Raw genomic sequence first — 57,671 nt, 5'->3', positions numbered from 1 at the left:
ACTGGTGTTGGTGCACCATAGTAATCAACTTGTACCTTATCTAATACAGACGAGCTTGCACGACCAGCGCGAACTGTTGCTAATTCACGAGAATAAGCAGCAACTGCTTTTTCCATTTTTTCATTTGAAGACTTCAATACTTGTTGTCCCATATTTATTTCCCCCTTACAACTGTTCCAATATTTTCGCCTAAAACGGCACGTTTAATATTACCTTTTTCCATAACTGAGAATACAATTAATGGAATATCATTATCCATACATAGAGAAGAAGCTGTAGAATCCATTACACCTAAACCTTCTTTTAATACATCTAAGTAAGTAAGCGTTTCGTATTTCGTAGCTGTTGGGTCAATAGATGGATCTGCGCTATATACGCCATCCACATTATTTTTTGCCATTAAAATAACGTCTGCTTCGATTTCCGCTGCACGTAATGCTGCTGTTGTATCTGTAGAGAAGTATGGATTACCTGTACCTGCTGCAAAGATAACAACACGTTTTTTCTCTAAGTGACGAACTGCTTTACGGCGAATGTAAGGCTCTGCCACTTGACGCATCTCAATTGAAGTTTGTACACGAGTTTGGATTCCAATATTCTCCAAGCTATCTTGAAGAGCTAATGAATTCATAACTGTAGCTAACATGCCCATGTAATCTGCTCCTGCACGATCCATGCCCATTTCACTTCCAATTTTCCCACGCCAAATGTTACCGCCACCAACAACAACAGCAACCTCTACATCAAGTTCTGCAATTTCTTTTACTTGTTCTGCAACTGACTTAATAACAGTTGGATTAATTCCAAATCCTTGCTCTCCAGCTAAAGCTTCTCCACTTAGCTTTAAAACGACACGATTATATTTCGGTTTACTCATAATGAACCTCCAATTGCTTACATCTTTATTTTAAAAAAGGGAACACAATGTGTTCCCTAATCTGTATTAGTTACTACCTTTTACTTGGTTCATTACTTCTTCAGCAAAGTTGTCTTCGCGTTTTTCGATACCTTCACCAACAGCGTAGCGAACGAATCCTTTTAATGTTCCGCCTTTAGACTCAACGAACTGACGAACTTTCATATCAGGGTTTTTAACGAATGCTTGGTCAAGTAAGCAAATCTCTTCGAAGAATTTGCCTAGACGGCCTTCAACCATTTTTGCAACGATTTTTTCAGGCTTGCCTTCGTTTAATGCTTGTTGTGTTAATACTTGACGCTCATGCTCAACTTCTTCAGCTGTTACAGCATCGCGGTCGATGTATTTAGGGTTAACTGCAGCGATGTGCATTGCAACATCTTTAGCAGCAGCTTCATCAGTAGAACCTTCAAGAACTGTTAATACACCAATGCGTCCACCCATGTGTAGATAAGCGCCGAATGCATCTGCATCAGTTTTTGATACGATTTCGAAACGACGAAGTGTAAGTTTTTCACCAATTTTAGCGATTGCTTCGTTGATGTGCTCTTCAACGTTTTTACCGTTTTCCATTGTTTGAGCCATAGCTTCTTCAACGTTAGCTGGTTTGTTAGTTAATAAGTGAGCAGCTAATTCTTTAATTAGTGCTTGGAAACCTTCGTTTTTCGCAACGAAATCAGTTTCAGAGTTTAATTCTAAGATTAAAGCGTCGTTACCGTTTGTTTCGATGAAAGTTAAACCTTCAGCAGCAATGCGGTCTGCTTTTTTAGCAGCTTTCGCAATACCTTTTTCGCGTAAGAAGTCAATTGCCTTCTCCATGTCGCCGTTAGTTTCTGTTAAAGCTTTTTTGCAGTCCATCATACCTGCGCCAGTTTTTTCACGTAATTCTTTTACCATTTGAGCAGTGATTGCCATATTTTTCATCCTCCTAAAATATGTATTTATACCTTTTATAAAGGTGTTTATACCTTAAAAAAGGTGATAAAAGGCCGAACCCCTTATCACCTTTCCAACTTTGTTACGCAGTAACAGTTTCTTCACCTTGTTTTGCTTCAAGGATCGCGTCTGCCATTTTAGATGTAAGAAGTTTTACAGCACGAATTGCATCATCGTTTGCTGGGATAACGTGATCGATTTCGTCTGGATCACAGTTTGTATCAACGATACCGATGATTGGAATGTGTAATTTGCGTGCTTCAGCAACTGCAATACGCTCTTTACGAGGGTCTACTACGAATAATGCACTTGGAAGACCTTTCATATCTTTAATACCGCCTAAGAATTTCTCAAGACGCTCTAACTCTTTTTTAAGTTGAACAACTTCTTTCTTAGGAAGTACTTCGAAAGTACCATCTTCTTGCATTCTTTCGATGTCTTTAAGACGCTTGATACGCTTTTGGATTGTTTGGAAGTTTGTTAAAGTTCCACCTAACCAACGTTGGTTAACGAAGTACATACCAGCACGAGTTGCTTCTTCTTTAATAGCTTCTTGTGCTTGTTTTTTAGTACCTACGAATAAGATGTCTCCACCTTCAGCAGCGATGTCGCGCATCGTTCTGTAAGCTTCCTCAACTTTTTTCACAGTTTTTTGTAAGTCGATGATGTAGATACCGTTACGCTCTGTGAAAATGTAACGCTTCATTTTTGGGTTCCAACGACGAGTTTGATGTCCGAAATGAACACCAGCTTCAAGCAATTGCTTCATAGAAATTACTGACATAATATAGTTCCTCCTAAATGGTTTTTGATATCCTCCGTTTACTTCATCTCTAAGCGAAACTACAAACGTAGCACCAACACTTAAATCAGTAAACGTGTGTACTTTGTACTGACACCACTGCTTACTATATCATACTGAAATATTACAATCAAGTCGAAAATGCGAACAATGTAAAACTTTCTTTGTTCATACTCGAATTCTAGTATTACCAACCTTCATTTCTTTTAAGCAAAAAAGTAAAACACAATTAATAGTTTTCCCAGAAAACACGCTTATGGCACTTTTCACAAGCACCATCAATCCATTGCACAAAAAAACTCTCCTCGATCGAGGAGAGTTTTTTATAAATTAGTTTGTTTTTAATTTAGCAAGTTCCTGTAGAAACTTGTCGTTTAGCACTTTAATGTATGTTCCTTTCATACCTAAAGAGCGAGACTCAATTACACCAGCACTTTCTAATTTACGTAGTGCATTTACGATTACAGAACGAGTAATTCCTACACGATCAGCAATTTTACTTGCAACAAGTAAACCTTCTGTTCCATTTAATTCTTCGAAGATATGCTCAATTGCTTCTAACTCACTGTAAGATAATGAGCTGATTGCCATTTGAACAACAGCTTTACTACGTGCTTCCTCTTCGATTTCTTCTGCTTTTTCACGTAAGATTTCCATGCCTACAACAGTTGAGCTGTACTCAGCAAGGATTAAATCGTCATCTAAGAACTCTTGACCAAGACGAGCTAATACTAAAGTACCTAGACGCTCACCACCACCAACGATTGGTACGATTGTAGTTAAACCTTGACCAAATAATTCTCTGTTTTCTACCGGGAATGCTGTGTAAGCACTGTTCACATCTAAGTTTGAAGATGTTTCTGTAATGTTGAATAAGCTTTGTGTATATTCTTCTGGGAATTGACGTTCTGCAAGCATTTGCTTCATGCGTTCGTTTTCGATTTGTTGGTGAATTGCATAACCTAGTAATTTACCACGACGACTAACTACGAATACGTTTGCTTCGATTACTTCACACATTGTGTCAGACATTTCTCTAAAGTTTACAGGCTTCCCTGCTGCGCTCTGTAATAACGCATTTAATTTTCTTGTTTTTGCTAATAATTCCATTTCAAAAGTTCCTCCTACATGTTACTCACATATTTTTTCATCACTTGGAAACTAGGGCGAGTCACCTGATGACACTATTACAAAATAAACTGGCTCACATCTTTATTTTTAGCAATTGTTGCTAATTTCTCCTCAACGTATTGAGGAGTTATCGTTATTTTCTCTAACGTAATTTCAGATGCTTCAAACGATAAATCTTCAAGGAGCTTCTCCATAATCGTATGAAGTCTTCTTGCTCCAATATTATCTGTATCCTGATTAACTTGATAAGCAATCTCAGCAATCTTACGAATAGCTTCGTCTGAAAATTCAATTTCTATACCTTCAGTCGCTAATAATGCCATATATTGTTTAATTAACGCATTGTCAGGCTCGATTAATATTTTAACAAAATCGTCTGTCGATAATTTTGTTAATTCTACTCGAATCGGAAATCTCCCTTGCAATTCCGGAATTAAATCCGACGGTTTAGACATATGGAACGCTCCAGCTGCAACGAATAAAATATAATCCGTTTTTACTGATCCGTATTTTGTCGCAACATTCGACCCTTCTACAATTGGCAAAATGTCACGTTGCACACCTTCACGTGATACATCTACGCTATTCGACTGCTTACCAGCAATTTTGTCAATTTCATCGATAAAAATAATCCCGAGCTGTTCAGCACGATAAACAGCCTCTTGTGTAACTTCATCCATATCAATTAAGCGCTGTGCCTCTTCATTTGTCAAGAGTTTTCTTGCTTCTTTTACAGAAAGTTTACGTTTTTTTGTTTTTTTCGGCATAAAACTCCCTAACGCATCTTGGAAATTCATTCCCATTTGCTCCATGCCAGTTCCTTGTAACATATCAAACATTGACGACTGTTGCTCAGTCACTTCAATCGATACAATCTCTTCTTCAAGAAGCCCTGCAGCAAGCTTTCTCTCCACATCTTGACGTTTCTTTTCGATTTCACCATCTTCTTGTGTATCAGACGTTTGACTCGAATTTTGAGCGCCCCCAAAAAGCATCTCTAATGGATTTTTAAATCCAGATTGCTTCTCCGGACTCGGTACTAAAATTTCAACAAGACGTTGATTCGCTTGCTCTTCTGCTTTATCTTGAACTTTCACTACCATTTCTTCTTTTACGATACGAACCGATGTTTCCACAAGGTCACGTACCATCGACTCTACATCTCTACCCACATATCCAACTTCTGTGAATTTTGTAGCCTCAACCTTAATAAAAGGTGCTCCAACGAGTTTCGCCATTCGTCGTGCTACCTCTGTTTTCCCAACACCTGTCGGTCCAATCATCAAAATGTTTTTAGGTGCTATTTCATCACGTAAATTTTCAGCTAATTTACTGCGACGGTATCGATTTCTCAACGCTACAGCAACCGCTTTCTTTGCGTCTTTTTGACCGATGATATATTGATCTAATTTTTCCACAATTTGGCGCGGAGTAAAATGTAAATGCATATAAAATGCCTCCCTTACGATTCTACAATTCTTCAACAATTATGTTGTGATTCGTATAAACACAAATATCACCAGCAATCTCTAAACTCGCTTTCGCAATTTGTTTCGCTGTTAAGTGTTCACTTGCATATTGCTTTAAAGCACGACCTGCAGAAAGCGCATAATTTCCACCAGATCCAATTGCTAAAATACCATCATCCGGTTCAATCACTTCTCCTGTACCTGAAACAAGAAGCATAGTTGTTTTATCCATGACAATGAGCATCGCTTCTAGTTGACGTAACATTTTATCGCCACGCCATTGTTTTGCCATTTCAACAGCAGCACGCTGCAAGTTGCCATTATACTCTTCTAATTTTCCTTCAAACATTTCAAAAAGAGTAAATGCATCAGCAACTGAACCTGCAAAACCAGCTAAAACTTTACCTTGGAAAAGTCTGCGAACTTTACGAGCTGTATGTTTCATTACAACAGCATTTCCCATTGTCACCTGACCATCTCCAGCCATTGCACATTCTCCATTATGATGAACTGCAAATATCGTTGTAGCGTGGAAATTCCCCATAGAAAAAACTCCTTTATTTGTTTTTATAGCTTTTAAAGCAATTTATGCCCGCGGGTGATGCTTCATGTAAACAGAACGCAATCTTTCTTTAGAGACATGCGTATAAATTTGTGTAGTCGACAAATTCTCATGACCTAATAGCTCCTGTACAGTACGTAAATCCGCCCCTTCATCTAACATGTGTGTAGCAAATGTATGCCTTAACATATGGGGACTTATCCGCATTGTCAGTGACGCCTTTTTAATGAGTTCATTTAAAACATAACGTACTCCACGACTTGTTAGCGGTGTACCTTTCGCATTTAAAAATACCATACGAGAGTCTTCGTCAGTCTTATTAACTAACTGTTTTCTCCCATTCTCTATATAAGTAATTAAAGAATCTTGCGCATAGCTTCCGAACGGAATATACCTTTGTTTTTTTCCTTTTCCCATTACTAAAATTGTTCCCACCGCAAAGTCAATATCGGTAAGTTGTAAATTGACACATTCACTCACACGGATTCCAGTCGCATACATCAACTCTAATAAAGCTTGATTCCTTTGACCTAATGGTGTTCCCGTGTCAGAAACTTCAAATAATTCCTCTAACTCTTCAGCATATAAAAACTTTGGGATTGACAATTCTTTTTTGGGGAGTGACGCAAGTGCAAACGGATTATCTTTTCGATAACCTTCACGCATCAAAAAACGATATAAACTTCGTAAGCTTGATACTTTTCTTGCGACAGATTTACGGGCTAACTTTTCATCGTGCAACGTCGTTAAGTACAAACGAACATCCGCGTATGTAACGTCTAAAAAAGAGGATATGCCTTCTCGCTCCATAAATTGCACAAAATGTTCTAAATCATTTTGATAACTTGCAATTGTATATTTTGAATAATTTCTTTCAATTTGTAAATATCCAACGAATAATTGTAACAATTTCTTCACATTCACACAACTCACCTCAATAAAGGCTACTAAATCATATCACAACTTAGTAGCCTTTGCAAGAAATTTAACTAAATATTTACAAAATTTTGAATTGTTTCTAAAGCGCGTGTTGCGTATGCTTCATTTCGTTCCGCTTTCTTTTTGATCTTTTTCTCTAACGGTGCAAATAGACCGAAGTTCGCATTCATCGGTTGGAAGTTTTTAGCATTCGTTGCCGTAATGTAATTTGCCATGCTACCCATTGCAGTTACTGACGGTAATACAACTGGCTCTTCACCTTGCACAAGACGTGCAGCATTAATTCCCGCTAATAATCCTGATGCTGCTGATTCAACATATCCCTCTACTCCAGTCATTTGACCAGCGAAGAATAAATCATCACGTTGTTTATATTGATATGTTGGACGAAGCAAATTAGGTGAATTAATAAACGTATTACGATGCATTACACCATAACGTACAATCTCTGCATTTTCCAGTCCCGGAATTAACTGTAGCACTTCTTTTTGTGGTCCCCATTTTAAATGCGTTTGGAAACCTACGATATTGTATAAAGTTCCCGCTGCATCATCTTGACGCAACTGAACAACAGCATATGGCGTTTTTCCTGTTTTTGGATCTTCCAATCCAACAGGTTTCATAGGTCCAAATACTAGCGTCTGTCTCCCTCTACTTGCCATAACTTCTACTGGCATACAACCTTCAAAGAAAATTTCTTTTTCAAACTCTTTTAAAGGCACTGTCTCAGCAGCAATTAAAGCCTCATAAAAACGGTCAAACTCTTCTTCTGTCATTGGGCAATTTAAATATGCAGCTTCACCTTTGTCATAACGCGATTTTAAATATACTTTATTCATGTCAATGCTGTCTTTTTCTACGATTGGTGCTGCCGCATCGTAGAAATAGAAATAATCTTCACCTGTTAGTTCTTTTAATTGTGCAGCAAGATCAGGAGATGTAAGTGGACCTGTTGCAATAATTGTTGGTCCTTCTGGAATTTCAGTAAGCTCTTCGTTCACTACAGTTACATTCGGATGGTTTTTTACGTATTCTGTTACTTTAGCTGCGAACTCATGACGGTCTACAGCTAAAGCACCTCCAGCTGGTACAGAGCACTCGTCTGCCGCACGAATAATTACAGAATCCATTAAACGCATTTCCTCTTTAATAACTCCAACTGCATTTGTTAAAGTGTTTGCACGAAGTGAATTACTACATACTAATTCAGCAAATTTATCTGTGTGATGAGCTGGTGTTTGCCTTACCGGCCTCATTTCATATAATCTAACTTGGACACCACGTTTTGCAATTTGGTAAGCTGCTTCACTTCCTGCAAGACCTGCGCCAATGACGTTTACTACTTGTGTTGTCATTTATATCACCTTTCCTTTTCTTCCCGAAAAAAATGTGAGCAGTTACGCTCACATTTGTTGTTCTTCTTCATAATCGCACGAAATACATTGTACTTGCACGCCTTTTTTTAACTTTTTCTCTACAAGCATGCCTTCACACTTCGGACATTTACGACCAATTGGCTTATCCCAAGATACAAAGTCACACTCTGGATACGTACCGCATCCATAGAAAAGACGTTTCTTTTTGTTACTGCGACGCTCAATAATTTGTCCTTCTTCACATTTCGGACAAGTTACACCGATTTCTTTCACAATCGCTTTTGTATTACGACAATCAGGGAAATTCGAACAAGCCATAAACTTCCCGTATTTACCCATTTTAAAGACCATTGGATGTCCGCATAATTCACAGTCTTCCCCAGCTGGCTCATCTTTAATTTCCACTTCACGCATTTCTTTTTCCGCTTTTTCTAAGCGCGGTTCAAATCCTACGTAGAAATCATCAACAATTTTCACCCAATTGGCATTTCCTTCTTCTACTTCATCAAGGCTTTGCTCCATATTGGCAGTAAATTCAATGTTAATAATTTCTGGGAAAAACTCTAAAATAAGTTCAATTACTATTTCACCAAGTTCAGTCGGAACGAAGCGTTTATTATCCAAACCTACATATCCACGTTTTTGAATCGTTTCAAGTGTAGGTACATAAGTCGACGGTCTTCCAATTCCAAGTTCTTCAAGTGTTCTTACTAGACGGGCCTCTGTATAGCGCGGAGGAGGTTGTGTAAAATGTTGCTTCGGTTCTAAATCCTTTGAAAATACAGTTTCCCCTACTTCTAAAGGCGGCAACATCTTATCCTTTTCTTCCGCACCATCATCTTTCGACTCTACATACACTTTCATAAATCCTGGGAACTTTACAACCGATCCACTTGCACGGAACTGAACATTGTTATTAATGAGTCTCGCTGTCACAGTATCCATTATAGCAGACGCCATTTGACTTGCAACAAATCGCTCCCAAATCAATTTATATAATCGAAGTTGATCACGACTTAAGAAACTTTTCAGTTCCTCTGGCTTTCTCATTACCGAAGTAGGACGAATTGCCTCATGTGCATCTTGTGCATTTGACTTTTTCGATTCTTTCTTCTTTTCTGTTCCTATGTATTCCGTACCATACGCTTCAGTGATGTAAGTACGTGCCTCTGTTTGAGCTGTTTCTGAGATACGTGTTGAATCAGTTCTCATATACGTAATAAGACCTACAGTTCCTTGTTTTCCAAGATCTATCCCTTCATACAATTGCTGTGCAAGCATCATCGTTTTCTTTGCTCGCATATTTAACTTACGTGCTGCTTCTTGTTGCAAGGAAGATGTTGTAAACGGTAATGCAGGATTACGTTTTCGCTCTTTGCGCGTTACATTTTCAACTGAAAACGCATTGTCTTTCATCTGTTCAATTATTTCATTCACTTGCGTTTCATTCGTTAATTGAACTTTTTCACCATCTACACCGTAAAAACTTGCTTCAAATGTGTCTTTTCCTTTTACAAATTCTGTTTTAATTGTCCAGAATTCTTCAGGTTCAAAGCTTTGAATTTCCTTTTCACGTTCGATGATTAAACGAACTGCTACAGATTGTACACGCCCTGCACTTAATCCTTTTTTTACTTTCTTCCATAATAAAGGACTAATATTGTAACCAACAAGACGATCAAGTATGCGTCTTGCTTGTTGTGCATCTACTAAATCCATATTAATTGCGCGAGGATGTTTAAATGATTCTTTGATTGCATCTTTCGTAATCTCATTAAACACAACCCGACAATCTGATTCAACGTCCACATTTAACGTATTCGCTAAATGCCAAGCAATCGCTTCCCCTTCGCGGTCTGGATCGGCCGCGAGATAAACTTTCTTTGCTTTTTTCGCCGCTGATTTTAAATCCTTTAAGACGGGACCTTTACCACGAATGGTAATATACTTCGGGGTGAAGTTGTTCTTTACTTCTATCCCCATTTGACTTTTTGGCAAATCGCGTACATGTCCCATAGACGCGACAACTTTGTATTTTTTCCCTAAATATTTCTCAATGGTCTTCGCCTTAGAAGGCGACTCCACGATTACGAGGTAATCTGACATGCTAGTGCCTCCTTAAGAGGTGGATTCAAGTCTTCATTAATCTTATTGATTTCTCTTGTTTTTGTCAATCAAGAATGAATATACCATACAGTGCCAATCTACCATTTGTCAATAATTGTTTAATAAAAATTTAAAAATATAAGGTTAATTTAAAATCTCCTCCAAGATATCTTCTGCATTTCTTACTAATTTTGCTCCTTGTTGAATAAGATGATTCGTTCCCGATGCCCCCTCTATAAATATAGGTCCAGGAAGCGCAAACACCTCTCTATTTTGCTCTAACGCAAGGTCTGCAGTAATAAGTGTTCCACTTCTCGATTTGGCTTCTACAACTAAAACACCTTTACTTATACCACTAACAATCCGGTTCCTTTTTGGAAAATACCATTTTTTCGGTGCATAGTGTGGAGGATACTCTGTCAATAACAATATATATTCCTTCCACATTTCATATAAATGTCTATTTTCTTTCGGATACATAAACGACAATCCGTTCCCTAATATCGCAATAGTCGGGCAATGATGCCTTACTGTAATCTCATGAGACATTGTATCTATCCCTTTTGCAAACCCACTGACAATAAGCCACTCTCTTTCTAATAAAGGGTGTAAAATAAACTTCAAACTCTCATGACCATATAATGATGGTTCTCTCGTTCCAACAACTGCTAATTTATTTACTTTATTGAGAAAATCTTTCTCTCCTTTTCCATATAAAACGAAGGGAGGATCTTGTATTTCACGTAATAATTGCGGATAATTTTCATCCCATATCGTTATATAAAAAATACGATTTTTCTCTAAATAAGATATATATTGCGGAAGATTTGAACTTTGAAGAAATTTCACTAGTTCTGAAGATTTTTTCGAGGATATTCCAGTGTAGTATTCCATTTGTTTTTCGTTAAAAGTATATATGTTCTTTAATTCTGGATCGACATATAGTAGCCTCTCCATCGCTTTCCAATAATCTGCTAGCAAGTAATGAAGATGTAATAATCGCTCTCTTTTCATCTCAATTCTCCTTACCCATAATTTTTATTATGTAAACAGAAAAAGTGTAAAAAGACACCCTCAAGTAAGAGGGTGTCTTTCAACAGATTAATAGTTTTTGCAAGTCTCAAATAAACCTTTTTCTTTTAAAACAGAGATTAGCGTTTCTCCCATAACTGCTGGAGTTTCAGCTACTTTAATGCCACAAGCTTCCATTGTTTTAATCTTTTCAGCAGCAGTTCCTTTACCGCCAGAAATGATTGCACCAGCATGGCCCATACGTTTGCCAGCAGGCGCTGTTTGACCACCAATGAAGCCTACAACAGGTTTTGTCATATTAGCTTTTACCCATTCAGCTGCCTCTTCTTCTGCTGTACCGCCGATTTCACCAATCATAATTACAGCATGTGTTTCTTCATCTTCATTAAATGCTTTTAACGCATCAATAAAGTCTGTACCGTTAACAGGGTCCCCGCCGATACCTACAGCAGTAGATTGTCCAATACCCTCTTGTGTTAACTGGTGTACAGCTTCATACGTTAAAGTACCAGAGCGCGATACGATACCTACATGACCTTTTTTATGAATGTATCCTGGCATAATACCGATTTTACATTCATCAGGCGTGATAACACCTGGGCAGTTTGGTCCAAGTAAACGTGTATGTTTACCAGCCATATATCTCTTTACGTTTACCATATCTAATACAGGAATTCCTTCAGTAATACATACTACTAAATCGATTTCTGCATCAACTGCTTCCATAATTGCATCAGCCGCAAAAGCGGGTGGAACGTATACAACTGAAGCGTTTGCGCCTGTTGCTTTCACTGCATCTTCTACAGTATCAAATACTGGTACACCTTCAATATCAGAGCCACCTTTACCTGGCGTTACACCACCGACAATTTTCGTACCGTATTCAATCATTTGTTTTGTATGGAATAAACCTTGAGAACCTGTAATACCTTGAACAATAACTTTTGTATCTTTATTAACTAATACGCTCATTTTTCTCCCCCGCTTTCTATTAGCCCACTAGTGAAACAATTTTTTGTGCACCGTCTGCCATAGATTCTGCTGCAACAATATTTAAGCCAGACTCATTTAAAATTTTCTTACCTAGTTCTACGTTTGTACCTTCAAGACGTACAACTAAAGGTAACTCAAGACCTACCTGTTTCGTTGCTTCAATAACACCTTCTGCAATAACATCACACTTCATAATGCCACCAAAAATGTTAACGAAGATACCTTTTACATTTTTGGCAGAAAGGATAATTTTGAATGCTTCTGTAACTTTTTCAGCAGTTGCACCGCCACCAACATCTAAGAAGTTAGCTGGGTCACCGTGGTAATGTTTAATGATATCCATTGTAGCCATCGCTAAACCTGCACCATTAACCATACAACCGATATTTCCATCTAAAGGAATGTAGTTTAAGTCGTATTTTGAAGCTTCAATTTCTTTTGCATCTTCTTCGTCAAGATCACGAAGCTCTAAAATGTCTTTATGGCGATATAACGCATTAGAATCAAAGTTTAATTTTGCATCTAGTGCCATAACTTTACCTTCACCTGTTGTAACAAGTGGGTTAATCTCAGCGATAGAGCAATCTTTTTCAATAAACGCACGGTATAAGCCCATCATAAACTTCACAGCTTGTCCTACAAGCTCTTTTGGAATATTGATGTTAAATGCAATTCGGCGCGCTTGGAAACCTTGTAAGCCTACTGCTGGATCAATATATTCTTTAAAGATTTTTTCAGGTGTTTTTTCTGCTACTTCTTCAATTTCTGTTCCGCCTTCTTCAGAAGCCATTAAAACAACTTGAGAAGTTGCACGATCTAAAACTAGACCTACATAATATTCTTTTTTAATATCGCAACCTTCTTCGATAAGTAAGCGTTTTACTTCCTTACCTTCAGGACCTGTTTGATGTGTCACAAGTGTAGTTCCTAAAATGCTTTCTGCATATGTACGAACTTCATCTAAATTTTTTGCAACTTTTACTCCGCCAGCTTTGCCGCGTCCACCAGCGTGAATTTGTGCTTTCACTACACATACATCTGTTCCTAATTCTTTCGCTGCTTCTACAGCTTCTTCTACTGTAAATGCAACCTTCCCGTTCGGAACGCTAACCCCATAGCTTCTAAGGACTGCCTTACCTTGGTACTCATGGATATTCATGGTCCCATCCTCCCCTGTTTTCCTGTTTTACTCGAAAAGTTTTTTAATGTTTAAAAAACATTACATTGCCATTGTATAAGATGATTGGCACGCTGTCTACAATAAAGTGTCAGAAAACTGAAATCGCTTTATTCTTTTTCGGAAATAGTAATGTTTATATGCCAAAATAAAAAATAAGCTGTATATTTACAGCTTATTTTTGAATCATATCTTTAATTGGCGCGAATGACTTTCGGTGTTCCTCTAATACTCCATGCACTTCAATTGCCTCTAAATGTTGCTTTGTGCCATATCCCATATGTTGCTCAAATCCGTATTCAGGATACTTCTCTCCCAGTTCTTTCATCATACGATCTCTCGTTACTTTTGCGATAATGGATGCAGCTGAAATCGAAACACTTTTCGCATCACCTTTAATAATTGAAGTTTGCGGAATTGGTGTGGGAAGCTTCATCGCATCAATTAATAAATGTTGGGGTGTATAAGATAAATTTGCAACAGCATCTAACATCGCTTGTTTCGTTGCTTGGTAAATATTAATTTCATCAATAACTTGCGGTGATACAATTCCAACTCCAATTGCAATCGCTTGTACTTTTATTTCATCATAAAAACGCTCACGTTTCGCTTCACTCAGCTTTTTTGAGTCATTTAACCCTGGAATATAAAAATCCTCAGGAAGAACGACAGCTGCCGTCACAACAGGCCCAGCCAATGGCCCGCGCCCTACTTCATCAATACCTGCGATATATGTGACCCCTTTTTCACGCAAAGCATTTTCATACTTGGACATTTCAAAAAACTTCTCTTTTTCTTTCTGTTCTAACTCTTTTTGTTTATACCACTTCAAAACGAGCTTTTGAACGCCTTTTCGCTCATCTTTCATTAACAGTTGAAAGCGATCATCTTCTTCATTCATAATTTCTTTCAATACATTTTCCGCTTCTTTTATCGTCATTGTTTGCATTTATACAAGCTCCTTTTTAAACGTATCCAAAAAGAAAAGACGCACAAACGCACGTCTTATACTTCTTCTATTTTTTCCACATCTTCTACTTGCTCTGCAAACTCTTCCGGTGTCTCAAACGTCATTTTTCCAAGTTTGCCACCACGAAGCTCACGAAGTACAAGCTCAGATGTCTTATCATAATCAATCATTCCGCCGCCCATTAAGCAGCCTCTATTTTTTCCAATTGCATCGAATAATTCCACAATATCTTCTGGAATCTCATTTAAATTGTAGCGTTCTTTCAAGCGTTCTGGATAATGTTTCTCCATAAAACGTAATGCGTAAACAGCTACATCTTGTAAATTTAAAATTGAATCTTTAATTGCACCCGTCGTCGCTAAGCGAAGACCCACTAATTGATCTTCAAATTTAGGCCACAGAATACCTGGCGTATCTAACAATTCCATTTCCTTCCCAACTTTAATCCATTGTTGAGCTGTTGTCACACCTGGACGATCTCCTGTTTTAGCAATATTTTTCTTTGCCAATTTATTAATTAATGTAGATTTACCAACATTTGGTATACCTACAATTAATGCGCGAATCGCTCTCGGTCTAATACCTTTTGCAACCATTTTATCAAATTTTTCTTTAACAAGCACTTTACAAGCTGCTGCAATTTCTTTCATACCTTGTCCAGCTTGCGCATTAATCGAAATTGCCATATGGCCTTTTTCTTTAAAATATGCGATCCATTGTTTTGTTAAACGATCATCTGCCATATCCGCTTTATTTAAAACAACAAGCCTCGGCTTATGTGTAATGATTTCATCAATCATTGGGTTTCGAGATGATAATGGTAATCGAGCATCTACAAGCTCAATTACAACATCAATTAATTTTAATTTCTCCGTTACTTGGCGTCTAGCCTTCGCCATATGCCCTGGAAACCATTGAATTACCATGTTGCCACCTTCTTTTTCATTTATTTCACAATACGTGCGTCTTCTAACGGCCAATATAACATATTGGCTTTACCAATTACTTGATCCTTTGAAATCGTACCGATTGAACGGCTATCTTTACTAAAACGACGATTATCACCTAAAACAAATAATTGATCTTTTGGAACAGTTTTCTTGCCTGTCATTTCTTCAAGATTAAAATCATATGTAAGCGGTCCGTCAGCAATTTGCTTTTTCTGCTTGTCTAAATACGGCTCCTCATAAGCCTTTCCGTTAACATACAGTTTATCATTACGATACTCTATTTCATCGCCTGGCAGGCCTATAATGCGCTTAATGTAATCTTTATCTTCTGTTGCTCGAAATACGATAATATCAAAGCGTTTTGGATCTCCAATGTGATAACCAATTTTATTCACAATCATTCGATCACGATCATGTAAAGTAGGTGCCATCGATACCCCGTCTACGAGAATTGGAGCAAAGAAAAACTGTCTAATAACACCAGCTAATACAACAGCAATCAAAATTGCTTTAATCCATTCCCAAAGTGAACTCTTCTCTTTTTTCATGCATTTCCCCTCCACGGTTATGTAAGCTGTTCGTATTATACCAAAATTTCATATAGATTGGAAAAAGGGAGCTTGTGCATTTACAAGCTCCCATACATGTCTTATCGAATTTCTTTAATACGTGCTTTTTTACCGCGAAGGTTACGTAAGTAGTATAACTTAGCACGACGTACTTTACCACGGCGAAGTACTTCGATTTTCGCGATTCTTGGCGTGTGAACTGGGAATGTACGCTCAACACCTACACCGTAAGAAATCTTACGAACTGTGAATGTTTCACTAATTCCGCCACCACGCCGTTTAATTACAACACCTTCGAAAAGCTGAATTCTTTCACGAGTTCCCTCAACAACTTTTACGTGTACACGTAAAGTGTCACCAGGACGGAATGAAGGAAGGTCAGTTTTTAATTGGCCTTTTGTAATTTCTGCGATTAATTGTTGCATATTAAATTCTCTCCTTTAAACAGATGCTCTTATAAAGTCTTAATAAATTACAGCGGAACATCGTTAATACGGCTACTGATTTCAGTAGCACAAATGTTATAATAGCATATTACTAGGCCTGTTGCAATAGCAAATATATGAAGTTATTACTGCTCTCGCTTTATTTCCTCAAGCCATTTTTTCTCTTGTTTAGATAGATCTCTATCATCTAACAAATCAGGTCTACGCGTATACGTACGGCGCAAAGATTCCTTATGTCGCCATTCGTCAATATTTTTATGATTCCCTGACATTAATACATCCGGTACCTTCATACCACGAAAATCAGCCGGACGTGTATAATGAGGATGCTCTAATAAACCTGTACTAAACGAATCCTCCACTTGTGAAGCATGATTTCCTAGCACGCCTGGCAAGAGACGTACAACACTATCAGTAATAACCATAGAAGCTAATTCTCCGCCCGTTAATACATAGTCACCAATAGAAATCTCATCCGTTACGAGATGCTCACGAATTCGTTCGTCATACCCTTCATAATGCCCACATACAAAGATCAAATGTTCTTCCTCTGCAAGCTCTTCCGCTTTCTTCTGCGTAAATCTTTCGCCCTGCGGACACATTAAGACAACTCTCGGCTTACGCTCTGTCTCTTTCGTCAAATCTTCTACAGCATCAAAAATAGGCTGAGGAGTAAGCACCATACCAGCTCCTCCGCCGTAAGGATAATCGTCTACGCTATTATGCTTACTTGTTGTATAATCACGAAAGTTAACAACACGAAGGTTTACCGCTTCTTTTTCTTGCGCCTTCTTTAATATAGAAGATCCAAATACACCGGTAAACATGTCTGGGAACAACGTTAAAATATCAATTTTCATTATAGCAACCCTTCCATTACATGAATGGTTACTAATTTATTTTCAATATTAACTTGAAGTACAACGTCATCAATATAAGGAATTAAAAGATCTTGACCCTTCGGACGTTTAATCACCCAAACATCATTTGCACCAGGAGAGAGAATTTCTTTGATTGTCCCTAGCGCTTCTCCTTCTTCCGTTACAACGCTGCAACCAATAATTTCGTGATAGTAGTATTCACCTTCAGCAAGTTCGCCTAACTGCTCTTCTGGTACTTTTATTAAAGAACCTTTAAACTTCTCTACTTCATCTACATTGTTATATCCTTCAAATGTTAATAAATCGAATGTCTTATGTTGGCGATGAGAAGTTACCTTCACCGGAAGGTAGTCTGTGTCTTTCTCATTCGATATGTATAGTGTGTTTCCTACTTTATATCGCTCTTCTGGAAAATCAGTACGAGAAATAACACGGATTTCTCCTCTTACGCCATGAGTATTTACAATTTTCCCTACGTTAAACCATTTTGTCATAAATAGTATGTCACCCCTGGTTTCTATATAAATTAAGCATCTCCATTTCATAGATGGAACATGCAATCTCTATTTAAATGTTAAAAAAGGGAGAGGAATAACTCCTCGCCCTTTTTACGTTTATTGAATTTCCAGTGTTACTTTTTCATCATTATGATGTCCCACTGAATACAAGAGCATTCGAATCGCTTTCGCAACTCTCCCTTGCTTTCCAATGACTTTTCCAACATCCTCAGGATGTACAGTTAATCGATACTTTATCTCTCCGTTGTAAAGTTCCTGTGTAACTTTTACATCTTCAGGATGATCGACAAGAGGCTTGACAATCGTCTCGACTAACTTCTTCATAGTCATTGCCTCAATTACTTACCTTGTTTAGATAAGTGGAATTTCTCCATGATACCTTGGTTAGAGAATAAGTTACGAACTGTATCAGATGGTTTAGCACCATTTCCTAACCATTTTAATGCTGCTTCTTCGTTGATCTTAACTTCAGCTGGTTGAGCAACTGGATTGTAAGTTCCGATTTCCTCAATGAAACGTCCGTCACGAGGAGAACGAGAATCTGCAACAACTACACGATAGAAAGGAGTTTTTTTAGCTCCCATACGTTTTAAACGAATTTTAACTGCCATTTATAAAGCACCTCCGAATTTATTTCACACAGATAATTATATTAGCAAAAAGACTATTGCTTTGTAAAGTATTTTTTCTTAACAGAGCCATCTTTTTTTCCTTACATGAATGGAAACTTCAATCCACCTAGTCCTTTTTTCTTGCCTTTTTGCATTCCAGTCATCGTCTTCATCATTTTTTTCATGTCATCGAATTGTTTGATTAGACGATTGATTTCTTGTACAGTTGTACCGCTACCTTTGGCAATGCGCTTTTTGCGACTAGCATTGATTATTTCCGGTTGTTCTCGTTCTAATTTAGTCATAGAACGAATAATTGCCTCAATATGCCCAATTTGTTTTTCATCAACTTGCGCATTTTTCAGCCCTTTAATTTTATTTGCACCAGGAAGCATTCCTAACAATTCATCAAGCGGCCCAAGTTGACGCACTTGTCCAAGTTGTTCTAGGAAATCGTCAAGCGTAAACGAAAGCGTACGCATTTTTTGCTCAAGTTCTTTTGCTTTCTCTTCATCAACTGTAGCTTGCGCTTTTTCAATCAATGTTAAGACATCGCCCATCCCTAAAATACGGGATGCCATACGCTCTGGATGGAACGCTTCAATTGCATCTAGTTTTTCACCCATACCAGCAAATTTAATCGGTGTGTTTGTTACAGCCTTAATAGATAATGCAGCACCACCGCGCGTATCACCATCTAATTTCGTTAATACAACACCTGTTAAACCTAACTGTTCATGGAAACTTTGTGCAACATTTACCGCGTCTTGTCCCGTCATCGCATCGACAACAAGGAAAATTTCATCCGGTTTCGCAACTTCTTTAACTTTCGCTAATTCATCCATTAGTTCTTCATCAATATGCAGGCGACCCGCTGTATCGATTAAAACATAATCATGATGATCTTCTTTTGCTTTTGCAATCGCTTGTTTCGCAATTTCAACAGGACTTACTTGATCTCCTAAAGAAAATACAGGCATGTCCAATTGCTTCCCTAATGTTTCAAGCTGTTTAATTGCTGCTGGACGGTAAATATCAGCTGCAACAAGCATCGGTTTACGATTATGCTTTTTACGAAGCAAATTCGCAAGCTTACCTGTCGTCGTTGTTTTACCCGCACCTTGCAGACCAACCATCATAATAACAGTCGGTGGCTTATTAGCAACAGCAATTTTGCTTTGCTCTCCGCCCATAAGTTCTGTAAGTTCTTCCTGTACAACTTTAATTACTTGTTGTCCAGGTGTCAAACTTTTCATTACATCTTGTCCGACAGCACGTTCAGACACACGCTTCACAAAATCTTTTACTACTTTAAAGTTAACATCTGCTTCTAAAAGAGCTAGACGAACTTCTCTCATCATTTCTTTCACATCGGCTTCAGAAACTTTTCCTTTGCCGCGGATTTTTTGCATTGTCTGTTGAAGTCGGTCGGCTAATCCTTCAAATGCCATATTGCCGCCCTCCTAATCTAATTTTTCGATAGCTTCAACAACTTGTTTCATTTCTTCATTCACATGCTCTTCTTCGCTGATTAGCTGTTTTAGCTTTGCAACAAGTCGCTGTCGCTCTTGAAACTTTTGAAGTAATACTAATTTTTCTTCATATTCTTCAAGCATCGCTTCAGTCCGTTTAATGTTATCATACACGGCTTGGCGACTTACATCAAATTCTTCCGCAATTTCACCAAGAGATAAATCATCTAGATAATAAAGCGACATATAACTTCTTTGTTTTTGCGTTAACAACGATTGATAAAAATCAAATAAATAGTTCATTCTCGTTGTTTTTTCGAGCATGTTGGATCATCCTTTGTTAAGTGATTTCCCTTTACATGAATTAGTTTACATGGAGTCCAAAAGAGTGTCAAGTTTTTTTCTTAACATCATATATTTTTATAGAAAAAGAAGCGGAAATACCGCTTCTTTCGCTTATACTTCTTCTGTTTCTACTAAGTTCGCAAATAAACCATACACATATTGTTCTGGATCAAACTGCTGCAAATCATCCATTTGCTCTCCTAATCCAACAAACTTCACCGGTACATCCATTTCGTTACGAATCGCTAATACAATACCACCTTTAGCAGTTCCATCTAACTTCGTTAAAACAATACCAGTTACATTCGTTGCCTCCCGGAATGTTTTCGCTTGGCTTAAACCGTTTTGTCCTGTTGTTGCATCAATAACAAGCAATACTTCATGAGGAGCACCTGGTACTTCACGCTCAATTACACGCTTCACCTTCTCTAACTCTTTCATTAAGTTTACTTTATTTTGCAAGCGTCCTGCTGTGTCACATAGTAATACATCTACCTTACGTGCTTTCGCAGCTTGTACAGCGTCATACATAACCGCCGCTGGATCAGATCCAGATCCTTGTTTAATCACTTCTACACCAACACGATCGCCCCATACTTCTAATTGTTCAATCGCCCCAGCACGGAATGTGTCTCCTGCTGCCAATAGGACTGACTTACCTTCTGATTTAAACTTATGCGCCAGTTTACCAATTGTTGTCGTTTTTCCTACACCGTTAACACCAACAAATAAAACAACCGTTAATTGGTCCTCTTGCATATTAATTTCGTTACTAAAATCGCTGTCACCTTTGTAAATTCCCACTAGTTTTTCTGAAATAACAACTTGTACTTCTTTTGGATCTTGAATGTTACGACGTTGTACTTCTTCTTTCAATTGATCAATTAATTCCATTACCGTCGCAACGCCAACGTCTGCACCAATTAAGATTTCTTCTAACTCTTCGAAGAAATCTTCGTCCACTTTACGGTAACGATACACTAAATCATTCACTTTATCCGCAAATGAATTTCTAGTTTTTTCTAATCCGTGTTTAAATTTCTCTGTAACTGTATCCGTTTGTTTTGAAATTTTTTCTTTTAGTTTTTTAAAAAAACTCATACTTTCCCATCCTTCCTATTCACTTGCAATAAGTTCTTCTCCAGCATCTAAACGAACCGAAACAAGTTTAGATACCCCTGATTCTTGCATTGTTACACCGTACAACACATCAGACTCTTCCATTGTACCTTTTCTATGTGTAATTACAATAAACTGCGTCTCATCACTAAATTTCTTTAAATACTGTGCAAAACGAGCTACATTCGCTTCATCAAGGGCGGCCTCTACCTCATCTAGTACACAGAACGGTACTGGGCGCACTTTTAAAATACCAAATAAAAGCGCAATTGCCGTTAAAGCACGCTCTCCACCTGAAAGTAAACCTAAGTTCTGCAATTTCTTCCCTGGCGGTTGTGCTACAATATCAATACCCGTATTTAGTAAATCCTCTGGATTAGTCATTACTAAATCCGCTCTACCGCCTCCAAATAATTCAGAGAATACCGATTGAAATTCCATTCTAATGCCTTCAAACGTAGTAGAAAAGCGTTTTTTCATTTCTTCATCCATTTCGGTAATAAGCTGGTGCAATGTCGTTTTCGCTTCTTCTAGATCGTCTCTCTGCTCTAGTAAGAATGTATGACGCTCCGCTACACGTTCATATTCATCAATTGCCCCTAGGTTCACTGTACCTAACTCTTCTATGGATAATTTGATTAATTTTACTTTCTTACGCGCATCTTCTGCAGGCATTGTCATTGTATATTTTAGTTTCGCCGCTTCAAATGAAATCGTATATGTTTCACGTAAATGTTGTAATCTATTTTCCAACTCTACATCAAGTCGGTTTATTCTCACTTCTTGATCTTTCAACATTTCAAGAATATATTTATGTTTACCTGTCGTTTCTTTCAAATTGCGTTCTAAATGTTCTACTCTCTCTTGCAACGATACACGTTGTTCACGACGAGAGCGAATTAATTCTGAAGTTTGATTACGATCATACGCTTTCTTCTCAATCATATTCGTAATTTGCTCTTCACCACTTGAATTAGATGTCATTTCTTGTTTTAAGAATGCTAAATCCTCTTTCGTTTTTACAAGTGTCGCATCCGTTTCTTCTTTTTCCTTCGTCAATCGTTCAATTTTTTCTTTTTGATTAGATAAGCGTTGTTGCTTTTCAGCTGCCAGCACTTTTAATTCAGTCATTTCTTTTTGAACTTTTTCTTTCGAAGAATGTTGCTCACTTTTTTGTTTTGTTAAAGCTACAATTTTACTATCTAACTCAGTGATATCAGCTTGAAGATTCGCTAAAATCCCTTCTAACTCCTCTTTACGCCCTTGCATTTTTACTCGATCTTGTAAAAACCCTTCAATCTCTAAATCATAAATAGACAAGCGGTCATTAATACGATGTTCTTCTAATTCTAAACGATTAATCTCTTCTCTTAATTTCTGCTCTTCTACACGATCCACTTCTACAGTTTTCCTTAGTTCGCGTATTTTCACTTCTTTTTCTTGAATCTCTTGTTTTACTGCTTTAACAAAGTTTTCTAACTTCGTTGTTTTTTCTTCCATATCAGTTAACTTGCGAGTCCACTCTTCCAGTTCACGTTGGCGTCCTAATAAAGAAGATTTCGCTTGTTTTACCGCTCCACCAGTCATAGAACCGCCAGGATTCACTACGTCACCTTCAATTGTTACAATGCGATAACGGTATTGCAGTTGTTTCGCCAACTCATTTGCTCCGCGTAAATCTTTCGCAACAATAACAGTACCTAATAAATTTGAAACTACATTTTCATATTTATTGTTGTACTGCACAAGTTCTGCCGCCACACCTACAAACGATGGGTGTTGATTTACAATGCGTAATTGCTCAAATGATAACGATCTGCTTTTAATAACAGCTTGCGGTAAAAACGTTGCACGTCCATGTTTATTTTGCTTTAAAAATGCAATCGCATTACGAGCATGCTCCTCTGTTTGTACAACAATATGCTGCATCGCTGCACCTAGAGCGATTTCCATTGCAACTTCGTATTCTTTCGGAACCGTTAACAGTTCCGCAACAGCACCCTCGATACCTTGCAACCTATTTTCTCTAGCTTTCAATACTTCACGTACACCTTGATAGAAGCCAGAATAGTCTTCTTGCATCTCTTCAAGCATTTCTTTTCGAGAACGTGCCTGTTGCACAAATTGGTATGCTTGGTATAGTTTTGTTTCATTTTCACTATACTGCGTCTTACATTTCCCAAGTGCCGCCTCTGTCTTCTGTATGTTTGAGAGAATTCCAGCTACTTTTTCTTTCGCTTGTTCGTAACTTTCTACAAGTTTCGTCTTTTTCGCTGTAATTTCCATACGCATTTCTACATATTTCGCATTCTCTTCATCTAGACGCTCGTTTTTAGACGTTTGCTGTTTAGATTGTTCTTCAATCATAGATAATTCATTGCGATGACTAGCTTGTTGATTTAAAAGTTCAATATAGTCACCTTTTAAATTCTCAATCTGTTCCTCTAAATTGTCAGCAAAAGTAGCAAGCAATTGCTCATTATCATGCAATTTTTGCTCCAACTCTTTTACTTCATTCACAAATTGCATTAAAGCTTCTGTACTTGACTCAATCTCACCATCGTAAATTTTAGCTTTCTCTGTTAATTCAACAATTAACTGCTCAAGTTGCGCACAATGCGTCGTAGCATTTTGCTTTCTCTCTTTTAACAACTCGCGTTGCCCTTCTAGTTTTTCTAGCTCTTTACTAGAAAGAAGAAGTACCTCTTGCAACGAGTCTACAGACTCATCTACCGCTTGTAATTGTCCTCGTAATTCCTCAAGTTCTTCTTCACTTTTTTGTAAATTCGTTGACATTTTAGCTTCTTCGTTTTTATTATGCCCAAACTGATTTCGAAGTGCTTCCCATTTCTCATGTAATTCTTCAATTTCATGGACAATAAGCGCAGCTTCTACTTTCTCTAATTCTTCTTTATTCTCAAGATAATCTTTCGCAATAGAAGCTTGTCTTTCTAAAGGTTCTACTTGACTACTTAATTCATGAATTATATCTTGTACACGATTTAAGTTTTCTTGTGTTTCTTCTAATTTTCCTTCAGCTTTCTTTTTGCGAAGTTTGTATTTTAGTACGCCTGCCGCTTCTTCAAATACACCTCGACGCTCTTCTGACTTACTACTTAAAATCTCTTCCACTTTCCCCTGGCTAATAATTGAAAAAGCTTCTCTTCCCATACCAGAGTCCATAAATAAATCAATAATATCTTTCAATCTACATGATTGTTTATTAATATAAAAATCACTTTCACCTGAACGAGATACACGACGTGTTACACACACCTCATTGTATTCAATTGGTAAACGTTGATCTTCATTATTTAAAGTTATTGTTACTTCAGCAACATTAACCGCTCTCCTCGTATCACTGCCTGCAAAAATAATATCCTCCATCTTTGCACCACGTAATGATTTTGCAGATTGTTCACCAAGTACCCAGCGAATTGCATCAGTAATATTACTTTTCCCGCTTCCATTAGGTCCTACTACAGAAGTTACACCCGGGACAAAATCAACAGATACACGCTCAGCAAAAGACTTAAACCCTGCTATTTCTAATCTTTTTAAAAACACGAAAGGCCTTCCTCCTATTCTCCGTCGTTATAAATGTTCTCTATACAAAAACAAGCTATTATACGGATTTACCTTCTTTTTATTTACAAACAAAAAGAAAGTTTCATTCTATGCATAAGGAATCCCCCTCATTCAAAGGGGGATTCCTTATAGTTGTTCTTTTAATTTTTTCAATGCTTCTGCAGCAGCTTGTTGCTCTGCTTCTTTTTTCGACTTACCACTACCAAGACCTAAAGCTACGTTATTTAACGTAACACGTGACACAAATTCTCGATTGTGAGCTGGTCCTTTTTCTTGCAAAATTTGATACTCAACATTGCCACTACCATCACGCTGAATCAATTCTTGTAACTGACTCTTATAATCCATCACATGAGAAAAAGCACCCTCATTAATTTTCGGATATACAATTTCTTTTAAGAATTCCCAAACTGTTTCTAACCCTTGATCAAGATAAAGGGCACCAATAAACGCTTCAAAGACATCCGCTAATAAAGCTGGTCGTTCACGTCCACCTGTCATTTCTTCACCTTTTCCTAATAAAACAAGGCTACCAAATGACAATTCGTTCGCAAAACGAACAAGAGATGGCTCACATACAATAGCTGCACGTAGTTTTGTTAACTCTCCTTCGCTCATTGTCGGATATTTTTGAAACAGATACTGCGATACAGTAAGTTCCAATACTGCATCTCCAAGAAATTCAAGACGCTCATTATCTTCATGCGGTTTTTTTCGATGCTCATTCACATACGATGAATGCGTAAATGCTTGAATCAATAATTTTTCATCTGTAAACGTAATACCTATCTTTTCTTGAAACACTTTAAATGCTTCACGATATTTTGTTTCGTATTTTTTTTCTCTATATTTTCGGTACGGCATAGGTCCCTCCAGATATAAGCCAGAAAGCCCCGCTAAAAAACGGGACTTCACTTAAGCATTATAGATGACTCTCTATGTAAGTCACAGCATCGCCAACAGTAGCAATCTTTTCAGCATCTTCATCAGAAATTTCCATTTCGAATTCATCTTCTAATTGCATTACAAGTTCTACTACATCTAGGGAGTCTGCTCCTAAATCTTCCTTGAAGCTTGCAGCTGGTACTACCTCAGTCTCTTCTACTCCTAAACGATCAACGATGATTTTTGTTACGTGTTCTAAAACATCTGCCATTCCATTCACCTCCCCTCAAATATTATATTAAATATTGACCAAAAAAACTAGGTGAAATCGATTCTTTTATTACATTACCATACCGCCATCAACATTTAACGTTTGACCTGTAACATATTTGCTTTGATCAGAAGCAAAAAACGTTACAGCATTCGCGATATCTTGCGCTTCACCAAATTGAGCAGCTGGAATAACTTTTAACATTTCGGCTTTAATATTCTCATCTAGTACATCAGTCATATCAGTCGCAATAAAGCCTGGCGCAATTGCATTCACAGTAATATTTCGACTTGCTAACTCTTTTGCAGATGTTTTTGTTAATCCAATAACACCCGCTTTAGCAGCAACATAATTAGCTTGCCCTGGGTTTCCTATAACACCCACAACAGAAGCGATATTTATAATTCTACCGTGACGTTGACGCATCATATAACGAGATACTGCTTTTGTACATAAGAATACACCTTTTAAGTTTGTATTAATAACTGTATCCCATTCTTCTTCTTTCATACGCATTAATAAATTATCTTTTGTTACACCAGCATTATTTACAAGAATATCAACTTGTCCAAATGTATCTACTGTTTGTTTCACCATATTTGTAACATCATCAGCATTTGCAACATCTGCTTTTACCGCAATCGCATCAGAACCTAATTTTTTAATTTCATCTACTACTTCATTTGCTTTTTGTTCATTACCAGCATAATTTACTACTACATTTGCCCCTTGTTTCGCTAAATCGATCGCAATCGCGCGACCAATTCCACGTGAAGCGCCAGTTACTAATGCTACCTTCCCTTTTAACATCAGTTTTCTCCTCTCAAATTTGAAATGGTATCTTTTAATGTCTCTTCATCGTATATCGCATATGCTTTTACTGATGAATCAATTGACTTCATAAGTCCAGCAAGTACTTTTCCAGGTCCAATTTCAATAAATGTATCTACTCCCTGGTTCACCATATATTCAATAGACGGGTACCATAATACAGGCGAATAAAGCTGTTCGATTAACTTTTCTTGAATATCTGCACCACGTGTAATAACTTCCGCCGTAACATTTGCAATAACAGGAATATTCGTGTCATGAATTGTAATTTCATTTAAAACACTTTGGAACTTCTCAGCTGCCGGCTTCATAAGTGAAGAATGGAATGGCCCACTTACTTTTAGTGGAATCGCTCTCTTTGCACCATTTTCTTTCGCTCTTTGAGAAGCAACCTCTACGCCTTGCTTCGTTCCAGAAATCACAATTTGCTTCGTACTATTCATATTAGCGATTTGCACTGCATATCCTTCACTTGTTACTTCTTCTGTAACTTGTTTCAGCATATGTGGATCAGCACCTAATATAGCTGCCATTGCGCCTTCCCCACCTGGAACAGCTTCTTCCATATATTCGCCACGTTTCCTTACAGCATATACAGCATCTTCAAAAGTTAATGCACCAGCTGCTACAAGAGCGCTATATTCACCTAAACTATGACCAGCGACAAAGTCAGGTGTAATGTCATACTCTTTCAAAGCTGTCAAAATAGCAAAACTCGTTGTTAATAATGCAGGCTGCGCATTTGTTGTTAATGTAAGCTTTTCCTGCGGTCCTTCAAAAATCACTTCTGAAAGTGAATCTTCCAACACCTCATCTGCTTTTGCAAACACTTTTGCAACCTCTTTATTATTCTCTGCTAATTGTTTACCCATTCCAACTGCCTGTGAACCTTGGCCCGGAAAAAGAAATGCTATTTTTCCCATTTCAAATCCTCCTCTTATTGGAGTGACTCTTTCTCCATTACGCTTGAAATCGTAGGAATTACTTCTTTCGCTACCATTTCTCTCGTTTGACGAATCGCACTAAATATCGACTGGTCATTAGAAGAACCGTGAGCCTTAATGACAGGTGCTTTCAATCCAAATAATGCAGCTCCTCCATACTCCGAATAATCCATTTTATCTTTTAATACCATAAGTTTTGGCTTTAATACCGCCGCTGCTAATTTGCTCGTAAATGAACTCATTAATTGTTCTTTCAACATAGAGAATAGCGCAAGTGCTGTTCCCTCTAATGATTTCAACGCTACATTCCCTGTAAAACCATCACATACAACAACATCTGCTACACCTTGCAATAAATCTCTTGATTCAACGTTCCCAACGAAATTAATTGGCGCATCTTTAAGCATTGCAAATACTTGCTTTGAAAGCTCGTTTCCTTTTCCATCCTCTGTTCCAACGTTTAATAGTCCAACGCGAAGATTTTCAATTCCTCTTACCTTCTCAGCATAAACAGATCCCATTACTGCATATTGATATAAATGAATTGGTTTTGCATCAACATTTGCTCCAACATCTAACATAACAAAACCTTTTCCATCTACAGTTGGCATTGTAGGCGATAAAGCTGGTCGCTCAATTCCTTCCATACGACCGACTACAAATAATCCAGCTGCCATTAAAGCTCCTGTACTACCTGCGGATATACAAGCGTCTGCTTCTCCATCCTTTACTTGTTGTGCCGCAAGCACCATTGAAGCTTGTTTTTTTCGACGAACCGCTCTTACTGGTTCCTCCGTTGATTCTATTTTTTCGTCTGTATGAAGAATAGTAATTCGTTCATCACTCGTTAAGTATTGACGAATTTCCTCTTCTTTCCCTACTAACGTAATATGTAAATCAGAATATTCCTTAATAGCTTTCATTGCCCCTAATACTACAGCCTTTGGAGCGTGATCTCCGCCCATTGCATCTATTGCGATTTTCATAAGTTGTTACCTTCCTCACTATAATTACTAGATCGATACATTTCAAAAGTGCCTGTAAAAACAAGTTCTTCTCCAACGAAGCTACGCACTTTGACAACCGTCCGTCCCTTATCATTCTCTACATCTTCAACGCGCGCTTTTGCAACAACACGCTCTCCTAATTTTACAGGGCGAATGTATCGAATGGTAGACTTTGCAGTTAAAGCTAATTCTTCATCAATAACCGCAACAGCTAGTGAGTTTGCTTGCGCAAACAGATGATGCCCACGGGCAATTTGATTTCTTTTAAATACATGTTCTACCTTTACTTCAAAGATAGAGATTGCATGTCTATCTAATTCAATATCAATAATTTCTCCGACAACCTCTTCTAACGGTAAAGATTTCACATCTTCTTCATGTTGCTTTGTAGCTACATGTTTAATTCTCTCTCTTAATTCAGGAATAGACAATTCCATACGATCCAGTCGTACTGTTTGTATACTCACTTGAAATTTTTCCGCTAAATCTTCATCCGTAATAAAAGGATTTGATTCGATTGTTTGTTGTAATAATTCTTGTCTTTCTTTTTTACTTCTTCTTTTCTTCATACCGCACCATCCATTTTTATGACTAGGTACTAACAGTAGTATATAATCATTAAAAGTAGAATGCAACAAAAATTTTTGTTGACTCCCTTTAATCGAGCTTCTCTCCTTGGAACACACCTGTCCCATCAAGATACGTACGCAAGGCAGCGTACTGATCATTGTGCCAAAATGCTTCTGAATCTACTAGTATCGCCGCATCTTGCCTTGCTGTTTCTAACGCTCGATAATCGTGTACCATGTCAGCAACCTTAAATTCTGGTAAGCCACTTTGCTTACTCCCAAAGAAATCTCCAGGACCTCGTAATTCTAAATCTTTTTCTGACAATACAAATCCATCATTTGTTTCAGTCATTATGCGCATTCTTTCTTTTCCTGTTTCTGATTTAGGGTCTGCTATTAATAAACAATATGATTGTTCACTACCACGCCCGACACGCCCTCTAAGCTGATGAAGCTGCGATAAACCGAAACGTTCTGCATCATAAATAACCATCACAGTCGCATTCGGTACGTTCACACCCACCTCAACAACTGTTGTCGATACAAGAATTTGCACTTTATTTTCACTAAACTGGCCCATTATCTCTTCTTTTTCCTGAGACGATAATCTCCCATGCATCAATCCAACTTGGCATTTCCCTTGGTAATGATGCGTCAGCATACTATGTAAGTCGATAGCATTTTGCACATCAAGTTTCTCAGATTCTTCAATTAGAGGACAAATAACGTATGCCTGTCTTCCTTTTTTTATTTCCTTCTCAACAAAACCGAGGACGCGATCTAACATATCATGTTTTGCCCAGTATGTTTCAATCACCTTTCTACCTGCTGGCATCTCATCGATTATCGAAACATCCATCTCTCCAAATGCAGTAATTGCAAGCGTACGCGGAATTGGTGTCGCTGTCATAAATAATACATCTGGACTTTCACCTTTCTCCCGTAAAACTCGGCGCTGCGCTACACCAAATCGATGCTGTTCATCTGTAATAACGAGACCCAACCTATGAAATATAACTTCATCTTGAATTAAAGCGTGCGTTCCAACAAGAATATCTATTTCTCCTTGTTCTAACTTCGCTAAAATTTCTCGGCGTCTTGCACCTTTAACAGAACTTGTTAGCAGTTCCACCTTCATACCAAAATGCGAAAACGTTTCAGCAAGCGACTGATAATGTTGCTCAGCTAAAATTTCTGTAGGAACCATTAAAGCACCTTGATAATGAGCTAATTTCGATGCATAAAGGCCAATCGCAGCAACAACTGTTTTCCCAGAACCAACGTCACCTTGTAATAGTCGGTTCATCCGATAAGGAGATGTCATATCTTTTAAAATTTCATCTACAACTCGGCGCTGCGCACCAGTTAACGGGAACGGCAATGCATCGATAAATTCTTGTAATTCTACTGACGGAATCTCTTTCTTCGTCCCTTTTGAATTTTCCCTCTCCATTTTCCTCAGTGTTTGCATTTTCAGCTGAAATAAGAAAAATTCCTCATATACAAAACGGCGACGCGCTTGCTTTAAATCCTCCTGTCCTACCGGAAAATGCAAAGCCTTAAGTGCTTCATATCTTGGTAATAATTTATACCGGCCTAACAAACCATCCGGTAACACTTCGACTATAGAATCTCCATATTCTTTTAACGCTTGAGCAATAAAACGACGCATCTGTTTTACTGTAAGTTTCCCCTTTACTGAGTAAACAGGCTCCACTTCTTGTTGACGTACAACTGGCCCAAAATGAAGTTCTGATACAGCAATTGTTTGACGATGTTGATCCCATTTACCAGTAATCGTTACCGTTTCATCTAACGTTAATTTTTGCTTATAGTAAGGCCTATTAAAACATACCGCCGTAATTAAATAACGACCGACGAGAACACGAACTGTTAGACGCGATTTCTTCTTACCATAATATTGCAGCAAAGGAGCACTATGAACCTTCCCTTCAACCGTTACACGTTCATCATGCTTAACTTCAGCAAGATCTTTCATCGCATAATCTTCATAACGGTACGGAAAATGTTCTAATAGATGAGAAACTGTATAAATCCCCATCTCATGTAGTAACTCAGATGTTTCTTCTCCGATCCCCTTTACATCCGTAACAGGAACTTGTACAACATCATTCAAGATTCTCACACCCCGTCACATTATTTTCTTTATTGCATTTTATTTGAGTACCAATTAGCATCTGTAATCGCTCTCTTTCACCTTATATATTCTATCATAGGCATTCTAAGAGAAACTACTCAAATCCCTTATATAAAACAAGTAAAAAAGAGCCTCACTATTAGCAGCAAGGCTCTTTTCTCTCTTCAATATGCTAGCCTTTTGAATAAAAACTAGTAATAAACTTCATATTACTACTTCTTATCCATTAGCAAGTAAGTAATCCATTTATTTTCAAAACGAATCTTATCTTATTCTACAGAGAAGATGAAAGAATACACTGGTTGGTTTCCAGCATGCACTTCTACTTCTGCATCTTCAAATTTCTCTTCTACAAATTCAACTAACTCCGCTACTTCTTCGTCAGTTGCATCTTCACCTTGTAGAATCGTTACGATTTCAGAATCTTCATCAATAAGCGCTTCTAGTAATTGCTTCGCAGCTCCTACTTTTTCAGCATTTGTAGATACAATTTTTCCATCTGCAATACACATGAAGTCATCTTTTTGAATTGCTACACCATCAATTTCCGTATCACGTACAGCATACGTAATTTGACCTGTTTTCACATGAGATAAAGCTTCTTGCATGTTTTCTTCATTCTCTTCTAACGTTCCAACTGGGTTAAATGCTAACATTGCTGCCATACCTTGAGGAACTGTTTTCGAACGAACAACAATAACTTCTTGATCTACAACTGATGCCGCTTGTTCTGCTGCCATTACAATATTTCCGTTATTCGGTAAAATAATGATTTTTTCAGCATTCGCTTCTTCAATTGCCTTCACGATATCCTCCGTACTTGGATTCATCGTTTGACCACCTTCGATAACTTTCGTTGCGCCGATGCTCTCAAATAAAGTTTTAATACCAGACCCCATTGCCACAGTTACGATACCATATGGTTGTTTTTCTTTCGATTGAGCTGGTTGTTCAGGAACCATAGCAGGTTCATCTAATAAAGCAGTATGCTGTTCACGCATATTTTCTACTTTAATCTTAATTAAACTACCGTATTTTTGCCCGTAGTTCATAGCGTCTCCAGGATGTTCTGCGTGGATATGAACTTTTACAATTTCATCATCAGACACAACTAGTAGAGAATCACCATATACACTAATATCTTCACGGAATTTTTGTTCAGAGAAATTATGCTCTTTCACCTTTTCAGCCTCTAATTTCACCATGAACTCCGTACAATATCCATACTTAATATCTTCTGTACTCAATTGGCTTTGTACACTACGGTGATGTTCTGCGCGTACCATCTCATTCATAGATGTTTGCGTCGGTGCATCAGAAGAAATCGTTTCTCCTTTTAAGTCAGCTAAAAATCCTTCGTATACCACTACAAGACCTTTACCACCGCTATCTACAACGCCAACTTGTTTTAATACAGGTAATAAATCTGGCGTACGATTTAACGATGCGTTTGCTTCTTTCACAACGTCTTCCATAAACAAAACAAAGTCGCGCTGTTTTTTCGCAACTGTTACTGCATATTTACCCGTTTCTCTTGCAACCGTTAAAATCGTTCCTTCAATCGGTTTCATAACCGCTTTATAAGCCGCCTCTACTCCAGCTTCTAGTGCTGCAGCAAAATCAACTGTTGTTAATTCTTCTTTTTGTTCAATGGATTTAGAGAAACCACGGAACAACTGAGATAGAATAACTCCAGAGTTACCACGAGCTCCCATTAATAATCCTTTGGCTAAACTTACGCCGACTTTACCAGCATGCTGTGAAGGATTTGCTTTCACTTCACGCGCACCTGAAGTCATAGATAAGTTCATGTTTGTACCGGTATCGCCATCTGGAACTGGAAATACGTTTAATGCATCAACAAGCTGAACATTATTTGTTAAATTATTCGCTCCTTGCATGATCATTTGTGATAAACGTTTTCCATCAATTTTTTGAATTGACACAGATTTTCCTCCTTAATGCACATTACAAGTTTATTACTTTAACTCCTTGTACGTAGATGTTTACAGAATCTACTGCTAGTCCTACAGTTTGATCTAATGTATATTTCACTTTCGTCTGCACATTATGTGCCACTTCTGAAATTTTCGTACCATAGCTCACAATAATATACATATCAATATGTACTTCATCTTCATCTTTACGAACAATAACACCTCTAGTGAAGTTTTCTTTTCGTAAAATGTCTGTTAATCCATCTTTTAACTGATTTTTTGATGCCATACCTACGATACCGTAGCAATCTACCGCGGCACCTCCAGCAATTGTTGCAATTACATCTGTACTAATATCAATTTGACCGTACTTCGTTTTAATTTCAATTGACATCTCGTTTCCCCCTTCATAAATGGTGAAAGTGAGCTAGACTACTTTAGTTACTATCATATAATCTTTTTAAAGAAAATTCCATCGTTCTTTCTTTTCACTCTCATATTTTATGTTTTAAATTACACTTTTTTATGATGAGCAAAATAGTCCATTGTTATTATACAACATGTACCACTATAATATGTCAAGCAATTTTTATGGATTTTAACTTTTCTTCATTGACATATAGTGTCAAGTAAATTTTCTTGATTTCTTTTTTCTACGGTGTTGCATTCTCTTTTTAGTTGTGTTAAATTATAGTAGTGTTTTTAGCATCGCATAAAAGACTAACATTGAAAAATTACGTATGGTAAGGTATCAAGGGAGGGAAATATAAATGGCTCGTGTTTGTGCTATTACTGGAAGAAAAGCTCGTTCTGGTAACTCTCGTTCTCACGCAATGAACGCTACAAAACGTAAGTGGGGCGCTAACCTTCAAAAAGTTCGCGTACGCATCGACGGAAAAGTTCAACGTGTTTACGTTTCTGCTAGAGCATTAAAATCTGGCAAAATCGAACGTGTTTAATAATAAAAAAAAGAGCCGATAGGCTCTTTTTTTACTATAACAATGGAAAAAGCACCGGTGATAGGTGCTTTTTTTAATCTTTTTTGAAGGTATTTAACATTGCACGAACAATTCCACCAAGAAATTTAGGTAACTTAATTGTATAAAATCTCATGGTTTCCCTCCTAATCCCCATTACTCCACTTGGTCACTATATGATGTAAGGAGCAAAATTGTTTCTTCAATCAGTGCTTCTTATCAACATTAATATGCCAGAAGTAAATGAAAAAGTACCTTTTTCCTCAACGAGTTCGTTACTAATACAAAGTGTTGATCCCCACTCTATTGTTTTATTAGTAAGAGGGTACTTAAAACCAAACAATGTAATCCCTTCCACTATTTCAGTAACTGGTACAAAAGATACATAAGGAAAATTTTTATTTTCTTCAATTATATGTGTACCCACTTTTTTAACTGTTATTTCATTTTTATTGTCCACAATACACATTTCTATCTCTACTTCTAACCCTTTTAAAAGCATTTGTATATTTGCCAAACCGTGATCAAGTCTTCCACCGGTAGCACCAAAAATACGAATTAGTGCCGGCTTCTGTCCTAATGCCCAGTTGATTGCAATTTCTAAATCCGTTTGATCTTTTTCCCGCGGAACAATATGTAATTCGTTCGTTTGCTGTCCCATCCATACTAATTCTTCTTCAGTAACTGAATCGTAATCTCCAAACGCAACAGCCGGGGTAATCCCTTTCTTTAATAGACGGTATACTCCCCTATCAACCGCAGCCCACACTACTTCCTCATTCTTATATCGAGCAAAATCTGCGCAATATTCCGAAGGTCCTCCTGCCAAAATATGAATAATCATTTTTTCTTCCCCTTCCATTGTAAAAAGGCAATCTGCCATTCGGTAGATTGCCTTTTTACATATTTTTACCCTATCCTATGAATACCTTACTAGGATAAAAGTTCATCACTACCCACGAATTACGCGGATTGCTTCACCGCGGTCTTTTTGATTGTATACTGCTGATCCAGCTACAAGTACATTTGCTCCTGCTTCCACACAAAGTCTTGCTGTTTCAGCATTTACACCACCATCAACTTCAATTTCTACTTCTAGATTGCGCTCTTTCACCATGTCTGCAACTTGTTTAATTTTCGGTAATACAGAATGGATAAACTTCTGTCCACCAAATCCAGGGTTTACTGTCATAAGTAATACCATATCTATATCTTCTAATACATGCTCAATCACTGAAACTGGCGTATGTGGATTTAATACAACGCCCGCTTTAATACCGTGAGATTTAATTAACTGAATTGTACGATGCAGATGTGGACACGCCTCTACGTGAACAGTAATAATATCCGCTCCCGCTTGTGCGAAAGTCGGGATATAGTTATCAGGATTTTCAATCATTAAATGTACATCTAATGGTAATGATGTAATTCGACGGATAGCTTCTACAATTAATGGTCCAATCGTAATATTTGGTACGAAATGTCCATCCATTACGTCAACGTGAATGTAATCCGCTCCGCCCTTTTCTACATCTTTAATCTCTTCCCCTAATTTTGAAAAATCTGCTGATAAAATCGATGGTGCAATTTTAATCATAACTAATACCTCGGCTTTCTCTCTCTAATTTCTTCTACGAATTGTTTATAGTTCTTATAGCGATATTCTGTAATCTTTCCTTCTTCAACCGCAGCTTTCACAGCACATTTCGGTTCAGAAAGATGTGTACACCCTCTAAATTTACAGTATTGGCTCGCTTCTTTCAACTCTGGAAAACAATATGTAAGATCTTCTACTTCTATATCAATGAAATCTAGTGAACTAAAACCCGGTGTATCTGCTACTAGTCCACTCCCAATTGCAATTAATTCTACGTGTCTTGTCGTATGCTTCCCGCGTCCTAAATGGGAGGAAATATCATTTGTTTTCAGCTCTAATTCTGGACGTAGCACATTAAGCATTGAAGATTTCCCAACACCAGATTGACCCGCAACGACAGAAACACAATTTTCTAAGTATGGTTTTAATATATCAATACTTTCTGACGTATTAATAGAAGTAAATAAAACATCATAACCCATCTCACGATAATCATTTGCATAAGCTTCAACAGTTGCTTTCATCTTTTCATCTACTAAATCCATCTTGCTAATACAAATAATCGGCTTAATGTTATGATATTCAATCAGCACTAAAAATCGATCTAACAGTCCAGGATTAAAATCTGGTTCTACTGCAGAGAACACAAGGATCGCTTGATCGACATTAGCAATAGGAGGTCTAACAAGTTCATTTTTTCGATCAAACACTTCAAGCACATAACCTTCAGTTGGATTATCTGCCTGAAAAACAACTTGGTCTCCTACAAGTGGTGTAATTTTATTTTTTCTAAATACACCTCGCCCACGACATTGCGTAACCCCTTCTTCATGCTGCACGTAATAAAACCCACTTAAAGCTTTTATAATTTTTCCTTCTGGCATAGAATTCTCCTTTTTTTGTATAAGGTGATGCTGAATTTAAAAATGAATGGATTTAAATTTTCCAAATAACGATTTCAAAGCCTACCATATATACTTTCGCTAATATACATTAAATTTCCCATTAAATGCAAAAAAATATTTACAGCTGCATCACTTTACTAGCTTTTTGAATCATATATTTTTGCCTGCTATACCGTCCACTTTGTAGACAGCATAACAGGCAATAATAATAATAATAATAATAATAATAATAATAATAATAATAATAATAATAAGTAGACTTTCACTATTATTGAGTTGGATATGGTACTTCTTTATCAATAATCGTTACTCCATCTCGTACAATTTTATAGTGTCCCTTTGAACCTTCTTGAATTACAAATTCTAAAGAAATAGTCGCTGATTCAGTAATTGTTCTCGTTTCAACCGGTCTATCCATTTTTTGCTGCATGTCTTCTTTATAAATTTCTATTGTTTGCGGCTTTTTTTCACCTGTTACAGCAAGCTCATATGGGATAGAGATATTGTCCACTTTTACCGTTTTAGTCACTTTAGGCTTTTGACCATCAGAGATAATAATAGTTACTTTATCTCCCTCTTTTAATGGTGTACCTGGTTTTGGAAATTGCGAAATTACAAGTCCTTTTTCGACTGAATCTGAATACTCTCGTTTTATATCTGACGTTAGTTTTCTCTCATTCAAATAACCAGTTACACTATTTTCAGTCCACCCCGAAAAGTCACCTGGTCTAATTTGATAAGGACCTTTACTTACCCAGATTTTCAGTTCTTGCTCCGCTTCTATAACCATTTGATCAGGCGTCGGAATTTGCTCTACAATTTCACCTTTCGGCTTATCATTTTCAATATAATTTACTGTAACTTGTTTATATTTTTCTTCTAACTCAGCTTTTACACTCTCAAAGTTTTGCCCTGTGAAATTCGCCATCTTACTTTTCTTTTTTCCACCTGATTGATAGATAGTAATTTTAGCGTTTTCTTTTACGACTCTTCCTGCTACAGGTTCCGTTTTTATTACATCCCCAACTTCAATATCATCTGTATATACAATATTAGGCTCCGTCACCTCAAAGCCCTTTTCTACTAACGTATTTACAGCTGTCGTGTATTTCATACCAGCCACATCAGGAACTTTCACATCTTTCGGAATAAATAATCCTGGAATAACCGTAAGCGCTAATGTTATTCCTATTGCTAAAAATAAAAATGTTGAAATTAAAACTTTAAGCCACTTGTTACTCCGTTTTTTCTTCTTATCTAACTCAGCTGCTTCTGCTCTTATCGGTTCTTCCACTTTACTCCCTTTTAAAACAATCGTTTCATCACTTACATTTTCAAATAATTGTTCTTGTTGAATAATCGGAATCGCTTTCGTCGCTTCCATATCTTCTGGTATGTAAAATGGTTGCTCATTTATCCTCTCTGGATATAGCGCAGTTTCAATATCTCGCTTCATAGCATTGGCAGATTGATATCGATGGAAAGGATCTTTTGCAGTTGCCTTTAATATAATATTTTCAACACTTTGCGGAATATTTTCATTCCATCTTTTTGGTGATGGGATTTCACTTTGTAAATGTTTTAAAGCTATAGCAACAGCAGATTCGCCAGAAAACGGTTGTCTTCCTGTTAACAATTCAAACATAACTATTCCAAGAGAATAAATATCCGATTGTTTATTTGCTATCCCGCCACGTGCCTGTTCTGGTGATAAATAATGGACTGAACCCAGTACTGAATTTGTATGTGTAATTGTTGTTGCACTTGTAGCTGTCGCAATTCCAAAATCTGTTACTTTTATTATTCCATCAGCTCGAATTAAAATATTGTGCGGCTTTATATCACGATGCACAATTTCAAAATGATGGGCGTGTGCCATGGCGGATGTTAACTGCTCCATAATATCAAGAGCTTCTCCTATAGGTAACATACCTCGCTCAATTATGTATTGCTTCAATGTTTGCCCGGGTACATATTCCATGACAAGATAATATATACCATCTTCTTCTCCGACATCATACATATTCACAATATTTGGATGCGACAACGTTGTAACAGACTGCGCTTCTCGATGGAAACGTTTAATAAACTCTTCGTTATTTGAGTAGTCGAGTCTTAATATTTTTACCGCTACATCTCGGCCAAGTATATCATCATGAGCTAAATATACATTGGCCATTCCGCCACCACCAATCATTTTCAGCAGCTTATAACGGTCATTTAAGCGTTTTCCAATCAGCACGTTGCACTTCACCTACTTTCGTTTGTCGAACCCGCATAATCAATAAGAACAAGTGTGATATTATCTTCTCCACCGCGATCATTCGCCAATTGAATGAGACGCTGCCCTTTACCTTCAAGCTGTTCATTTAACTGTAAAATTTGTTGCATATCATCAATAGAAACTTTGTTTGATAACCCATCAGAGCAAAGAAGTAATTGATCATCTTCCTCAAGCACCAACGTTTTAACATCTAATCCAACTTTTTCTTCTGTTCCTAACGCTCTTAATAACACATTCTTTTTCGGATGATACTCTGCATCTTCCTTTGAAATTTCACCATGTCTCACAAGCTCATTTACAAGCGAATGATCTTCCGTTACAAGCGTCATTTCTCCTTCTGATACCATATAGCAACGACTATCTCCTATATGCCCTATCGTCACAAAACTTGGTGTACAAACAGCTATTATAAGCGTTGTTCCCATACCATTACATTCTACATTTTGCTGAGCGTATTCATATATGCGCTCATTAATAATCCCAACACTAGTATGTAACCATTGTTCTACTTTTTTCGGTTCATTCATATTATGCGTTTGCTTCCAATAATCATGGAATAATTGAATGGCCATCGAGCTAGCTACATCACCAGCTCGATGACCTCCCATTCCATCTGCTACTACCGCTAAAACATTTCCATCTAAATTGTGAAAAACTCCTGCACTATCTTCATTATGTTGACGAACTTTTCCTTTATCCGATAGAAATACGGCTTTCATCTCGTCACCTCGTCTCTTCTTTGCGCTCCTTCGCACGCAACTGACCGCAGGCTGCGTCAATATCATGACCTTGTTCACGGCGAATCGTTACATTCACTCCACGATCTTTTAACGTTTTCTCGAACAAGAAAATTTGCTCACGTGGTGTACGTACATAATCACGTTCAGGTACGTAGTTTACCGGGATTAAGTTCACATGACATTTTACACCTTTTAAGAGCGCAGCAAGCTCTTCAGCGTGCTCAACTTGGTCATTTTCTCCTCCAAATAATCCATATTCAAAAGTAATACGGCGCCCTGTTCTATTTACATAGTATTTAATAGCTTCCATTAAATCCGGTAATTTATAAGCACGGTTAATCGGCATTAATTTTGAACGTAATTCTGAGTTTGGAGCATGCAATGAAATCGCAAAATTAATTTGTAGTTCTTCTTCAGCAAACTTATAAATTTTCGGGATAATTCCACTCGTCGAAACAGTCATATGTCTAGCACCAATATGAAGTCCTTTTTCATGGTTAGTGATGCGTAAGAATCCCATTAAATTATCGTAGTTATCAAATGGTTCTCCAATTCCCATAACAACAAGAGAACTTACACGTTCTTCTGTTTCATCAAGCGCACGCTGAACTTCTACTACTTGCGCTACGATTTCTCCAGCTTCTAGGTTTCGTTTTAGTCCACCAAGTGTCGAAGCACAGAACGTACATCCAATACGACAACCAACTTGCGTTGTTACACAAATGGAATTTCCATATTCATGTCGCATTAATACCGTTTCAATAGAATATCCGTCATATAATTGGAATAAGAATTTAATCGTTCCATCTGAAGACGTTTGTTTTACTAACGTGTTTAAAGTAGTAATATCAAAGGAATTCGACAATTTATCACGCAATCCTTTAGAAAGGTTTGACATATCCTCATAATTTTTTACACGTTTTTTATATAGCCAGTCAAAAATTTGTCCAGCGCGGAACTTCGGTTCTCCTTGTTCCTTTAACCAATCTTGCATTTCATGAAGTTGTAAAGAGTAAATTGATGGTTTCTTCGTTTCTACATTTTTCTTTTGTTTTCTTACAGTTGTTTCCATGATGCTACACCTTCTTCCTTAAACAAGCAATATAAAAGCCATCCGTTGCAAAATAATGCGGTAAAATTTGTACTTGACCTTCATTAATATACGGACTTAATTTTTCTGGCATACGTTCTTTTATCGTAGTATCCCATTCAAATTCAGGATGTTCTTTTAAAAATTTATCTATTACTTGTTCATTTTCTATTTTCTCAATTGTGCACGTACTATAAACAAGACGACCGCCTTGTTTTAATACTGGTGCTATTTTTTCTAGTATCGCAAGTTGAATCGTCGATAATCTTTCACTATCGCCTTTATCTTTTCCTAACTTAATATCAGGCTTACGTCTAATTACACCAAATCCAGAACACGGTGCATCTACCAATATTTTATCAAACGTTTCATTTGCAAAGTGCTCTTGCACTTTTCTAGCATCTAGCGCTTTTGTTTCGACATTTTCTAGACCAAGTCGCTCTGCTTGCTGTTTAATTAAACGTACTTTGTGTGCATGTAAATCAAGGGACATGACCTTACCAGTTCCCTTTAATCGTTCCGCGATATGCGTTGTTTTTCCGCCTGGAGCAGCACAACTATCAAGAACTGCATCTCCCGTATTCGGTTCTAAAGCGCGTGCTACAAGCATAGAACTTTCATCTTGAATAGAAAGAAATCCTTTTTTAAACGCTTCTGTATGCGCTACATTTCCTCTTTCAATCTGAATTGCATCATCTGACAAGTCACCACGTTTTGCTTCTATACCTTCACTTGCCAACAACTCAATCGCTTCTTCTACCGTTACCTTATCAACATTCACACGTGCTGTTGGTACAGGCGGTAACATGTTTACTTCGCACATTTTCTCTGCAGTTTCTAAGCCATATGCAGAAGTCCACTCTTGTACAAGCCAAACTGGATGACTCGTCGCAATTGCAAGACGTTCTACTGGATCCTTGATTTCATCTACAGAAGGTACACCTTCTCTCTGAATCGAACGTAATACACCGTTCACCATACCAGCAATTCCTTTATGCCCGCGACGCTTTGCAATCTCAACCGCTTCATGAATAGCCGCTCTTTCTGGCACTCGGTCTAAATAAATCATTTGATATAAAGATAAGCGAAGCAATACTCTTACCCACGCCTCAACCTTCTTTTTTAAAAAAGGCTGTAAATAATAATCTAATGTGTCACGACGTTGAATCGTTCCATATACAATTTCAGTTAATAAACCAATATCTTTTCTATCAATTGCACTTTTTTCAATTAGATTATTTAAAAGCAAGTTGCTATATGCACCACTTTTTTCCACTTGAATTAAACCATCAAGAGCTAATTCACGAACATTTTGTCTCATGCATTTTCTCCTAACTTCGTTCCAATTTCAGGTTTTGTTCCACGTAAAAATTGTGAACAACTCATACGCTTTTTACCAGAAGGTTGCAATTCAGTAATTTTAACACCTGTTTCATTACTAGTTGCTACAACAAAACCATCTTCTTCGATTGCAACAATCGTACCTGCTTCAGCCGGTTCAGTTACAGGCACTTTTTCTCCCCACCATACTTTAACAACTTGTCCTGCTAAAGTTGTATAAGCAACTGGCCATGGATTCAATCCGCGAATGTGATTGTATACTTCCTCACCTGTTTTTGTCCAATCAATTTTCTCTTGTTCACGTTTTATATTGTAAGCAAACGTTACTTCTTCTTCGTTTTGTTTAATCGGTTCTAACTTACCTTGAATTAATAAAGGTACTGTTTTAGATAGAAGGTGTGCTCCAGCTTCACTTAATTTATCAAATAATGAGCCTGTCGTTTCACGCTCTTCAATTTCCACTTCCACTTGCGTTAAGATATCACCAGCATCCAATTTTTCTACCATATACATAATTGTAATACCAGTTTTTTCTTTACCTTCCATAATTGCATAATGAATTGGTGCACCACCACGAAGTTCAGGAAGTAAAGAAGCGTGGACATTAATACATCCATACTTCGGTGCTTCTAAAATTTCATTTGGTACAATCTGACCAAATGCAGCTGTTACAATTAAATCTGGCTCTAATGCCAATACTTTTTCATATTCATCTTTTTCACGAATTTTTAACGGCTGTAACACAGGGATACCATGTTTTTCCGCTTCAACTTTAACAGGTGTAGGTGTTAATACTTTTTTTCTACCTACTGGACGATCAGGTTGCGTCACAACACCTACTACCTCATAGCCATCTTCAATAAGACGACGAAGCACCGGCACTGAAAAGTCCGGTGTTCCCATAAACACTACTTTTATCATTTAAAAACCGCTCCTTTTAACACCTATTCTAATTCGTTTTCTTCATAATATCTTGTCACTTTCGATGTAAATAAAACACCGTGTAAATGATCGATTTCATGTTGAATTGCACGCGCTAAAAATCCTTCCGCTTCTAATAAAAATACTTTCCCACGGCGATTTTGCGCTCTTACTTTAATATAATCGGCACGTTCTACTTCACCATAAAGTCCCGGGAAGCTTAAACAGCCTTCGGGACCTACTTGTTCACCACGTTTTTCTAATATTGATGGATTGATTAACTCGATTTTCCCAGTATCATCATCGACATCAACAACCGCTACTTGCAAGCTTACACCTACTTGAGGCGCAGCTAAACCGACTCCGTCCGCAATTAACATTGTTTCATGCATATCTTTCAACAATTTCACTAACTTTTTATCAAAGTTAATTACTCTTTCGCATGGTGTTTCTAACACTTCATTTGGATGCTTTATTATTTCTAAAACTGCCATATTTCCCTCCGCTACATTAACATTGTTGGATTAAAATCAATTGAGATTTGTAGCTCTTTTTGCATTTCTGCTTGATAATGTTCATTTACCATTTTGAGCACGTTCTTTAAGTTTGGTTCCCGTTTGTATTTTATCATGCATTGATAACGATATCTATCTTTTATCCTTGGAATTGCTGAAGCAACTGGTCCTAACACCATTGTTTGCTGTGAGCAATGCGTTCGTAAATACGAGGCAATTTTTTCCGTCACTTGCACCGCTTTTAATAATTCTGGATGAGATACGGTTATGAGTACAACATAGTAATATGGGGGATATTGTCTTGTTCGCCTCATTTGCATTTCTTGGTCAAAAAACACATCATATTGTTGGTTCTTCGCTAACTCTATACTGTAATGTTCTGGCGTATATGTTTGAATCACAACTTCCCCTGGCAATTCATGTCTACCCGCTCGTCCACTTACTTGCGTCAATAACTGATATGTCTTTTCACTTGCCCGAAAATCAGGTAAGTGAAGCATCGTATCTGCAGTTAAAACCCCAACAAGAGTTACTTTCGGAAAATCTAATCCTTTAGCAATCATTTGTGTTCCAAGTAGTATATCTGCTTTTTCTTCCCCAAACGCCTTTAATAATTTTTCATGCATTCCTTTTCGACTTGTCGTATCTACATCCATTCGAATGACTCGCGCCTCTGGAAATAGTTTTGTAATTTCTTCTTCTACCTTTTGTGTACCTGTACCAAAGAAACGAATGTATGTACTTTGACAAGCAGGACACTCAGTTGGCATATTTTCTTCATAACTACAATAATGACATTTTAAACGATGATTCATTTTATGATATGTCAATGAAATATCACAATGCGGACATTGTACAACATACCCACAATCACGGCACATAACAAATGTAGAATGACCTCTTCTATTTAAAAATAGTACCATCTGTTCTTTCTTTTCTAATCGATCTGCTATTTTTTCATGCAGCGCCTTAGAAAACATTGATCTATTCCCGTCACGAAGTTCTTCTCGCATGTCAACAATCTCTACCGTTGGTAAAGCTTGTTCATTCATACGTTTTTCCATTGTTAGTAGTTCATAAACACCTTTTTTCGCCCTTGCAAACGATTCAAGTGTTGGTGTCGCACTACCAAGAACGATAGGACATTTATGATATTGCCCTCTCCAGATAGCTACATCTCTTGCATGATACCTCGGATTATCTTCTTGTTTGTAACTTGATTCATGCTCTTCATCAATAATAATAATCCCTAAATTCTCAAAAGGCGCAAAAACGGCTGAACGCGCACCAACTACAACTTTCACTTCTTTTCTTAAAATCTTACGCCACTCGTCATACTTTTCTCCAACAGACAACGCACTATGAAGAACTGCAACTTGCGAGCCAAACCTACCTTTAAAACGATCCACCATTTGGGGCGTTAGTGCAATTTCAGGAACAAGAACGATAGCTTCTTTTCCTTTCTCGAGCACTGCTGCTATAGATTGTAAATATACTTCTGTCTTTCCACTTCCTGTAACACCATATAGTAAAAATGGATTATAAGTTTCATTTGTAATTGATGATAAAATCGGTGTAATAACTTGATTTTGTTCCTCCGTAAGTGGAAATGGTTTCGTTTGTTCAAAATCATCATCGTCATACGGATTTCGGTATACTTCCACATACTTTTCTGAAATGAAGCCCTTTTTAACAAGTGCTTTTATTGGAGCATCTGTTATTTGTAACTCTTCTGTAATTATTTTCAACGGTACACTTTTATAATTTTCCACAAAATAATAAAGTACATCTTGTTGTTTTTTACTTTTCAGTTCAAATGCCGCTAATTCCAATTTATCTTCTGGCAACTCCGGCTGAACAACTCTTTGCTTCTTCTTTTGTACTTTATCTTTCACTTGATAAACGACTTCAACCGTACCATTTTTAATTTCTTGTTGAATAGTCCGGTATAAATGTGGCTGCTGCTCGATTACTTCAAAATCAATTGCTTCTTTATCCTGAAATAAATATAGTATTTCAGATGCTATTTCTTCATGCTTACAAATTTGTAGACGTTTTTTATACGTTGCTTTTATCGCAGTTGGAAGCATCACTTGAAAAGCTGAAATCATGTAGCATAACGTTTCACTTGTAAGCCAATATCCAAGCTTTAATAATTCATCATTTAAAACCGGTGTTACATCTAATATTTCATGGATTGTCTTTAACTTCTTACTTTCTACATCCACCGAATCTTTAATCCCAATAATAAAACCTTGTAATTTCCTTGGCCCAAACGGAACTACTACACGCATTCCTGTCTGTACAATATCTTCCCATTTTTCAGGGATAATGTAATCAAATGGTCGATCTGTCTGACGGGCAGGTACATCAACAATTACACTTGCAAATTTCATAAACGATCATCTTCTAACATCATTTCAATTTGCTTTAATATTTCACGAGCTACCTCTTTTTTCAGTAAAAGTGGTAACTCAATAACTTTTCCATCTTTTCTATACATTGTTACAATATTCGTATCCGTGCCAAATCCAGCTCCTTGCGCTTTTACATCATTCGCGACAATCATATCTGCATTTTTCTCACGTAGTTTTTTCGTTGCATATTCCTCTACATTTGTCGTTTCAGCAGCAAAACCGATAAGTAACTGTTTATCCTTTTTCTGACCTAACGTTTTTAAAATATCCACCGTTCTTTCGAGTTCAATGACAGCATCACCATTTTGCTTTTTCATTTTATTATCATGAACATATTTCGGACGATAATCTGCAACTGCTGCTGTTTTAATGACAACGTCTACGTTTTGATAATGTTGAAGAACTGCTTCTAACATATCTTGTGCAGATTCCACTTGCACTGTCGTTACATGTAACGGTGGATTTAATGCTGTCGGTCCTGAAACGAGTATAACATCAGCGCCTAAATTCGCCGCCACTTCTGCAATCGCATACCCCATTTTTCCAGAAGAAAAATTCGTCATAAAACGAACTGGATCAACTTTTTCACGTGTTGGGCCAGCAGTTATTAATATTCTTTTTCCCTGCAATGGTTTGTGTTCTGAGAAAGCTTCCTCTAACCGTGCAATAATCGCTTCAGGTTCTTCTAGTCGTCCCTTCGCTACATATCCACATGCTAAAAAGCCTTCCCCAGGCTCAATAAATGTATATCCTAGCGTTTTCAATGTCATCATATTTTTTTGAACAATTTTATTTTCATACATATGCACATTCATAGCAGGCGCAATCCATACCGGGGCTGTAGTAGCTAACAGAGTAGTTGTAATCATATCATCCGCAATACCACCAGCTAACTTTCCAATACAATTGGCAGTAGCAGGTGCGACAAGTACAACATCCGCCCAATCTGCTAAATCAATATGAGCAATAACAGCCGAGTCTTTCTCATCAAACGTATCCGTATATACATCATGGCGAGAAAGCGCTTGGAATGTAAGAGGCGTAACAAACTTCATTGCCGACTCACTCATCATTACTTTTACAATCGCGCCAGATTGTGTCAATTTACTCGTTAACGCAGCTGCTTTAAAAACCGCAATGCCTCCTGTTACACATAGAAGTATCTTTTTCCCTTTTAGCATATGACTCGTCCTCTTTCTTTTTCAAACTTATAATACTGAAATAGAATTCCCAGCTCGTCAGTACCAATATTTCATTCCTTTCGTAAAAAAATAACAACCTACTTGTAAATAGGTTGTTACCGTTACATAGAAAATTATAAAGTCTATGTTTTATTTTGTCGAAGGCAAAGGCTTATTCAGCTACTTTATCTTCACTTGGTACGTAGCTTAATGCTTCTGCATCGATTTCTTCTAATGCTTTACCTACACATTTATGAGAAACAGGTTGCTCTACAACACAGTTATTAGCAAGTTGCATTTCACGTGCGCGTTTTGCAGCCACTGTTACTAATGTGTACTTAGAATCGATTTTTTGTAGTAATGAGTCAATTGATGGATTTAACATAATTATAGACCCTCCGTCATTTCTTTATAATATTTTGCTACCCTTTCGCGGCGGCAATGTTCGCCAACCACAATTGCTTTAATTCTATCACAAGCTAATTCAACTTGATCGTTTTCTACTACATAGTCGTAAGCGTCCATCATCTCGATTTCTTCTTTCGCTACAGTTAAACGATTTTCAATAACATCTTCAGTCTCTGTACCACGTCCGACAATACGGCTCTTTAGTTCAGATAAACTTGGAGGTGCTAAGAAAATAAATACACCTTCCGGGAAAGCTTTCTTAACTTGAATTGCTCCTTGCACTTCAATTTCTAAGAATACATCTTTTCCTTCTTGTAATGTTTTTTCAACATAGTCAATTGGTGTTCCGTAATAATTACCTACGAACTCAGCCCACTCAAGTAATCTTTCATTACGAATCATTTCCTCAAATTCTTCTCTTTCTTTAAAGAAATAATCTACACCATCTACTTCACCTTCACGCGGCTTACGTGTCGTTACTGAAATAGAGTACTGAAAACGTGTATCCTCATGGCTAAACAGCTCTTTACGAACCGTTCCTTTTCCAACCCCAGAAGGCCCTGAAAGAACGATGAGCAATCCTCTTCTACTTCTCATAAATATGTAAAACCTACCCTTCCTCACTTAAATCTTCTTTATTATTCAAACGATGTGCAATCGTCTCTGGTTGAATTGGACTTAATACAACATGCCCATCATCCATAACAATAACCGCCCTTGTTTTTCTCCCATACGTAGCATCAAGCAAAGCATTATGTTCGCGTGCTTCTTGTACTGTTCGTTTAATAGGAGCTGACTCCGGACTTACAATAGCAATAATTCGATGAGCAGATACAATATTTCCGTATCCAATATTTAAAAACCGCATGGCCATAGTTTGCGCCTCCTAGTAAGTCTATCCGATTTCTCCACCACGTATAACTTTATATATTTTTTGAAAGCTACTCAATATTTTGTACTTGTTCACGAATTTTTTCAAGGTTATTTTTCATTTCTACAACATATTTTGAAATTGTTAAGTCATTTGCCTTAGAACCAATCGTATTAATTTCTCTATGCATCTCTTGCACGATGAAATCCATTTTCCTTCCAACAGGCTCTTCAATCTGCAATGTTTCACGAAATTGCTCTAAATGACTTTGCAAACGGACTAACTCTTCATGAATATCACAACGCTCTGCAAAGATTGCGACTTCTGTTAGCAATCTTTGTTCATCTAACTCTTGATTATGTAATTCTTTTAAGCGATTTTCTAATCGTTCACGATATTTTTGTGTAACAATTGGTGCATGTGGAATAATTGCATTTACACAATTGCTAATCTCTTGTAAACGATACGCTATATCTTTATGTAATCGTTCTCCTTCGTCATCTCTCATCGTTTTCAACATATGAGCAGCTTGACGAACAGCCTCATATAAACTGTTCTCAAAATGTTCATTTACATTTTCTATTTCTTCAATTGCTGTTACTTCTGGCATTGCCATTAATTGCTCGAGTGTAATAGAATCTTGTAATTGAAACTTTCCTTTTATATCTTCCATCATCGATTGGTACTGCTCAAGAAGTGACCAATTCACACTTAATTTTCTTTCAACAAGTCCTTCACCTGCTATACTAATAGACACTTCAATGCGTCCACGTCGAACTTGCTGTGCAATTATTTTACGAATTTTGTCCTCAAATACCATCATTTGCTTAGGAAGTCGAATACTCATCTCTAAAAAACGGTGGTTCACCGATTTCATTTCTACTGTAATTTGAAAAGTATCACTTTCTACTTTCGATCTTCCAAACCCTGTCATACTAGAAATCATTTTTATCACATCCAAGCCATAAAATAACTCAATGAAAAAGGTAATAGAGACAAGGCTCTACTACCTTCTGTAAATTATATCACATTTTCATAACATTGACTATTTCAAGTTTAATCCCTTCTTATATAACATTGGCTTTTTCTTTTTCGCCTTTTTCCCTGTTAATAAAGAACCTACTAGTAAGAAAGTCGGAATTGATGACAAACCTCCAATTAATAACCAATCTCTTGCTTGTATCGGCATTGTGCTAAAAATCGGTTGTAACGGTGGATAATATATCACCACTAGCATGAGTAGTAATGAAATGATAACCGCCCCTACTAAATACACGTTCCCAAATGGATTACGATGAAAGACAGAATGCTCACTACGACAATCAAATACATGAATAAGCTGAGCAAGTACCAACGTCGCGAACGCTACAGTTTGTGCATATTTCAGTTCATTTGGATGTTGGTTATACGCAATAATAAACGCTACTAACGTCACTGCCCCAATTAAAAAACCTCGACTTATTATTTTCCACGCAAGCCCTCTAGCGAATACCCCTTCTTTCGGGTGGCGCGGCGTTCTCTTCATCACATCTCCTTCAGCCTTATCCAAACCTAATGCCATCGCTGGTAAACCATCAGTAACTAAGTTCACCCATAAAATTTGAATAGGAACCATCGGCAGGGGTAATGCAAGTAACATCGCAAATAACATAACTAAAATTTCTCCAACATTTGATGCTAATAAATATCGGATGAACTTACGTATGTTCTCGTATATATTTCTTCCTTCTTTAATCGCTGACTTAATTGTAGCAAAATTATCGTCTAGTAAAACAAGTGAAGAGGCTTCTTTTGCAACATCTGTCCCTGTAATCCCCATCGCTATCCCAATATCCGCTGTTTTTATAGCTGGAGCATCGTTCACTCCATCACCTGTCATCGCTACTATATGCCCTTGATTTTGCAGTGCCTTAACAATTTTTAATTTATGTTCAGGTGATACACGAGCGAATACATACGTATCTTCTACAACATTTTCTAATTCCTCCACATCCATATTCGCGAGTTCTACTCCTTCAACAACGCGTCCATCTGGTGGCAAAACTCCTAATTGTTCAGCAATCGCCATTGCTGTCACTTTATGATCACCTGTAATCATTACTGTTCGAATACCAGCTTCTTTACACTCTTTTACCGCCTGCGCCACTTCTGGTCTTGGTGGGTCAATCATACCTTGTATCCCAACCAACATAAAATCTTTTTCAACGTCTCTTTCATGTTCAATAGAATCCGTTATTTTTAAAGGTTTAAACGCAACTGCAATTGTTCGAAGCGCTTGACTACCTAAGCTATGAATAGCCGCCTGTACTTCTTTTCTATATAGCTCACTTAACGGCTGTTGCTTATCCCCCCATAAAATCGTTTGACTCATTTGTAAAAGAACATCCGGTGCTCCCTTCGTAACAATAAACTTTTTCCCCTCTCGATCTCGTACAATAACACTCATCATTTTTCGAGTTGAATCAAATGGAAATTCACGAATAACTTCAAATTTCCCTTTCAATGCCTCACGTGTTATCCCAGCTTTCATTGCTGCAGCTACAAGCGCTCCCTCTGTTGGATCTCCATCTAATACGTACGCCTTTTTCTTTTGAATAATATTTGCATTGTTACATAGTGAACCAAATGTAAGTAGCTGATAAAGTGCTTTTGTCTTAGCTGGATTCACTTCTTTTTCACCTTTCATAAAAGAGCCATTAGGTTCATATCCTTGCCCTGTCACTTTCCACAATTCTCCGCCTGACCACATATGTGTTACCATCATTTTGTTTTGCGTCATTGTTCCCGTTTTATCAGAACATATAACAGAAGCACAACCTAACGTTTCTACGGCTGGTAACTTTCGTACAATTGCTCTCTTTTTTATCATACGCTGTACACCAAGTGATAAAGCTACTGTAACAATTGCTGGCAACCCTTCTGGAATAGCCGCAACAGCCAGAGACACACCAGCTAAAAACATATGATATACTTCATTCCCTTGATACACACCAGCTAATACAACGAGTGCTGTCAAAATAAGAGCCACAATAATTAATATTTTTCCGAGCTGTTCTAACCTTCTTTGCAGTGGTGTTTCCATTTGCTCTGCATTTTGTAACATATTTGCAATTTGCCCCATCGCTGTATTCATACCAGTTGCTACAACGACTCCTGTACCAGATCCTCGCGTAATCATTGTCCCCATAAAAGCCATATTTTTTTGATCACCAATTGCAACATCTTGCCCTTGCAATGCTTCTACCTTCTTTTGTACAGGTACGGACTCCCCTGTCAAAGCAGACTCTTCAATATATAAACTTGATGCTTCAACAAGACGCACATCAGCCCCAATACGATCACCACTGGAAAACTTAATAATATCACCTAAAACAAGTGCTTTAGATGGTGCTTTTACCCACTTTCCATTCCGCATTACAGTAACTTGTGGAGCGGCTAGTTCCTTTAAAGCTTCCAATGATTTTTCAGCTTTTCTTTCTTGAAAAAATCCGAGAATACCATTGATAATAACAATGGCAACAATAGCAATAGAATCAATGTATTCACCTAAAAACGCAGAAACAATTGTTGCTCCAAACAAAACGAGTACCATGAAATCTTTAAACTGTGCTAAAAATACCATTAGTGCAGAAGGCCTTTTTGCTTCTTCTAATTCATTAGTACCAAATTTCTTTACGCGCCCTTCTGCTTCTTTCTCTGTAAGTCCAACCTTTACATTCGTATTCGTTCTTTCTTCCACTTCATGTGCCCGCATTCCATACCAGTTCATCCTGCCATCGACCTCCTGATTCCAGACATACTCTATTGAAAGCTTATTCAGCCTCGTCCAAAAAAATGCTATAATTAACTTTTAGTTAGAAAGGAGTGTTCATTTATGGCATTCGATGGATTATTTACAAGAGCAATTACACATGAAATTGGAAATTCTCTTTACACAGGAAGAATTTCCAAAATATATCAACCTTCAAAGTATGAGATTTTATTACATATTCGAGCAAACGGAAAGAACCAAAAACTAATTCTTTCGTCTCACCCTACATATGCGCGTCTGCACTTAACGAATCAAAACTACGATTCACCAGCAATACCGCCAATGTTTTGTATGCTTCTTCGTAAACATTTAGAAGGTGGGTTTATTGAAAAAATTGAACAAATTAACTTAGAACGTATTATTCAAATTACAGTTCGCAGTCGGAATGAAATTGGAGACGAATCATTAAAAACATTAGTAATCGAAATAATGGGCCGACATAGTAACATTATCTTAGTAGATACGAAAACAAACGTTATTTTAGATAGCTTAAAACACATATCTTTAGCGGTAAACCGCCATCGTACTGTATACGCTGGAGCTGAATATATTGCACCACCAGCACAACATAAAATTAACCCACTTCAGATTGAAACAAATGATGAATTTATTAGACCACTAGACTTTCTATCTGGAAACATGGATAAACAGCTTGTCGGCACCTTTACGGGAATATCCCCGTTATTCGCAAAAGAAGTAGTGAAAAAAGCTGGTATGGTAAATGAAAAAGCATTAGCGGATGCATTTTTCTCCATACAAAAACCATTATTAACTCATACATATTCACCAGCCATGACTACTTCAAATGGGAAAGAATTCTTTTATCTTTTCCCTCTTGCACACTTGCAAGGAGAAGATAAGACGTTCTCATCTGTTAGTGAATTGCTTGATCGTTTCTTTTTCGGAAAAGCAGAGCGCGATCGTGTAAAACAACAAGCCCATGATTTAGAACGTTTTATGCAAAATGAAAAAAATAAAAACGAGAAAAAACTCATTAAACTCGAAAAAACACTGCAAGATGCTGGAAAAGCAGATAAATATCAACTATTTGGAGAGCTACTTACAGCTAATATGTACGCTTTGAAAAAAGGCGATAAAGATATTGAGGTCGTTAATTATTACGATGAAAATGGCGGAACTGTAAAAATCACATTAGATCCTTTAAAAACACCATCTGAAAATGCACAACGCTATTTCCAAAAGTATCAAAAAGCAAAAAATTCAGTTGTTGTTGTAGAAGAACAAATTGAAAAAACCAATGAAGAAATTCTTTATTTTGATAGCTTACTTCAACAAATGGAAGCTGCTTCTTCAAAAGATATTGAAGAAATTCGTGAGGAATTAGCTGAAGAAGGTTATGTGCGCAATCGCAAAACGAAAAACGCAAAGAAAAAGCCTACTAAGCCAGTATTAGATAAATATTTAGCAAGTGATGGCACAGAGATTTTCGTTGGTAAAAACAATAAACAAAATGATTATTTAACAACGAAGTTTGCCCGCCGTGATGAGATTTGGTTACATACGAAAGACATACCTGGCTCTCACGTTGTCATTCGTTCTTTAGAGCCTGCTGAAGAAACTTTACTAGAAGCTGCCAAAATTGCCGCTTATTACAGTAAAGCGAAAGAGTCTAGCTCTGTACCTGTTGATTTCACTAAAATACGCCATGTGAAAAAACCGAGTGGTGCAAAACTTGGTTTTGTTACGTACGACAATCAGCAAACCGTATATGTAACACCAGATGCTGATATTGTAATGAAATTAAAAGCGTAAATACAAAAATGCGTTGCTTATAAGCAACGCATTTTTTATATTCGTTCACACTAGTTCATATACCCATTTACTAATTCATAACATCTTGCTTTTGTCATCTTATATTTCTCTTCCGAAGCTTCTATACGCCTCATCGTTCCGTTATTTGTATCAGTACCAATTGCTTTAACTTTACTTTCTTTTTCTTTAACCCACGCAATTTGTTTCGTTTTTAACGACTGAAACGCATCAGGTGACATCGTACTTTTTAATGTACTGTAAATTTCATTTAGTTTATTATCCCACAGTTCATAATTTCCTTCTATTTCATTTACTATATCATTGGTTGACATAGCATTCGTATGTTTTTCTTGTTTATCTATAGCAGCTAATTCACTTAAAACATTTGCTCTATCTATCTTTGAAGAAGATTCTTTTTGCGATTGTTTCTCTTCTTTTGAGCCTGTATACGCACTCGAATCCTTTCTCTGTACTTGTTCTGTTTCTTGAATATTTCTTTCTTTCGTTACCTTTTCATACCTATTTTTATCTACATTGTATGAAATAAGAGATGTTTTCGCATTTACAGTAATTAATCCGTTACTATCTTTGAATATGTATTTCTTATCGCCACTATTTTCTTCACTTACAAATGACACATTCTTATCGTCTGGCATTTTTAAAATTCTATTTGCTTCTTCTTTTGTAAGTTTTAAATCTTCAGGAAAAACGAATGACCATTTATCCATTAACCATTCCCCTTCTTTATACACCAAATGAAATTCCCAATCTTGGGCCGCATGACCTATTTCATCTTCTAAACTTAATGTATGTACCGTTAAATTTTCTTTATCTTGTGAAGAAGAAAATCTTATTTCAGTTTGAAAATAATTTGGGAATGGTAACATATCAGTCTCTCTCGATCTATTAAAGTTAGCAAGCAATTCAGGAAGCTGATTCTCTACAAACTTTTCTGAAACCAATCCTTTAACTCCTTTTTTAGCTGTCTCTAAATCCCCAGGATTATTTCGGCTCCATCCATTTTCTTTTTCCATCTCACTAAACGCATTTGCTATTCCATCTACACTCTTTCTTACAATCTTTTTCGCTTCTTTTTCTGTCACTTCTGGCGCTTCATCAAGCTGTTCAATCGTTTCATTTACTTGAACTTTGTGTTCGCTTGTTTCACACCCCGTTATAACAAGCATACTAGCGGTCAAACAAAATGACATTACTTTACTTAATTTCTTCATACACTCACATTCCTTAACCCAGTTTTTTTCGTTACATCTCTTTACCTATAAAAAACGTAACAATCCCTTATTATACCAATTAACTTAATTTATTTATACAAAAAATATAATATTTAAATTAAAAAGATTTTCGTTTGCGAGTTTATATTATTGTTCAGTCACATAAAAACTTACTGTAAAAATTTTATATATATTTATTTTACATTCGTCTAGTTTTTTTGACACACAGCTACCCTCTTCTCTTTTATTCTAAATAAATATACTGGCACAATTCTTGCTTTATTAATGTAAAAAGGAGGAATTAAAATGAATGTAAGAATAACTAACATCCAAAAACAACTACATAATTACGGAATCGACGGGTTACTTATTACAAAAAAAGAAAACCGTCAATACGCAACAAACTTTACAGGTAGCGCAGGCGTTGTCTTAATCGCTGCGCATAAAGCTATTTTCATTACTGATTTCCGTTACGTAGATCAAGCAAAAACGGAAATAAAAGCAGCAGAAATTATTATGCATAAAGGAAATTTAGAAGAAGAAGTTGCAAATCAAGTATCAAAATTAAACATTCAAAAACTTGGTATAGAAGACAATAATATGACTTTGCAACAATTTAAGAAACTACAAAAATATATACATACAGAAATGGTTCCAGTGTGTGAGATCATTGAAGATATTCGACTTATTAAAGACACATCTGAAATAGAAACAATGAAAATCGCAGCTACAATCGCTGACGAAGCATTTCACCATATTGTTACATTTCTAAAGCCTGGAATAAGCGAGACTGACGTTCGAGATGAGTTAGAATTTTTCATGCGAAAAAAAGGGGCTACATCTTCTTCATTCCAAATCATTGTAGCCTCAGGCGTTCGTTCTTCACTTCCCCATGGAGTTGCATCAAATAAAATAATCGAACGAGGCGATATCGTTACATTAGACTTCGGTGCACTTTACGACGGATATTGTTCCGATATAACACGTACCGTAGCAATCGGGGAACCATCGGAAGAATTCCAAAAAATATACAATGTTGTACGAGAAGCGTTAAAGCGTGGGACTGAAGCAATTAAGCCTGGAGAAACTGCGAAAAGTATCGATGATATAACGAGGAATTACATTACAGAACATGGATACGGTCAATACTTTGGCCACTCTACCGGGCACGGTCTTGGGTTAGAAATACATGAACCACTTCGCCTATCCCAAGAAAGCAAGGCAACTTTACAAGAAGGTATGGTTGTTACAGTTGAGCCGGGCATTTACATACCGAACTGGGGCGGTTGTAGAATCGAAGATGATATTGTCATCACCAAAGATGGTTATGACGTTATTACAAAATCAAATAGAGAACTAATTATAATCCCTTGTTAATATTATGAAGGTTTAAACAAAACTTTTTTTGCACATAGAATTCCTTCTCTGGAGTATTCATTTAAAGAGGGGGAATTTTAATTGAATTTTGTAATTGATAAATTGGAGGGTTTACATGTAGAATTTTCAAAGCTTGTTTCCATGATGAATTACGCTCGCTATACAACAATGCAAGCAGTGGAAAGTTTAACAATTGAAGAACTTGATTATTTATATGATAAGGAAGCAAATTCAATTGGCATGTTATTGTATCATATGGCTGCTATTGAATTTTACTACCAGATTCATACTTTTGAAGACCGTGAACCAACGGAGGCTGAATTAGAACGCTGGTTACCTGACATTGAATTAGGCGATCTTGGGCGTGAGAAAATAAAAGGAAACGCTATAGAATTTTACATAAATACATTACAAGAAGTACGTTCCAAAACAATCGAGACTTTTCAATCGTTACCTGATGAATGGTTATTTAAAACGACAGACTTTTGGTATGACAAACCAGCAAATAACTATTTTAAGTGGTTTCACGTTTTTGAAGATGAAATCAATCATCGTGGACAAATTCGTTTAATTAAAAAGATGCAAAAAGCTCATGCAGTAAAATGAGGAAATGCCACCGAATAAAGTGGCATTTTCTTTTATTCATTAACGAATAGCTTTCCGTTTACTATTTTAGTGACTACCACTACCAACATTAAAATGCATATTAAATATAGCATTT

57 protein-coding genes (2 of these 57 cut by a window edge) are annotated in these 57,671 nt (G+C 37.1%); 4 read left to right on the top strand and 53 right to left on the bottom strand.

The window, feature by feature from the left end; translation table 11 throughout:
• The 34 genes from frr to ACQRBL_RS18595 all read right to left on the bottom strand — a co-directional run.
• Nucleotides 1-152, bottom strand: partial view of a ribosome recycling factor gene (gene frr, locus ACQRBL_RS18760; protein WP_000531505.1) — the 5' portion only. Its footprint begins 406 nt before the window's first position; 152 of the gene's 558 nt are visible here — the first part of the coding sequence; it begins with the start codon at nucleotides 150-152; its stop codon lies beyond the left edge, outside the window.
• Between the two features lie 2 nt (nucleotides 153-154).
• Entirely contained in the window at nucleotides 155-877 is a 723-nt protein-coding gene (gene pyrH, locus ACQRBL_RS18755; RefSeq protein ID WP_000042669.1) for a UMP kinase, read from the bottom strand.
• Between the two features lie 66 nt (nucleotides 878-943).
• Nucleotides 944-1,831, bottom strand: coding sequence for a translation elongation factor Ts (gene tsf / locus ACQRBL_RS18750; RefSeq protein ID WP_001018577.1), 888 nt, complete (start codon nucleotides 1,829-1,831; stop codon nucleotides 944-946).
• A 103-nt stretch (nucleotides 1,832-1,934) separates the two neighbouring features.
• The gene (gene rpsB / locus ACQRBL_RS18745; RefSeq protein ID WP_000111485.1) at nucleotides 1,935-2,636 is read right to left on the bottom strand and encodes a 30S ribosomal protein S2; all 702 of its coding nucleotides are present in this window, start codon (nucleotides 2,634-2,636) and stop codon (nucleotides 1,935-1,937) included.
• 348 nt (nucleotides 2,637-2,984) lie between these two features.
• Nucleotides 2,985-3,764, bottom strand: coding sequence for a GTP-sensing pleiotropic transcriptional regulator CodY (gene codY, locus ACQRBL_RS18740; RefSeq protein WP_000421290.1), 780 nt, complete (start codon nucleotides 3,762-3,764; stop codon nucleotides 2,985-2,987).
• Between the two features lie 77 nt (nucleotides 3,765-3,841).
• Nucleotides 3,842-5,233, bottom strand: a complete 1,392-nt coding sequence (gene hslU, locus ACQRBL_RS18735) for an ATP-dependent protease ATPase subunit HslU (RefSeq protein ID WP_000550085.1) — start codon at nucleotides 5,231-5,233, stop codon at nucleotides 3,842-3,844.
• A 22-nt stretch (nucleotides 5,234-5,255) separates the two neighbouring features.
• Nucleotides 5,256-5,798, bottom strand: coding sequence for an ATP-dependent protease proteolytic subunit HslV (gene hslV / locus ACQRBL_RS18730; RefSeq protein WP_000526274.1), 543 nt, complete (start codon nucleotides 5,796-5,798; stop codon nucleotides 5,256-5,258).
• Nucleotides 5,799-5,840: 42 nt separating this feature from the next.
• Entirely contained in the window at nucleotides 5,841-6,740 is a 900-nt protein-coding gene (gene xerC, locus ACQRBL_RS18725; RefSeq protein WP_001101245.1) for a tyrosine recombinase XerC, read from the bottom strand.
• 65 nt (nucleotides 6,741-6,805) lie between these two features.
• Complete coding sequence (gene trmFO, locus ACQRBL_RS18720) at nucleotides 6,806-8,110, bottom strand: FADH(2)-oxidizing methylenetetrahydrofolate--tRNA-(uracil(54)-C(5))-methyltransferase TrmFO (protein WP_000213006.1); 1,305 nt, start codon at nucleotides 8,108-8,110, stop codon at nucleotides 6,806-6,808.
• 48 nt (nucleotides 8,111-8,158) lie between these two features.
• A complete protein-coding gene (gene topA / locus ACQRBL_RS18715; protein WP_001286955.1) occupies nucleotides 8,159-10,237 on the bottom strand; it encodes a type I DNA topoisomerase in 2,079 nt (692 codons plus the stop codon).
• A 144-nt stretch (nucleotides 10,238-10,381) separates the two neighbouring features.
• Nucleotides 10,382-11,251, bottom strand: coding sequence for a DNA-processing protein DprA (gene dprA, locus ACQRBL_RS18710; protein ID WP_411996003.1), 870 nt, complete (start codon nucleotides 11,249-11,251; stop codon nucleotides 10,382-10,384).
• An 87-nt stretch (nucleotides 11,252-11,338) separates the two neighbouring features.
• Nucleotides 11,339-12,241 carry a succinate--CoA ligase subunit alpha gene (gene sucD, locus ACQRBL_RS18705; protein WP_411996002.1) on the bottom strand — a complete coding sequence of 301 codons (903 nt, stop codon included), beginning with the start codon at nucleotides 12,239-12,241 and terminating at the stop codon, nucleotides 11,339-11,341.
• A 19-nt stretch (nucleotides 12,242-12,260) separates the two neighbouring features.
• Nucleotides 12,261-13,421, bottom strand: a complete 1,161-nt coding sequence (gene sucC / locus ACQRBL_RS18700; RefSeq protein WP_411996001.1) for an ADP-forming succinate--CoA ligase subunit beta — start codon at nucleotides 13,419-13,421, stop codon at nucleotides 12,261-12,263.
• Between the two features lie 193 nt (nucleotides 13,422-13,614).
• A complete protein-coding gene (locus ACQRBL_RS18695; RefSeq protein ID WP_001194269.1) occupies nucleotides 13,615-14,388 on the bottom strand; it encodes a ribonuclease HII in 774 nt (257 codons plus the stop codon).
• A 56-nt stretch (nucleotides 14,389-14,444) separates the two neighbouring features.
• Nucleotides 14,445-15,335, bottom strand: coding sequence for a ribosome biogenesis GTPase YlqF (gene ylqF, locus ACQRBL_RS18690; protein ID WP_000236702.1), 891 nt, complete (start codon nucleotides 15,333-15,335; stop codon nucleotides 14,445-14,447).
• Nucleotides 15,336-15,355: 20 nt separating this feature from the next.
• Nucleotides 15,356-15,907 carry a signal peptidase I gene (gene lepB / locus ACQRBL_RS18685; protein WP_000711852.1) on the bottom strand — a complete coding sequence of 184 codons (552 nt, stop codon included), beginning with the start codon at nucleotides 15,905-15,907 and terminating at the stop codon, nucleotides 15,356-15,358.
• Between the two features lie 101 nt (nucleotides 15,908-16,008).
• Complete coding sequence (gene rplS / locus ACQRBL_RS18680) at nucleotides 16,009-16,353, bottom strand: 50S ribosomal protein L19 (RefSeq protein ID WP_001186516.1); 345 nt, start codon at nucleotides 16,351-16,353, stop codon at nucleotides 16,009-16,011.
• A gap of 146 nt (nucleotides 16,354-16,499) precedes the next feature.
• The gene (gene trmD / locus ACQRBL_RS18675; protein ID WP_000686899.1) at nucleotides 16,500-17,234 is read right to left on the bottom strand and encodes a tRNA (guanosine(37)-N1)-methyltransferase TrmD; all 735 of its coding nucleotides are present in this window, start codon (nucleotides 17,232-17,234) and stop codon (nucleotides 16,500-16,502) included.
• Nucleotides 17,234-17,749, bottom strand: a complete 516-nt coding sequence (gene rimM, locus ACQRBL_RS18670; RefSeq protein ID WP_000170272.1) for a ribosome maturation factor RimM — start codon at nucleotides 17,747-17,749, stop codon at nucleotides 17,234-17,236. Before rimM ends, trmD begins: the two co-directional genes overlap by 1 nt.
• A 120-nt stretch (nucleotides 17,750-17,869) precedes the next feature.
• Nucleotides 17,870-18,097 (bottom strand): KH domain-containing protein, encoded by a 228-nt coding sequence (locus ACQRBL_RS18665; RefSeq protein ID WP_000737399.1) that lies wholly within the window; start codon nucleotides 18,095-18,097, stop codon nucleotides 17,870-17,872.
• A gap of 14 nt (nucleotides 18,098-18,111) precedes the next feature.
• Nucleotides 18,112-18,384, bottom strand: coding sequence for a 30S ribosomal protein S16 (gene rpsP, locus ACQRBL_RS18660; RefSeq protein WP_000268750.1), 273 nt, complete (start codon nucleotides 18,382-18,384; stop codon nucleotides 18,112-18,114).
• Nucleotides 18,385-18,485: 101 nt separating this feature from the next.
• A complete protein-coding gene (ffh, locus tag ACQRBL_RS18655; protein ID WP_000863460.1) occupies nucleotides 18,486-19,835 on the bottom strand; it encodes a signal recognition particle protein in 1,350 nt (449 codons plus the stop codon).
• A gap of 12 nt (nucleotides 19,836-19,847) precedes the next feature.
• Entirely contained in the window at nucleotides 19,848-20,180 is a 333-nt protein-coding gene (locus ACQRBL_RS18650; protein ID WP_000891062.1) for a putative DNA-binding protein, read from the bottom strand.
• Nucleotides 20,181-20,312: 132 nt separating this feature from the next.
• Entirely contained in the window at nucleotides 20,313-21,302 is a 990-nt protein-coding gene (gene ftsY / locus ACQRBL_RS18645) for a signal recognition particle-docking protein FtsY (RefSeq protein ID WP_411996000.1), read from the bottom strand.
• Nucleotides 21,303-21,317: 15 nt separating this feature from the next.
• Nucleotides 21,318-24,887, bottom strand: coding sequence for a chromosome segregation protein SMC (gene smc / locus ACQRBL_RS18640; protein WP_000478997.1), 3,570 nt, complete (start codon nucleotides 24,885-24,887; stop codon nucleotides 21,318-21,320).
• Nucleotides 24,888-25,034: 147 nt separating this feature from the next.
• Nucleotides 25,035-25,772, bottom strand: coding sequence for a ribonuclease III (gene rncS, locus ACQRBL_RS18635; protein WP_001146875.1), 738 nt, complete (start codon nucleotides 25,770-25,772; stop codon nucleotides 25,035-25,037).
• A gap of 58 nt (nucleotides 25,773-25,830) precedes the next feature.
• Nucleotides 25,831-26,064 (bottom strand): acyl carrier protein, encoded by a 234-nt coding sequence (gene acpP, locus ACQRBL_RS18630; protein ID WP_411995999.1) that lies wholly within the window; start codon nucleotides 26,062-26,064, stop codon nucleotides 25,831-25,833.
• A gap of 69 nt (nucleotides 26,065-26,133) precedes the next feature.
• Nucleotides 26,134-26,874, bottom strand: a complete 741-nt coding sequence (gene fabG, locus ACQRBL_RS18625) for a 3-oxoacyl-[acyl-carrier-protein] reductase (RefSeq protein ID WP_000911769.1) — start codon at nucleotides 26,872-26,874, stop codon at nucleotides 26,134-26,136.
• Nucleotides 26,874-27,818, bottom strand: coding sequence for an ACP S-malonyltransferase (fabD, locus tag ACQRBL_RS18620; protein WP_000515899.1), 945 nt, complete (start codon nucleotides 27,816-27,818; stop codon nucleotides 26,874-26,876). Before fabD ends, fabG begins: the two co-directional genes overlap by 1 nt.
• Nucleotides 27,819-27,832: 14 nt before the next feature.
• Nucleotides 27,833-28,825: a phosphate acyltransferase PlsX gene (gene plsX, locus ACQRBL_RS18615; RefSeq protein ID WP_411995998.1), complete on the bottom strand. Its 993-nt coding sequence runs from the start codon at nucleotides 28,823-28,825 to the stop codon at nucleotides 27,833-27,835.
• Nucleotides 28,822-29,415, bottom strand: a complete 594-nt coding sequence (gene fapR, locus ACQRBL_RS18610; RefSeq protein ID WP_000747349.1) for a transcription factor FapR — start codon at nucleotides 29,413-29,415, stop codon at nucleotides 28,822-28,824. Before fapR ends, plsX begins: the two co-directional genes overlap by 4 nt.
• A gap of 88 nt (nucleotides 29,416-29,503) precedes the next feature.
• Nucleotides 29,504-31,552, bottom strand: a complete 2,049-nt coding sequence (gene recG / locus ACQRBL_RS18605; RefSeq protein ID WP_071729800.1) for an ATP-dependent DNA helicase RecG — start codon at nucleotides 31,550-31,552, stop codon at nucleotides 29,504-29,506.
• A gap of 290 nt (nucleotides 31,553-31,842) precedes the next feature.
• A complete protein-coding gene (locus ACQRBL_RS18600) occupies nucleotides 31,843-33,519 on the bottom strand; it encodes a DAK2 domain-containing protein (protein ID WP_000027131.1) in 1,677 nt (558 codons plus the stop codon).
• 22 nt (nucleotides 33,520-33,541) lie between these two features.
• Nucleotides 33,542-33,904 (bottom strand): Asp23/Gls24 family envelope stress response protein, encoded by a 363-nt coding sequence (locus tag ACQRBL_RS18595; RefSeq protein WP_000021109.1) that lies wholly within the window; start codon nucleotides 33,902-33,904, stop codon nucleotides 33,542-33,544.
• A gap of 376 nt (nucleotides 33,905-34,280) precedes the next feature.
• Here ACQRBL_RS18595 and rpmB point away from each other — a divergent pair, with 376 nt between their 5' ends.
• Nucleotides 34,281-34,469 carry a 50S ribosomal protein L28 gene (rpmB, locus tag ACQRBL_RS18590; protein WP_000124776.1) on the top strand — a complete coding sequence of 63 codons (189 nt, stop codon included), beginning with the start codon at nucleotides 34,281-34,283 and terminating at the stop codon, nucleotides 34,467-34,469.
• Between the two features lie 73 nt (nucleotides 34,470-34,542).
• On the opposite strand, the gene spoVM is transcribed toward rpmB, so the two are convergent.
• The 17 genes from spoVM to ACQRBL_RS18505 all read right to left on the bottom strand — a co-directional run bounded on the left by spoVM (nucleotide 34,543) and on the right by ACQRBL_RS18505 (nucleotide 52,526).
• Complete coding sequence (gene spoVM / locus ACQRBL_RS18585) at nucleotides 34,543-34,623, bottom strand: stage V sporulation protein SpoVM (protein ID WP_001213599.1); 81 nt, start codon at nucleotides 34,621-34,623, stop codon at nucleotides 34,543-34,545.
• 66 nt (nucleotides 34,624-34,689) lie between these two features.
• Nucleotides 34,690-35,370 carry a thiamine diphosphokinase gene (locus tag ACQRBL_RS18580; RefSeq protein ID WP_071729798.1) on the bottom strand — a complete coding sequence of 227 codons (681 nt, stop codon included), beginning with the start codon at nucleotides 35,368-35,370 and terminating at the stop codon, nucleotides 34,690-34,692.
• Between the two features lie 69 nt (nucleotides 35,371-35,439).
• Entirely contained in the window at nucleotides 35,440-36,084 is a 645-nt protein-coding gene (gene rpe, locus ACQRBL_RS18575; RefSeq protein ID WP_411995997.1) for a ribulose-phosphate 3-epimerase, read from the bottom strand.
• Between the two features lie 2 nt (nucleotides 36,085-36,086).
• The gene (gene rsgA, locus ACQRBL_RS18570) at nucleotides 36,087-36,968 is read right to left on the bottom strand and encodes a ribosome small subunit-dependent GTPase A (RefSeq protein ID WP_001113932.1); all 882 of its coding nucleotides are present in this window, start codon (nucleotides 36,966-36,968) and stop codon (nucleotides 36,087-36,089) included.
• 289 nt (nucleotides 36,969-37,257) lie between these two features.
• Complete coding sequence (gene pknB, locus ACQRBL_RS18565; protein ID WP_097920339.1) at nucleotides 37,258-39,231, bottom strand: Stk1 family PASTA domain-containing Ser/Thr kinase; 1,974 nt, start codon at nucleotides 39,229-39,231, stop codon at nucleotides 37,258-37,260.
• A gap of 8 nt (nucleotides 39,232-39,239) precedes the next feature.
• Nucleotides 39,240-39,992: a Stp1/IreP family PP2C-type Ser/Thr phosphatase gene (locus tag ACQRBL_RS18560; protein WP_000648708.1), complete on the bottom strand. Its 753-nt coding sequence runs from the start codon at nucleotides 39,990-39,992 to the stop codon at nucleotides 39,240-39,242.
• A 4-nt stretch (nucleotides 39,993-39,996) separates the two neighbouring features.
• The gene (gene rlmN / locus ACQRBL_RS18555; protein ID WP_000450550.1) at nucleotides 39,997-41,085 is read right to left on the bottom strand and encodes a 23S rRNA (adenine(2503)-C(2))-methyltransferase RlmN; all 1,089 of its coding nucleotides are present in this window, start codon (nucleotides 41,083-41,085) and stop codon (nucleotides 39,997-39,999) included.
• 4 nt (nucleotides 41,086-41,089) lie between these two features.
• On the bottom strand, nucleotides 41,090-42,424 hold the full coding sequence (gene rsmB, locus ACQRBL_RS18550) for a 16S rRNA (cytosine(967)-C(5))-methyltransferase RsmB (RefSeq protein WP_098376884.1): 1,335 nt from the start codon (nucleotides 42,422-42,424) through the stop codon (nucleotides 41,090-41,092).
• Nucleotides 42,421-43,365: a methionyl-tRNA formyltransferase gene (fmt, locus tag ACQRBL_RS18545; protein WP_000598805.1), complete on the bottom strand. Its 945-nt coding sequence runs from the start codon at nucleotides 43,363-43,365 to the stop codon at nucleotides 42,421-42,423. The genes rsmB and fmt overlap by 4 nt, the downstream gene beginning before the upstream one ends.
• A 23-nt stretch (nucleotides 43,366-43,388) precedes the next feature.
• The gene (gene def, locus ACQRBL_RS18540; protein ID WP_000279455.1) at nucleotides 43,389-43,859 is read right to left on the bottom strand and encodes a peptide deformylase; all 471 of its coding nucleotides are present in this window, start codon (nucleotides 43,857-43,859) and stop codon (nucleotides 43,389-43,391) included.
• A gap of 11 nt (nucleotides 43,860-43,870) precedes the next feature.
• Nucleotides 43,871-46,276 (bottom strand): primosomal protein N', encoded by a 2,406-nt coding sequence (gene priA / locus ACQRBL_RS18535; RefSeq protein WP_023522849.1) that lies wholly within the window; start codon nucleotides 46,274-46,276, stop codon nucleotides 43,871-43,873.
• Nucleotides 46,273-47,478, bottom strand: a complete 1,206-nt coding sequence (gene coaBC / locus ACQRBL_RS18530) for a bifunctional phosphopantothenoylcysteine decarboxylase/phosphopantothenate--cysteine ligase CoaBC (protein ID WP_000911748.1) — start codon at nucleotides 47,476-47,478, stop codon at nucleotides 46,273-46,275. The genes priA and coaBC overlap by 4 nt, the downstream gene beginning before the upstream one ends.
• Before the next feature lie 172 nt (nucleotides 47,479-47,650).
• Nucleotides 47,651-47,863 carry a DNA-directed RNA polymerase subunit omega gene (gene rpoZ / locus ACQRBL_RS18525; RefSeq protein ID WP_000933961.1) on the bottom strand — a complete coding sequence of 71 codons (213 nt, stop codon included), beginning with the start codon at nucleotides 47,861-47,863 and terminating at the stop codon, nucleotides 47,651-47,653.
• A gap of 2 nt (nucleotides 47,864-47,865) precedes the next feature.
• Nucleotides 47,866-48,483: a guanylate kinase gene (gene gmk / locus ACQRBL_RS18520; RefSeq protein ID WP_001257742.1), complete on the bottom strand. Its 618-nt coding sequence runs from the start codon at nucleotides 48,481-48,483 to the stop codon at nucleotides 47,866-47,868.
• 13 nt (nucleotides 48,484-48,496) lie between these two features.
• Nucleotides 48,497-48,760 (bottom strand): extracellular matrix/biofilm regulator RemA, encoded by a 264-nt coding sequence (remA, locus tag ACQRBL_RS18515; protein ID WP_001251456.1) that lies wholly within the window; start codon nucleotides 48,758-48,760, stop codon nucleotides 48,497-48,499.
• A 67-nt stretch (nucleotides 48,761-48,827) separates the two neighbouring features.
• On the bottom strand, nucleotides 48,828-49,703 hold the full coding sequence (locus tag ACQRBL_RS18510) for a YicC/YloC family endoribonuclease (protein ID WP_000625865.1): 876 nt from the start codon (nucleotides 49,701-49,703) through the stop codon (nucleotides 48,828-48,830).
• A gap of 99 nt (nucleotides 49,704-49,802) precedes the next feature.
• The gene (locus ACQRBL_RS18505) at nucleotides 49,803-52,526 is read right to left on the bottom strand and encodes a calcium-translocating P-type ATPase, SERCA-type (protein ID WP_001104774.1); all 2,724 of its coding nucleotides are present in this window, start codon (nucleotides 52,524-52,526) and stop codon (nucleotides 49,803-49,805) included.
• Nucleotides 52,527-52,631: 105 nt separating this feature from the next.
• Between ACQRBL_RS18505 and ACQRBL_RS18500 the strand changes: the two genes are divergently transcribed.
• Nucleotides 52,632-54,341 carry an Rqc2 family fibronectin-binding protein gene (locus ACQRBL_RS18500; RefSeq protein WP_411995996.1) on the top strand — a complete coding sequence of 570 codons (1,710 nt, stop codon included), beginning with the start codon at nucleotides 52,632-52,634 and terminating at the stop codon, nucleotides 54,339-54,341.
• A gap of 50 nt (nucleotides 54,342-54,391) precedes the next feature.
• Here the strand turns inward: ACQRBL_RS18500 and ACQRBL_RS18495 are convergent, their stop codons facing one another.
• Nucleotides 54,392-55,573, bottom strand: a complete 1,182-nt coding sequence (locus ACQRBL_RS18495) for a lysozyme inhibitor LprI family protein (RefSeq protein WP_000736531.1) — start codon at nucleotides 55,571-55,573, stop codon at nucleotides 54,392-54,394.
• A gap of 306 nt (nucleotides 55,574-55,879) precedes the next feature.
• Between ACQRBL_RS18495 and ACQRBL_RS18490 the strand changes: the two genes are divergently transcribed.
• Nucleotides 55,880-56,950 (top strand): M24 family metallopeptidase, encoded by a 1,071-nt coding sequence (locus ACQRBL_RS18490; protein WP_001102865.1) that lies wholly within the window; start codon nucleotides 55,880-55,882, stop codon nucleotides 56,948-56,950.
• Between the two features lie 81 nt (nucleotides 56,951-57,031).
• The gene (locus ACQRBL_RS18485; RefSeq protein WP_411995995.1) at nucleotides 57,032-57,556 is read left to right on the top strand and encodes a DinB family protein; all 525 of its coding nucleotides are present in this window, start codon (nucleotides 57,032-57,034) and stop codon (nucleotides 57,554-57,556) included.
• A 32-nt stretch (nucleotides 57,557-57,588) separates the two neighbouring features.
• On the opposite strand, the gene ACQRBL_RS18480 is transcribed toward ACQRBL_RS18485, so the two are convergent.
• Nucleotides 57,589-57,671: the end of a YoqO family protein gene (locus ACQRBL_RS18480; RefSeq protein WP_327879533.1), read on the bottom strand. It continues 286 nt past the right edge of the window; 83 of the gene's 369 nt are visible here — the last part of the coding sequence; its start codon lies beyond the right edge, outside the window; it ends in the stop codon at nucleotides 57,589-57,591.

Origin of the sequence: Bacillus sp. AF62 (assembly GCF_050312695.1) — a bacterium.
GTDB lineage: Bacteria > Bacillota > Bacilli > Bacillales > Bacillaceae_G > Bacillus_A > Bacillus_A cereus.
This window is presented reverse-complemented; position numbering and strand designations above follow the sequence as displayed.

Bases quoted from the DNA above. Each gene is read 5' to 3' on its own strand.
- gmk (WP_001257742.1), bottom strand. From the start codon at position 48,483: ATGAGAAGTAGAAGAGGATTGCTCATCGTTCTTTCAGGGCCTTCTGGG.
- fmt (WP_000598805.1), bottom strand. From the start codon at position 43,365: ATGATAAAAGTAGTGTTTATGGGAACACCGGACTTTTCAGTGCCGGTG.
- dprA (WP_411996003.1), bottom strand. From the start codon at position 11,251: ATGAAAAGAGAGCGATTATTACATCTTCATTACTTGCTAGCAGATTAT.
- ACQRBL_RS18665 (WP_000737399.1), bottom strand. From the start codon at position 18,097: ATGAAGAAGTTAGTCGAGACGATTGTCAAGCCTCTTGTCGATCATCCT.
- ACQRBL_RS18560 (WP_000648708.1), bottom strand. From the start codon at position 39,992: ATGAAAGCCGTATTTCTATCGGATAAAGGAAAAGTTCGTCAACATAAT.
- fabG (WP_000911769.1), bottom strand. From the start codon at position 26,874: ATGTTAAAAGGGAAGGTAGCATTAGTAACTGGCGCTTCACGTGGAATT.
- ACQRBL_RS18495 (WP_000736531.1), bottom strand. From the start codon at position 55,573: ATGAAGAAATTAAGTAAAGTAATGTCATTTTGTTTGACCGCTAGTATG.
- lepB (WP_000711852.1), bottom strand. From the start codon at position 15,907: ATGAAAAAAGAGAAGAGTTCACTTTGGGAATGGATTAAAGCAATTTTG.
- pyrH (WP_000042669.1), bottom strand. From the start codon at position 877: ATGAGTAAACCGAAATATAATCGTGTCGTTTTAAAGCTAAGTGGAGAA.
- ylqF (WP_000236702.1), bottom strand. From the start codon at position 15,335: ATGGTAATTCAATGGTTTCCAGGGCATATGGCGAAGGCTAGACGCCAA.
- rimM (WP_000170272.1), bottom strand. From the start codon at position 17,749: ATGACAAAATGGTTTAACGTAGGGAAAATTGTAAATACTCATGGCGTA.
- rsgA (WP_001113932.1), bottom strand. From the start codon at position 36,968: ATGCCAGAAGGAAAAATTATAAAAGCTTTAAGTGGGTTTTATTACGTG.
- rncS (WP_001146875.1), bottom strand. From the start codon at position 25,772: ATGCCGTACCGAAAATATAGAGAAAAAAAATACGAAACAAAATATCGT.
- rpoZ (WP_000933961.1), bottom strand. From the start codon at position 47,863: ATGTTAAATCCATCAATTGACTCATTACTACAAAAAATCGATTCTAAG.
- ACQRBL_RS18490 (WP_001102865.1), top strand. From the start codon at position 55,880: ATGAATGTAAGAATAACTAACATCCAAAAACAACTACATAATTACGGA.
- ACQRBL_RS18500 (WP_411995996.1), top strand. From the start codon at position 52,632: ATGGCATTCGATGGATTATTTACAAGAGCAATTACACATGAAATTGGA.
- topA (WP_001286955.1), bottom strand. From the start codon at position 10,237: ATGTCAGATTACCTCGTAATCGTGGAGTCGCCTTCTAAGGCGAAGACC.
- fabD (WP_000515899.1), bottom strand. From the start codon at position 27,818: ATGGGAAAAATAGCATTTCTTTTTCCGGGCCAAGGTTCACAGGCAGTT.
- ACQRBL_RS18510 (WP_000625865.1), bottom strand. From the start codon at position 49,703: ATGATTTCTAGTATGACAGGGTTTGGAAGATCGAAAGTAGAAAGTGAT.
- rpe (WP_411995997.1), bottom strand. From the start codon at position 36,084: ATGATTAAAATTGCACCATCGATTTTATCAGCAGATTTTTCAAAATTA.
- rpmB (WP_000124776.1), top strand. From the start codon at position 34,281: ATGGCTCGTGTTTGTGCTATTACTGGAAGAAAAGCTCGTTCTGGTAAC.
- sucD (WP_411996002.1), bottom strand. From the start codon at position 12,241: ATGAGCGTATTAGTTAATAAAGATACAAAAGTTATTGTTCAAGGTATT.
- codY (WP_000421290.1), bottom strand. From the start codon at position 3,764: ATGGAATTATTAGCAAAAACAAGAAAATTAAATGCGTTATTACAGAGC.
- trmFO (WP_000213006.1), bottom strand. From the start codon at position 8,110: ATGACAACACAAGTAGTAAACGTCATTGGCGCAGGTCTTGCAGGAAGT.
- rpsB (WP_000111485.1), bottom strand. From the start codon at position 2,636: ATGTCAGTAATTTCTATGAAGCAATTGCTTGAAGCTGGTGTTCATTTC.
- hslU (WP_000550085.1), bottom strand. From the start codon at position 5,233: ATGCATTTACATTTTACTCCGCGCCAAATTGTGGAAAAATTAGATCAA.
- ACQRBL_RS18580 (WP_071729798.1), bottom strand. From the start codon at position 35,370: ATGGCAGATTGCCTTTTTACAATGGAAGGGGAAGAAAAAATGATTATT.
- rsmB (WP_098376884.1), bottom strand. From the start codon at position 42,424: ATGAGACAAAATGTTCGTGAATTAGCTCTTGATGGTTTAATTCAAGTG.
- remA (WP_001251456.1), bottom strand. From the start codon at position 48,760: ATGGCCATGCGGTTTTTAAATATTGGATACGGAAATATTGTATCTGCT.
- rlmN (WP_000450550.1), bottom strand. From the start codon at position 41,085: ATGGAAACAACTGTAAGAAAACAAAAGAAAAATGTAGAAACGAAGAAA.
- ftsY (WP_411996000.1), bottom strand. From the start codon at position 21,302: ATGAGTTTTTTTAAAAAACTAAAAGAAAAAATTTCAAAACAAACGGAT.
- hslV (WP_000526274.1), bottom strand. From the start codon at position 5,798: ATGGGGAATTTCCACGCTACAACGATATTTGCAGTTCATCATAATGGA.
- ACQRBL_RS18595 (WP_000021109.1), bottom strand. From the start codon at position 33,904: ATGTCAATTGAAATTAAAACGAAGTACGGTCAAATTGATATTAGTACA.
- spoVM (WP_001213599.1), bottom strand. From the start codon at position 34,623: ATGAGATTTTATACAATTAAGTTACCTAAATTTCTTGGTGGAATTGTT.
- ACQRBL_RS18695 (WP_001194269.1), bottom strand. From the start codon at position 14,388: ATGCAAACAATGACGATAAAAGAAGCGGAAAATGTATTGAAAGAAATT.
- priA (WP_023522849.1), bottom strand. From the start codon at position 46,276: ATGAAATTTGCAAGTGTAATTGTTGATGTACCTGCCCGTCAGACAGAT.
- fapR (WP_000747349.1), bottom strand. From the start codon at position 29,415: ATGAAGAAAAGAAGAAGTAAAAAAGAAAGACAAGAATTATTACAACAA.
- plsX (WP_411995998.1), bottom strand. From the start codon at position 28,825: ATGAAAATCGCAATAGATGCAATGGGCGGAGATCACGCTCCAAAGGCT.
- acpP (WP_411995999.1), bottom strand. From the start codon at position 26,064: ATGGCAGATGTTTTAGAACACGTAACAAAAATCATCGTTGATCGTTTA.
- ACQRBL_RS18650 (WP_000891062.1), bottom strand. From the start codon at position 20,180: ATGCTCGAAAAAACAACGAGAATGAACTATTTATTTGATTTTTATCAA.
- ffh (WP_000863460.1), bottom strand. From the start codon at position 19,835: ATGGCATTTGAAGGATTAGCCGACCGACTTCAACAGACAATGCAAAAA.
- tsf (WP_001018577.1), bottom strand. From the start codon at position 1,831: ATGGCAATCACTGCTCAAATGGTAAAAGAATTACGTGAAAAAACTGGC.
- rpsP (WP_000268750.1), bottom strand. From the start codon at position 18,384: ATGGCAGTTAAAATTCGTTTAAAACGTATGGGAGCTAAAAAAACTCCT.
- coaBC (WP_000911748.1), bottom strand. From the start codon at position 47,478: ATGCTAAAAGGGAAAAAGATACTTCTATGTGTAACAGGAGGCATTGCG.
- sucC (WP_411996001.1), bottom strand. From the start codon at position 13,421: ATGAATATCCATGAGTACCAAGGTAAGGCAGTCCTTAGAAGCTATGGG.
- ACQRBL_RS18505 (WP_001104774.1), bottom strand. From the start codon at position 52,526: ATGAACTGGTATGGAATGCGGGCACATGAAGTGGAAGAAAGAACGAAT.
- rplS (WP_001186516.1), bottom strand. From the start codon at position 16,353: ATGCAACAATTAATCGCAGAAATTACAAAAGGCCAATTAAAAACTGAC.
- def (WP_000279455.1), bottom strand. From the start codon at position 43,859: ATGGCAGTTTTAGAAATAATAAAGCATCCAAATGAAGTGTTAGAAACA.
- trmD (WP_000686899.1), bottom strand. From the start codon at position 17,234: ATGAAAATTGATATTTTAACGTTGTTCCCAGACATGTTTACCGGTGTA.